The sequence below is a fragment of the Streptomyces bambusae genome, assembly GCF_020532645.1.
GTDB lineage: Bacteria > Actinomycetota > Actinomycetes > Streptomycetales > Streptomycetaceae > Streptomyces > Streptomyces bambusae.
On sequence record NZ_JAJAUZ010000002.1, the window covers coordinates 230,686 to 278,967 of the forward strand.

A 48,282-nucleotide genomic window follows, 5' to 3' on the forward strand; every position below is an offset into this window, starting at 1 on the left:
GGCCGTCTTCTTCGTTGCGGTCTTCTTGGCCGGCGCGGCCTTCTTCGCCGCCGTCTTCTTGGCCACGGCCTTCTTGGCGGCCTCCGTCCCGGTCTCGTCCTCAGGGGCGTCCACATCCGCCGTCCCGGCCGTCCCGGCCGCCGGGGCCTCCGGCTCCGCGGCCTTCACGGCCGCCGGCTTCGCGGGGACGGTCTTGGCGGGCGCACGCTTGACCGGGGCCTTGGCTGCGACGCTCTTGCGGGCGCGCTTGGGCGACTCCGCGGCACTGACCATCAGCGTCACACCCTCTTCCTCAAGGATCTGGTTGAGGCTGCGAAGAACATTCTTCCACTGGGTTGGCGGAATCTGGTCAGCCTCGAAGGCCCGACGCACGTCATCGCCGGCGATCTGCCCCTCGGCCTTGCCCCGCTCGATGAGTGCCATCACAGACTCGGACTCGGCGATCTCCGACGGGAGCGTACGGGATGTGCTGGCCGACACGAACAACCTCTCGGAACGATGGGAACGGCTTCCGACCCCGGCCTGGTGCTGGACCGGAGCCGACGACCACCGGCCGGGAGGGACGGCGGCGCGGGCAGGGGCCTGGGGAGCTGCACAGCACCCGCAACGGCTGCTGTGTTCCCTCCGTCGGCCATCACCACTTAAGTCATCGCATGACCTCGCGGAGCGTTACGCCCAATCTTCGTGGCCCGAGTCACATCCGCCTCGGATCCGGCGCCGAACGACGGCGTGGCGCGCCGTGCGGGGGGCGGCCGGCGGCCGCTCGCACCGCTGTCGCCGGACCCCCCGCGAGGCCCGGCGACACCCGGTCACAGCCACCGTGGCACGGCGGCGAGCACGCCCCGGCGGGGGCTGCCCGGCCCGTCAGTGCTCGCGCGGTGCCGGGACGACCCGCTCCACCTCCGGATGCACCATCAGGAGCTGGCGCATGGCGTTCTCGGCGCCCTGGGGGTCGTTGGCGGCGAGCGCCTCGACGATCCGGCCGTGGTGGGCCACGGAGGTCTCGCTCGGGCGGTCACACGAGGTCACGGGGTTGCCGGAGACCTGGAGGGCGGCGCAGACGATGCCGGAGAGGTGCTCCAGCATGCGGTTTCCGGCGACCTGGATGAGCAGGCCGTGGAACTCGTTGTCGGCGCGGGAGAAAGTGATCCCGTCACCCTGGGCGAGGGCGTGGCCCATGATCTCGACCATGTCGGAGAGACGCTGCTGGACGTCGGCGCGGCCGTGGCCGGCGGCGAGGCGGGCGGCCAGCGGCTCGATGGTCCAGCGGAGCTCGTTCAGCTCGCGGCGCTGGTCCTCGCGCTGGGGGCCGAAGGCGCGCCACTCGATGATGTCGGGATCGAGCAGGTTCCAGTCGCTGACCGGGCGCACCCGGGTGCCGACGTTGGGGCGGGCGCTGACCAGGCCCTTGGCCTCCAGGACGCGCAGCGATTCCCGGACGACGGTGCGGGAGACCTCGAAACGCTGGCCGATCTCCTCGGGCACCAGCGGGCGGTCCGCGCCGAGGTCCCCGGAGACGATCATCTGACCGAGCTGCTGGACGAGTTGGCCGTGCAGGCCGCGGCCCCGGCTGCCGGCCGCGCGGCGGCCGACCCGGGCCAGGTCGACGTCGGCACCGTCCCAGTGGGGCGGTCCGACGCGGTCGGGGCCGGGGGCTTCCGCGTAGGGGTAGCGGTCGAGTTCGCCCGGGCCGGCGAGGCCGGAGTCGGCGTGGCGGGCGGCGGTCATCATGGTGTGCGCAAGGGTACTCACGAATCCTTTGTCGGCCGCGGTTCCACGCCCCTTGAGGTCTTTGGTGAAAAGCACACGAAAGGGTGATCGGTGCCACCTGCGCAATTGACGACTTATCGTAAGGAAACGGGCACATCCCGGGGAGTTGTGGTCCGTGCGGGGTAATCCGGCCGGATTGCGATGCCGAACGGTCACCAACGAACCCGACTGCGCAGGCCCGTGAACCCGTACGCGCACATCAGGACCACCAAGGACAACACCAGTGCGGTGCCCACGGGTTGGGCGAGCATCCGGAACGCGCCGAGCACGAGGCGGTCGGCCTCCGGCGGCCAGTGCGCCCAGGCCAGCCCGCGCAGCCGGGCCGCGATCCCCGAGGTGTCGTACGCGGACGGCCCCGCAAACGCCTTGCGCACCAGGGGCACCACCAGCACCGGCACCGCGACGACGGCCGCCAGACCGGCCGTTGCCGACCGGAAGACGCCGGAGGCGAGCACTCCCGCCCAGGCACAACCGATCAGCAGCCCGGCCCAACTCACGGCCGGAGTCAGCGGGTTGGCGGTTGTCCGGACCAGGTCGGTGTCGAACACCAGCCGCAGCGCGGCCCCGTCCGCGAGCACGGCCAGCGCCCCGATCAGCAGCGCGAGCCCGGCGGTGACCGCGAGCTTGGCGGTGAGCAGGCCCAGCCGCCGCGGGACGGTCCCGCGGTCGGCCGCGAGGGCGGGGTACCGGTACTCCTCACCGAACGCGAGCGCACCGAGCAACCCCGCCCCCAGCGCCGCGGGCGGCAGCGGCAGGTACCCGGGCCAGGCCGCCAGCAGCCGAGGCTGCGCCGCACCGCCGGCACGCGCGGTGACCACGGCGAGCAGCACGGACAGCACCACCGACACGGCGGTCACCACGGCGGCGGTCCGCGTCCCCGCGATCCGTCGCAGCTCGTACCGGAAGGGCCGCAGCGGTCCGCCGACCCGGCGCACCGCCGACACCGGCCCACCGGCCGCAGCCCGTCGTGGATACGGCACCGCAGCAGCGGCCCCGGTCCCGGCCCCGGCGAAGCCGCGGGCCGGTGTCCGCACCGCAGCACCGCCCTCCTGCGAGCCGGGCTCTACGGCGGGCCGGGGGACGGCGGAGGGCCCCGAGTCGCCGGTCTCGTCGGCGAGCTGGTGCACGAGGACACCGTTCAGAAACGCCGTCTCACCGATCTCCGCACAGCTGCTGCCGTACACGGAGAGCCGGTTGCCCCCCTCTTCGACGACCTCGACGGAGCGTTGGGCGGCCCTGGCCTCGCGGCCGAGCAGAGCCGCCAGCCGCGGGGCGTGCGGAGTCCGGACGGCCACCCTCGGGCGCAGCCGGGTCCGCGCGAACTCCACGGCCTCCTGGTCGGCGACGAGCCGTCCGCCGTCGATGCTGACCACCCGGTCCGCGCAGCGCGCTGCCTCCTTGGCGTCGTCCGTGGTGAAGAGGACGACCCCGCCCAGTTCGGCATGGCTGCGCAGCAGCCCGTGCAGCCAGCTCTGCTCCCGCGCGGAGAGACCGGCGGCCGGCTCGTCCAGCAGCAGGGTGCAGGGGTCGGCGAGCAGTGCGGCGGCGAGACCGAGCCGCCGGTCCATCCCGGCGGACAGGGCACCGAGCCGCTGGTCGCGCAGGCCCGCCATGCCGACGACGTCGAGCATCTCGTCGGCCCGGGAGGCCGGTACGCCGACCGCCGCGCACAGCATCCGCAGCTGGCCCCGGACCGTCCGGGCCGGGTGCCCGGGCACGTCGCCGAGGAGGACCCCGACCTCGCGGGCGGGATGGGCGATCCGGTGCAGGGGGCGTCCGCGGAAGTACGTGACACCGCGGCCCGCCTCCAGTTCCAGCATCAGCCGGAGGGCGGTCGTCTTGCCCGCACCCGGATCACCGAGCAGGGCGGTCACCCTCCCGGGCCGCGCCTCGAAGGTGAGGTCGTCCACGGCGGGCGGGAGGTCACGGCGGGGGGCACTGGTCAGTCCGATGGCCTGGAGCATCGCTTCTCTCGCGGGGGTGAGACCGCTCTGCGGCACGATGAATACCACAGGGAAGATAACGCGATATGTCCGATTTTTGACGCAACTCGGCTTCCAGCCACGCCGGGTGTCAGCCCATCAGCCCGCCGGATGCAGACCACCGGACGCCAGGACCCGCAGCCCGCCTCCGGACGCCCGGACCTCGGGCGCCAGGCCCTACACCCCAAACGTCAGACCTCAGACCTCAGACCTCAGACCTCAGACCTCAGGTCGCAGCATCGGCGGGTTGAGCAGGGTGGCGCCGCCGGCCCGGAACAGCTGGGCGGGCCGGCCGCCCTGGCGGGTGGTGGTGCCGCCGGCCGGCACCAGGAACCCGGGGGTCCCGGTCACCTTGCGGTGGAAGTTGCGCGGGTCCAGGGCCACGCCCCACACCGCCTCGTACACCCGGCGCAGCTCGCCGACGGTGAACTCGGGCGGGCAGAAGGCGGTGGCGAGCGAGGAGTACTCGATCTTCGAGCGGGCCCGCTCGACGCCGTCCGCGAGGATGCGCGCGTGATCGAAGGCGAGGGCGGCGGAGCCCTCCGCGTCCCGTTCGAACCCGCCCTCGGCATCGAGGAGTTCGTCCACGGGTGCCCAGCGGGCGCTGTTGGCGTCCCCGCCCGCGCGAGGGGCCGGCAGGTCCGGGGCGAGAACCAGGTGGGCCACGCTGACCACCCGCATCCGCGGGTCCCGCTTGGGGTCGCCGTAGGTGGCGAGCTGTTCGAGGTGCGCCCCGTTGCCCGCGCCGGGCTCGGCAGGGTCGTGGGCGCACAGCCCCGTCTCCTCGGCGAGCTCGCGCGCGGCGGCGGCCGTAAGGTCCTCCTCGCCGCGGACGAAGCCGCCGGGCAGCGCCCAGCGTCCCTGGTACGGCTGCTCTCCCCGGCGGACCACGAGCGCGCAGAGCGCGTGGCGCCGCACGGTGAGGACGACCAGGTCGACGGTGACAGCGAAGGGCGGGAAGGCCGACGGGTCGTAGGGCATGACGCGATCATAGTCGTCTGCCTGACGATAAACAGTCCCTTCCTGATCCTCCCCCACAGGCACCGTGCGCTTCTAGACACCCAGCTGCAGCGCATCCGCGGCCTCCTCCACCATGCCGAGGCCCAGTCTGCTGACGCGCACCGCGAACGGCTCCCCGGCCACCCGCAGCCCCGAGAACCGGACCGCCCCCAGAGGGGCGCCGGCGACCGGGGCGAGCGTCACCGTTCCCGCCGGCGCATCCGGCCGGATTCCTGCGAGGGAGACCAGGAGGTGGATGCCCGCAGCGGCGGCCACCGCGGCCGGGCGGCAGGCCGCCGGGTGCGGCAGCGGGGCGCTGCCCGCCGTGCGCTGGGTGGCCCCGTACATCTCGGGCAGGCGGTGGCCGAACAGTTCTGCGGCGTCGACGAGGCCGTGCAGCAGGGTGCCGGCTTCCTTCTCGAAGCCTGCTGCGGCCAGCCCGGCGGCGGCCACGGCCGTCTCGTGCACCCGCACGGCCCCCGAGCGGTACCCGAAGGGGTTGTGTCCCGGTTCCTTCACTCCGAGGCTGCGCAGGCCCCAGCCGCAATCCATGGCCGGAGCACCGAGCAGGCGGGCGAGCTGTTCGGTGCGTACGCCGTCGAGGAGGCCGGGGGCGAACCGGCCGCCGCCGAGAAGCCCCGTGTCCAGGAGGTGGGCGGTGGCGCCGCTGAGGTGGGGCACCGGCCGCCCGTCGGGGTGCACGGCCACCGCGGGCCGTCCTCCGGAGGGGTCGTCGATCCAGAAGCTCTCGCGGAACCGCCGGCGCTGGGCCGCCGCCCAGTCGCGCAGTTCCCCGGCCCCCGGCCGTCCGCAGGCCTCCAGGAGGTCGGCGCCGAGCAGCGCGGCCCGGTGGGCGTGCGCCTGGGTCTCGCACCGCCGCGGCCCGTCGGCAGGATCGGCGAGCAGGTCCCCGTCCGCCGATCTGCGCAGCCAGTCGAGGCAGCGCTCGGCGGCGGGGAGCAGGGCTGCCACGTCCTTCTCGGGCAGGCCCCACCGTCTGGCCTCGGCGAGGACGACCGGGAAGGCGAGGGTGGCCTCGGTGCCGGTGCAGCCGGGCGGCAGCCCGTGGCCGCCGCCGCGCAGCGGGCCCGGGATCAGGCCGGCCCCCTCTCCCCGCCCCGCGGTCTGGGTCCTGGCCAGGGTGCGCAGGGTGGCCGCGGCGAGGCCGGTGCCGAGCGGGAGGGCCAGCCGGGCGGCCCACAGGGACTCGGCCGGGGCGAGTCCGCACCGCCAGGGCACTCCGGCGGCGGCGAAGGCGTCGGACGGTTCCTCGGGATCGCGCAGGAGCAGGGCGCGCAGGTCGTCGAGGCTGGTGCGGAAGAAGGCCTCGACGCGGTGGTCGTCGCCTTCGGCGTGGGCGGCGGCCAGGGGGCCGGTCGGCTGGGTGGCGGGAAGGCGCGCCGCACGGTCGCAGGTGGTGCGCAGCTCGATGGTGCGGGCTTCGCCGGGTGCCAGGTCGAGTTCCCAGCGGAGCAGCCCGAGGGCGGCCAGGACGTCGTCGGGCGGGGGCTCGGCGGTGGTCACGGCCTGGGCTCCGGACGTGCTCCAGCGCAGGCCGCCCGCGTGGACGGCCGCGGGCAGAGCCGGTCCGGTCCGGCCGGCGGCGACCGCGCCGAGGTCGGCGAGGTCAGTGCCGAGAGCGATTTCCACGGGGATGCGCAGGCGGCGGCCGGCGTGGCTGCGCAGGGTGATCCGCTCGGTGCCGTCGGCGTGCCGCACCCGGTCCACGGTGACGTCGGGGTCGGGTCCGGGGTCGGCACCGGTGCGCACGGTGGCGGTGAAGGAGGCCCGGTCGGCCCCCAGGCTGCGGCCCTGCACGGCCACCGGGTCCCGGCCTGCGATGCGCAGGAGGCACCGGGACAGGAGCCGGCGGCCGGCCCGGTAGATGCCGTCGAGTCCGCGGCCGGTGAGCTGGCCGTGTTCCGGCGAGATGGCCAGGCAGGGCGCGGCGACACAGATCACCGCGGCGTGCACGGGCGGGAGTTCGGCGGCCGGCCGGCGGGGCGGGCCGCCGCGCGGGGCGGGGGTGTGACCGCCGCTGGGCGGGCCGGTGGGGGGTCTGCGGGCGGGGGGAACGGGGTGGGGCATGCGTCGCCTTGTCTGCGCTCCGGACGGTTCGGCTGGGCCGCGGCGCGGCACTGCGCCCTGCACCAAAGAGGTGAACGCGCGGGCCGCGGGCCGGGTCACGGGCCGGACGCAGGCCCGGCCCCGGCTCATTCCGCGCTCCCGGTGGTGCGGTGGTGCGGGCGGCGGTCCGGACGGGACCGGCGGCTGCCGGGTGCGCCGGTCTTCGGCCTGGTCCGGGGCCCGGTCTGGCTGACGGCGGGGCGGGGCCGGGTCCGGGGTGCCGGCACCGGGCCCCGCTCCCTGGTCCGGCGTTCCTCCCGCAGGCACTTGCGCAGGGTCTCGGGGTCGAGTTGCAGGTTGCAGGCGTGGTGGAGCAGTTCGGCGAAGGCGTAGCCGGGGTCGGCCCGCAGGGCCAGGGAGAGGGCGATGCGGGCGTACGGCTCGTCGCCCGTGGACCAGGCGACCCAGCCGGCCAGGCTCAGCGGGGCGGCGGCGTGCTCCTCGTAGCCCGCGACGCAGCGCCGGGCGAGGGCACGCCACAGGCGCAGCGCGAGATGGGCCTCCTCGCCCTCCATCCACTCGGCGGCGACGTCACGGGTTTCGCGGTCCTGGAGGCCCAGGAGGAGCGCGGCCGCCTCGGTGTCCTCGACGAGGGCGTCGTCCCAGTCGTCGGCGGCAGGCCCGCAGTCGCCGGGCGGCGCGTCCGCGAGGCGCCGCAGCACCTTGCCGACGAGGGCGATGGTCTCCTCGGCGATCTGTTCCTTGGTGGCGCCGTCCAGCATGCGGGGCAGCAGGTCGGCGGACGCCCGGTCGAGGGCACGCTCCTGGGCGGCGGCGGCCGCACCGCGCAGGGGCGCCAGCCGGGCCTCGAGTTCCCGCTGGGTACCGCGCATCCGGATGCCGGCGAAGGTGGCGGCCGCGGCCATCACCGTGGTGCCGGGCAGGGCGAGCGGGGTGCCCTCCGGCGGGCAGCAGCGCCGGTCGGGGCAGCAGTAGCTCCAGTGCCGGCCGCCCGAGATGCAGATGGCTTCGAGGACCGGCACGTCGAGGGCTCCGCAGGCGGTCCGCACCTGGTGTGCCAGCGGCTGGAGCCGGTCCATGACCTGCTCGCCGGTCTCGTCCGGTCCGGGTTCCCGGCACAGGAACACGATGATGCCGTCGGGGCGCCCCTCGCAGCGGATGCTGCCGTCGACGAGGCACTCGGCGACCTGTGCGGCGAGGTCTTCCCACTCCCCCGGGTCACGGGGGATACCGATGCGGAGCCGGCCGCCGAACCGGCCGCTCGCGCCGTGGACGGACACCAGCACGAGTGCGTTGTCCGGGTGGAATCCGACCACGTACGGCAGGGCGTCGGCGAGCTCGCCGGGGCCGCGCAGGGTGATCTGGTCTGCGGGGACGGGCCCCGTGAATGCGTTGTGTCGAGTCATGGGATGACGGTCCCGCAGATCCGACATTTCGCGAAAGGCCTGTGGATAAAGTTATCCACAGGGTCGTGGGGGCATTCGCGTGATGTCGGAGGCATCGGGTTGCATGGAGGCATGAACGCAGACCTCAGGGCCTCGGCCGATTCCGTACTCGCCCGTCTCGTCGGAGACGCCACGGGCACCGCCCGGTTGCGCGAGGACCAGTGGCGCGCGATCGAAGCACTCGTTGCCGACAAGCGCCGGGCGCTCGTGGTGCAGCGCACCGGGTGGGGCAAGTCCGCGGTGTACTTCGTCGCGACCTCGCTGCTCCGGGCGGCCGGCAGCGGCCCGACCGTGATCGTGTCGCCGCTGCTCGCGCTGATGCGCAATCAGGTGGACGCGGCCGCCCGGGCCGGGATCCGGGCGCGGACCATCAATTCGTCCAATCCGGAGGAGTGGGAGTCGATCCAGGCCGAAGTGGCGGCGGGCGAGGTCGACGTGCTGCTGGTGAGTCCCGAACGGCTCAACAATCCGGAGTTCCGCGACCAGGTGCTGCCGAAGCTGGCCGCCGCCACCGGTCTGCTCGTGGTCGACGAGGCGCACTGCATCTCGGACTGGGGGCACGACTTCCGCCCCGACTACCGGCGGCTGCGGACGATGCTCGCCGATCTGCCGCCGGGCGTCCCGGTGCTGGCGACGACGGCCACGGCCAACGCCCGGGTCACGGCGGACGTCGCGGAGCAACTCGGCACCGGCGCCGGGACGGACGCCCTCGTGCTGCGCGGCCCGCTGGACCGGGAGAGCCTGAGTCTGGCCGTGCTGCCGCTGCCCGATGCCGCGCACCGGCTGGCGTGGCTTGCCGACCACCTCGGCGAGCTGCCGGGCTCGGGCATCGTCTACACGCTCACGGTGGCGGCCGCCGAGGAAGTGACGGCGTACCTGCGTCACCGGGGGCACGTCGTGGCGTCGTACACGGGCAAGACGGAGAACGCGGACCGCGAGCAGGCGGAAGAGGACCTCCAGGCGAACCGGGTCAAGGCGCTGATCGCGACGTCCGCGCTGGGCATGGGGTTCGACAAGCCGGACCTCGGATTCGTGGTGCACCTCGGCTCGCCCTCCTCCCCGATCGCCTACTACCAGCAGGTCGGCCGGGCCGGCCGCGGTGTGGAGCATGCGGAGGTGCTGCTGCTGCCGGGCCGGGAGGACGAGGCGATCTGGCAGTACTTCGCCTCGGTGGCCTTCCCTCCCGAGGAGCTGGTGCGCCGGACCCTGGACGTGCTCGCGCGCGCGGAGCGGCCGATGTCGCTGCCCGCCCTGGAGCCTCTGGTGGACCTGCGGCGCACCCGCCTGGAGTCGATGCTCAAGGTGCTTGACGTCGACGGCGCGGTGCACCGGGTGAAGGGCGGCTGGACGGCCACCGGCGAGCCGTGGGTGTACGACGCGGAGCGGTACGCATGGGTGGCCCGGCAGCGGGCCGCGGAGCAGCAGGCGATGCGGGACTACGCGTCGACGGCCGGCTGCCGGATGGAGTTCCTGCGCCGGCAGCTGGACGACGAGGAGGCCGCGCCGTGCGGGCGCTGCGACAACTGCGCGGGCCCCCGGTACACGGCGCAGGTGGCCGAGGCCTCGCTGACGACTGCCCGCGGCGAGTTGGGCCGGCCGGGGGTGGAGCTGGAACCGCGCCGGATGTGGCCGACGGGCCTGGCTGCGGTCGGGGTGGACCTCAAGGGCCGCATCCCGGCGGGCGAACAGGCTTCCACCGGACGGGCGCTGGGCCGCCTGTCGGACATCGGATGGGGCAACCGGCTGCGCCCGCTGCTTGCCGACCAGGCTCCCGACCAGCAGATTCAGGACGATGTCGCCAAGGCGGTGGTGGAGGTGCTGGCGGACTGGGCGCGGGGACCGGGCGGTTGGGCCTCGGGCGCGCCGGACGCGCCGGCCCGGCCGGCGGGTGTGGTGACGGTCCCCTCACGGACCCGGCCGGTGCTGATCGGGTCGCTCGCCGCGCGGATCGCGGAGATCGGCCGCATGCCGTTGCTGGGCGGCCTCGAGTACGGGGCCGAGGTGCCCGGCTACGGGCTGCCCTCGTCCAACAGTGCCCAGCGGGTCCGGGCGCTGCACGAGGTGCTGGCGGTGCCTCGGGAACTGGCGGAGGCACTCGCGCGGACGCCGGGGCCGGTGCTGCTGGTGGATGACTGTTCGGAGAGCGGATGGACCCTCGCGGTGGCGGCGCGGCTGCTGCGGCGGGCGGGCGCAAAGGAGGTGTTTCCGCTGGTCCTTGCGGTTCAGCCGTAGTTCGATGCGTCGACGGCGGCGCGGCGGGGCAAGGATATGAACGGCATACCGGCCGAATCCGGTCGGTCGGATCAATTGCTCGTTGCCGCGCGCTGACGGGCCACGCAAGAATTGGGGTGCTCCCGCACGGCTCGTCGGCACTGGCACACGGCCGCGCCGTGGCGCGCCGTCACTCAGCCGTGCCCGCATCGGGCGTGCAGCCGAAGGGAGGACCGTGGCCTTCGGATTCGCTCCGTCCTCAGCCGGCTCGATACCCGGGTCCGCCAGTACCGCCGTCCGCCACGGAAGGCTGCTGGAGCCCTCGGAATGGGCCGCTGCGGGGGTCCCGCTGCTGCGCAATCCGCGCGAGGTGGTCAGCGGGCTGTACGCCCGTCACGAACCGGGTCCGGCCACTGCCGTGATCGCCGTGCTCGGTCCGGAGGAACGTCTCGTCGCCAGTGCCTCGTTCACGCAGCGGACCGTGTCGACGGACGGCTGGGAGTACCGCAACGCGCTGCTGTCGCGGCTGCGCCGGGTGATCCCGCACGACCTGCGTCGCCGTACGCCGGTCCGGACCGCGGTGCTGCTCTACTCCCGTGAGGGCGACGAGCGGTGGACCGAGGAGGACGGCGCCTGGATGTGGGGGCTGCGGGACGCCTGCACCCTGCACGGGCTGCGCGCCGGCGCGTACATCACGCTCACCCGCGGCGGCTGGCAGGTCCTGGGCGAGGGCCGTGGCGGCCGTCATCCGGGGCTCGGGTCCAGGCCGGTGCCGCTGGGCGAGAGCCCGTTGGACGCCGCTTCGCTCACCCCGCGGACGGGCGGCGGGGCCCTCGAGGCGCTGCGCCGGACGGCAGCCCGCTGAGGCCCGGCCGAGCCGGGCGGTCCCGCCACTGGAGAGCGGCGGGACCACAGAGCGTCAGACGCTCGCGCCCAGCACGGAGTTGATCTGCTGCGGGTCGCCGCACACGATCAGCAGCGCGCCGGCCCGGGTGAGGGCCGACGGCAGGGTACGGGCGGTGTCGTCGGGCGCGCCGCCGTTGGCCGCGTACACGACGACGGGACGGGTGCCGGCCCGCTCCGCCTGCGCGGCGTCCGCGTAGAAGACGTCGTCCCCGGCGTCGTGCTGCGCCCAGTAGGACGCCTCGCCGAAGGACAGCTCGTGCGCGGCCCACGGGTGCGGGTCGCCGGTGGTCAGCACCAGGACGTCGCCGGGGGCCCGGCCGGCGTCCAGCAGCAGGTCGACGGCTTCCTCGGCCGCGTCCAGCGCACCCTCGGCCGAGGCCGGGATCAACTGGATCTGCGGCACCGCAGCCGAGACGGAAGGGGTGGAGGCCGCCGAGGGCTGCGGTGCGCGCGGCACAGGCGGGGTGGGCCTGGGGGATCCGCCCGTGCGGCTCACCGCTGCGGGGGACGGACCGGGGCGACCGGGCCGCGGGACGGCGGCGGGACGCGGACCAGGAACGGGGCGAGGGGTCTGCGCGACCCGGCCGGGGGCCGGAGTGACGCGGGGACCCTGGGCACTCTCGTGAATCTGAGGCTCCTCGGGGATGAGAGGCATGATGGTTGTCTATCAAACGCCGGTACGAGTCCTACCAGCGGGTGGTACATGTGTGCGATCAGAAATCGAAGCCGAGTTGGCCTCCGTTTTCCAGTTCCAGCAATTCCTCGCTCCTGCGGATCTTCTTGAGGTGCCGCCACTGCGGCAGACCGTCGAGATACGACCAGGAGAGCCGGTGGTACGGGGTGGGCCCCCGCTCCTCCAGCGCCGCACGGTGGACCGGCGAGGGATAGCCGGCGTTGTCCGCGAAGGCGAAGTCGTCGATTCCGGGGCCGAGTTCGGCCATCATCCGGTCGCGCCGCACCTTGGCGATCACCGAGGCCGCGGCCACGGCGACGCAGGAGCGGTCGCCCTTGATCACAGTGCGCACCTGCCACGGCGCCCCGAGGTAGTCGTGCTTGCCGTCGAGGATCACCGCGTCGGGGCGCACCGGGAGGGCTTCCAGGGCGCGGACTGCGGCGAGTCGCAGGGCTGCGGTCATGCCCAGCTCGTCGATCTCCTCGGGCGAGGCGTCGCCGAGGGCATACGCGGTGACCCAGTCCTCCAGCACCGCGGCCAGCGCGTCGCGCCGCTTGACCGTGAGGAGCTTGGAGTCGGTGAGCCCTTCGGGGGGACGCCGGAGGCCGGTGATCGCCGCACACACGGTGACGGGACCGGCCCAGGCTCCCCTTCCGACCTCGTCGACCCCGGCGATGATCTTTGCGCCGGTGGTTGCGCGGAGGGAGCGCTCGACGGTGTGAGTGGGTGCTTCGTAGGGCATGGCGCCAGCAAGGTTACGCCGCTCCGGGGCGCCCGCGACACCCCGGGCGGCACCCCTCTCACGGACTGGGCGGCACCGGATCGTCCGGAGTGTCGCACTCCGCTCCGGCGCACACCCCGACTTCGCTTCCGCGTAGCGCTGAAACGATCTACAAGGTCGCCCAATCAGCCCTTGACCGAGCCGGTCAAGGCGCACCGGACGCCACAGAAGTCCCGCTCACATCGCACTCGCGAAGACAGGTGTCGCACCCGACCGGACGGTCGGCGAACAGTGCGTGAACGCCGACTTCGTCACAGTTTCCGGATCACACGGCGGCCGGTACCCAGCCGGGCAGCTCCTCCGTCCGGTCGAGCCATGCCCCGGGCAGTGCCGGCAGCCCCCGGCCGCCCAGCACTCCACCGACGATCGCGCAGGTCGTGTCCACGTCACCGCCCGCCTGCGCGGTGGTCCAGAAGGCCTGCTCGAAGTCGCCGAGGCTGCGCGCCGCCGACCACAGCGCGAACGGGACGGTGTCGTGCGCGCTGGTCCGCCGGCCGCAGCCGAGGACCGCCGCGACCGTCGTTGCGTCGCTGTAGTCGAGCATGTCGCGTGCCCGCCGCAGACCGGCGCCCACGGCACTGCGCGGCACCAGCGCGATCACGGCGTCCAGCAGGGCCTCCGGATCCGGCGGGCCCGCCGGATCAGCGGCGAGGGCTGCCGCGGCCGCCACCGCCATCGCGCCGCACACGGCCTCGCGGTGCTGGTGGGTCGGGTACGCCGAGATCTCCGCCTGGTGGGTGGCCTGCTCGGGGTCGTCCGCGTACCAGGCACCGAGCGGCGCGATCCGCATCGCGGCGCCGTTGCCCCACGAGCCCTGGCCGTTGAACAGGGCGGCGGACAGCTCGCGCCAGTCCCCGCCCTCCCGGATCAGGCGCAGCATCCGGTTGACGGCGGGGCCGTAGCCGCGGTCGAAGTCGTGGTGCTCGGCGAACGAGCCGGCCAGGGCGTCCTGGTCGATCCGGCCGTGTGCGGCGAGCACGGCGAGGACCGAGCAGGCCATCTCGGTGTCGTCGGTCCACTGCCAGGGACCGGCGGGCAGTTCGCGCCGCTTGAGCAGGGGGTAGTTCGCGGGGACGAAGAACTGGGAGCCGAGGGCATCGCCCACCGCCAGTCCGCGCAGGCTGGCCAGGGCGCGTGCGAAGCGCCGCTCGGGGGAGGAGTCAGGGGTCGTCATCGCGGGCAACTCTAACCGTCCAGGTCGTAGGACTGGGGTGTGATCCAGCGCTCGAAGGGCCGGTCGAGCCGGTACCGGCCGTCATCGCCCAGCAGCAGCGTCCGGTACTCGCCGTTCCCCGGGTTCGACAGGCATTCGAACTCGGCCACCGACCAGTGGAACCACCGCATGCAGAACAGCCGCATGGTCAGGCCGTGCGTCACCAGCAGGACGTTCGGCGGATGATCGGGGGCCTCGAACGACCGGTACAGGCTCTCCAGGAACGCGCCCACCCGGTCGTAGACGTCGGCCCCGGACTCGCCCTGGGCGAACCGGTAGAAGAAGTGCCCGTACGCGTCCCGATAGGCCTTCTGGAGGCGTACGTCGTCCCGGTCCTGCCAGTTTCCCCAGTCCTGCTCGCGCAGCCGGGGCTCCTCGCGGACCCGGACCCGCGCCGGGTCCAGCGCCAGCGCGCGGAACGTCTGCAGGGTGCGCCGGTAGGGGGAGACGTACGCGCTGACGGGCTCCTCGCCGAAGAGGGCGCGCAGCTGCTCCCCCGCGACCACCGCCTGCGCGCGGCCGGTCTCGGTGAGCCTCAGGGCGTGGTCCGGCTCCCTCTCGTACACCGTGTCGTCGACATTGCCTTCCGATTCCCCGTGCCGGACGAGGACGATGCGCCGCGGTCGTGCCATGCTCCGACCCTAAAGGGGCGCGCGCCTGTTCGAGCGGAGGCCACGGCGCCGGGGCGGGGCGCCGTGGGTCACACCGTCCAGGCGCGCTCGACGTCGATGACGTCGCCGGTGAGCGCCTCGATGTCGGCCTCCGTCTGGGCGCGCAGCGACAGCCGTTCGATGCGCTCTTCGCGGTACTTGCCGTGCTCGGCCTCGGAGTCCCACATCGAGAGGATCATGAACTCGCGGCCGGGTGCCTCGCCGAACAGCCCTCGGAGCATTCCGGGCGACCCGGCCATCGCCGGGTTCCAGACCTTCTCCTGCATGAGGGCGAAGTGTTCCAGCCGGCCTTCTCGCACCCGGCAGTGGGCGACCCGCAGTACGTCGGCGTCGGCGAACTGCGGCCGGAATCCGGTCTTCACGTCGAAGCGGTGGTCGAAGAGCGTGACCCGGGCATGGCTGAACGTGCCGTGCTGGGCGGCGGCGAGGCGGTCGTGGGAGCGCGCCATGAAGGAGTCGTAGAACGACCGGCTCTCCCAGAAGGCGAAGACGTGCGCGACCCCCTGCCGGCTCCGGCTCCAGCCGCCGCCCTGGCCCCGGAACCCCGGCTCGCCCGGCAGCCCTGCCCATTTCCGCTGTCCGCGCTCGAACCCCCGGCGGTCCACCACCGTGCAGCGAATCCACTTGACCAGCACCGCGCCATCGTACGGGGATCAGCGCGACCGCGGTCAGAGTCCTGGCCAGTAGGTACGAAGCAGTTGCCGGGCGTCCGCTTCCGGCAGGCTGATCCCGAACTCCTGGTCGAGGAGCCCGATCACATCATCGGATGCCACATGGCTGCGGTCGGGCCCGCCGTCCGGCCGGAAGACGATCAGTTGGCCGTCCACGAAGGCGGTGCGCCGCTCCGGAGCCGTCCGCATGGCGAGGGCCCGGCCGGTGAAGAAGGACTTCGGATGGGTGGCGCTGTAGTGGTTCATCAGCTCGAAGTCGACGGGGTGGAGGCGCTGCGGGGCGAAGGCGTAGAGGTCCCGCTCGCCGTCCGCGTTCCGCGAGCGCAGCACGAGCACGCCGTCGTCCTCTGCGGCGACGGAAAAGCCCCACTCGCCCTGCCGGGACCGGGTGCCCGGCTCCAGCAGCAGCGGCTCCGTCGGGCCTTGGACGCCGAAGCCGGCGTCGGCCAGCCAGGGCCGGCCGTCGACGGTGACGACGAGGAGGGCGTGCGTCACCGGCAGCAGCGCGTCCCCGCGGGTGCGGTTGCGGGCGCCCCGGCCCGCCACCTCGAAGCCGATGCGCTCCAGGGCGGCGGCGAGCAGCGAGTTCTGCTCGTAGCAGTACCCTCCGCGGCGTTGCCGTACGAGCTTGTCCTCGAGGCTCTTGACGTCGAGCGGGACGCCCCGCCCGAGGGCGACGTCCAGGTTCTCGAAGGGGATGGACCGGGTGTGGCAACGGTGCACTTCCTGCAACGTCCGAAGGTCCGCCCGGAGTTCCCCGCCGTACCCGATCCGCGTCAGATACGCGCCGAGATCCAGCCCATCACCGCTCCACATGCCTGCACCCCCGTACGGACCCCGGGGCGAAGGCTGCTGCCCCCGCCCGCCCCCATGATGACCACACCACCCCGGCAGCGGAAAACAGCGGCGCCCCCGCACCGGACGTCGTGTCCGGTGCGGGGGCGCCGCTGGATACTCAGCTGCAGCCGCTCGTGGAGCCGCAGCCCTCGCAGATGTAGCAGGAGCCGGCGCGCTGCATCTTCGTGCCGCAGGAGAAGCACAGCGGGGCGTCGGCGCTGACGCCGAGCTGCATCTCGACCAGTTCCGCGTTGGTGTGGGCCTGCTTCGGGGCGGGCACCTGGACCGGGACCGGCTGCGGGGCCGGGGCGGCCGCGAGCGGCGCGGACTGGGCCAGGCTCTCGGTGTCCAGCTCCTCTTCGACGGGCTCGTACGAGCCGGTGTCGAGGTGGCGCTGGCGCTCCTCGGCGGTGTGGATGCCGAGCGCGGAGCGGGTCTCGAAGGGCAGGAAGTCCAGCGCCAGGCGGCGGAAGATGTAGTCGACGATCGACTGCGCCATCCGCACGTCCGGGTCGTCCGTCATGCCGGCCGGCTCGAAGCGCATGTTGGTGAACTTCGAGACGTAGGTCTCCAGCGGCACGCCGTACTGCAGGCCGACGGAGACGGCGATGGAGAAGGCGTCCATCATGCCCGCGAGGGTCGAGCCCTGCTTGGACATCTTCAGGAAGACCTCGCCCAGGCCGTCGTCCGGGTAGGAGTTCGCCGTCATGTAGCCCTCGGCGCCGCCGACCGTGAAGGAGGTGGTGATGCCGGGACGGCCCTTCGGAAGGCGCTTGCGGACCGGGCGGTACTCGACGACCTTCTCGACCGCGGCACGGATGGTGTCCTCCGCCTTGGCGGTGACCTCGGCCTTCTCGTCCTCCTTCTTCTTGGCGGAGAGCGGCTGGCCGACCTTGCAGTTGTCGCGGTAGATCGCGAGCGCCTTGACGCCGAGCTTCCAGGCCTCGAAGTAGATCTCCTCGACCTCCTCGACAGTCGCCGACTCCGGCATGTTGACCGTCTTGGAGATGGCGCCGGAGATCCACGGCTGGATCGCGGCCATCATGCGGACGTGGCCCATCGGCGAGATGGAGCGCTCGCCCATGGCGCAGTCGAACACCTCGTAGTGCTCGGTCTTCAGGCCGGGAGCGTCGATCACGTTGCCGTGCTCGGCGATGTGGGCGACGATCGCCTCGATCTGCTCCTCCTGGTAGCCCAGGCGGCGCAGGGCCTGCGGGACGGTGCCGTTGACGATCTGCATCGAGCCGCCGCCGACGAGCTTCTTGAACTTGACCAGGGCCAGGTCCGGCTCGACACCGGTGGTGTCGCAGGACATCGCGAGGCCGATGGTGCCGGTCGGCGCGAGCACGGAGGCCTGCGCGTTGCGGAATCCGTTCTTCGCACCGAGGCGCAGGACGTCCTGCCAGGCCTCGGTGGCCGCGGCCCAGATCGGGGTGTCCAGGTCGTCGCCGCGCACGGCGGTGGCGTTGGCGTCGGCGTGCTGCTTCATGACGCGCTGGTGCGGCTCGGCGTTGCGGGCGTAGCCGTCGTACGGGCCGACGACCGCGGCGAGCTCGGCGGAGCGCTTGTACGCGGTGCCGGTCATCAGCGAGGTGATCGACGCGGCGAGGGTGCGGCCGCCGTTCGAGTCGTACGCGTGGCCGGTCGCCATCAGCAGGGCGCCGAGGTTGGCGTAGCCGATGCCGAGCTGGCGGAAGGCGCGGGTGTTCTCGCCGATCTTCTGGGTCGGGAAGTCCGCGAAGCAGATCGAGATGTCCATCGCCGTGATGACGAGCTCGACGACCTTGGCGAAGCGCTCGGAGTCGAAGGACTGGTTGCCCTTGCCGTCGTCCTTGAGGAACTTCATCAGGTTGAGCGAGGCGAGGTTGCAGGACGTGTTGTCCAGGTGCATGTACTCGCTGCACGGGTTGGACGCGGTGATGCGGCCGGACTCGGGGCAGGTGTGCCAGTGGTTGATCACACCGTCGTACTGGATGCCCGGGTCGGCGCAGGCCCACGCGGCCTCGGCGAGCTTGCGGAAGAGCGCCTTGGCGTCGACCTTCTCGATGACCTCGCCGGTCATGCGGGCGCGCAGGCCGAACTCGGTGCCGTTCTCGACGGCCGTCATGAACTCGTCGTTCACGCGGACGGAGTTGTTGGCGTTCTGGTACTGGACGGACGTGATGTCGTCGCCGCCCAGGTCCATGTCGAAGCCCGCGTCGCGCAGGGCGCGGATCTTCTCCTCTTCCTTCACCTTGGTGGCGATGAAGTCCTCGACGTCCGGGTGGTCCACGTCGAGCACGACCATCTTGGCCGCACGGCGGGTGGCGCCGCCCGACTTGATCGTTCCTGCGGACGCGTCGGCGCCGCGCATGAAGGAGACCGGGCCGGAGGCGTTGCCGCCGGAGGACAGGAGCTCCTTGGAGGAGCGGATGCGGGAGAGGTTCAGGCCGGCGCCGGAGCCGCCCTTGAAGATCATGCCCTCTTCCTTGTACCAGTCGAGGATCGACTCCATGGAGTCGTCGACGGCCAGGATGAAGCAGGCGGAGACCTGCTGCGGCTGGGGCGTGCCGACGTTGAACCAGACCGGCGAGTTGAAGCTGAAGATCTGGTGCAGGAGGGCGTACGTCAGCTCGTGCTCGAAGATCTCGACGTCCGCGGGCGACGCGAAGTAGCCGTGCTCCTCGCCGGCCTTCGTGTACGTCTTCACGATCCGGTCGATCAGCTGCTTCAGACCGGTCTCGCGCTGCGGGGTGCCGACCGCGCCGCGGAAGTACTTGCTGGTGACGATGTTGACCGCGTTCACCGACCAGAAGTCGGGGAACTCCACGCCGCGCTGCTCGAAGTTCACCGAGCCGTCGCGCCAGTTGGTCATGACGACGTCACGGCGCTCCCAGACCACTTCGTCGTACGGGTGCACGCCGGGGGTGGTGTGGATGCGCTCGATGCGCAGGCCCTTGCCCGCAGCCTTGGCACCCTTGGTGCGGGAACCGCGTGCCGGACCGCTCGCCGTCTCTGTCATGCCGTCCTCCCATATACGGGCAAAAACGCCCTGATGTGCCAGCGAAATTCCGCGGCACGGTGTGTGTCTGATCTGGCTGGGTGACCCGCGGGGCAATGCTCTGCGGGCAGGTCTGTCTTCCCGGCTTCCCGCCGGGTGGTGGGGGCTCCGCGGGCCCGGCAGCGCCGATGGGCGCCGGCCGGGTCAGTCGGAGGCGGAGGCGGGCACGGGGACCGGGGTGGTCCCGGCGGGCTCGCATTCCGGGGCGGGCCGCGGCACGCGGAGTTCCGCGATGGCGGCCTCGAAGTCTTCGAGGGTGTCGAACGCCTTGTAGACGGACGCGAAGCGCAGGTACGCCACGAGGTCGAGCTCCTGCAGCGGGCCGAGTATGGCCAGCCCCACGTCGTGGGTGGTCAGCTCGGCGCTGCCGGTGGCGCGCACCGCCTCTTCGACCCGCTGGCCGAGCTGGGCGAGGGCGTCCTCGGTGACCGGCCGGCCCTGGCAGGCCTTGCGCACGCCGGAGATGACCTTGGTGCGGCTGAAGGGCTCCGTCACTCCGCTTCGCTTGATCACCATCAGCGATGCGGTCTCGACCGTGGTGAAGCGGCGGGAGCAGTCCGGGCACTGCCGGCGTCTGCGGATCGACGTGCCGTCGTCCGTCGTACGGCTGTCGACGACGCGGCTGTCGGGGTGCCTGCAGAAGGGGCAGTGCATGGCTCCGAACCCTCCCTCACGGCACGACTGAATTGCTTCGGATGCATCCCGGGCAGGTCCCCACCAGGGCTCTCGAAGCAGCCACCAGCATAGGCGATGTCGGGGACCTCGGCAGACCGGGACCACAACTTCTGGGTGGCAGCGGCCATCCAACCACTAGATCTTGGGTCCGGACGGCAGGACACACCCCAGCGTGTCGCGGGTTCTCCTGGCCGAATGACGCCGGTGCCCCTGGCAGACTGGGAGCCGCGTCACACCCGGATCGGTGCGCTGCGGGGCGCTCCCGCCGGCGGCCCGGCGCCGGCGCGAGCCAGCCTCGGTCCGACCTTGATCCGACCCGGAAGGGTACCGTAGGGATGGGCTCCGGCACCGAACCCGCGTTCGGTTTGATGGCCCGATCAAACGCCCATACACCCAGCACTGCGATCACGATCGGTGAAGTCCGTTTTTTCACTCGAACGTGTGTTTGGCGCAACCTTTCGAAAGCTACTACCGTTGTCCAGCCAGGGAGAACAAGTCGAGAGGGGCCGACGTGACCACCACCGCAGACAGTGCCACCATCACTGCCCAGAACCGCTCCCAGAGCCGACTCGATCCGGTACACGCCATGAACGACGCACCCATGATCCCGGAGGGTGACGGGGTACGCCCCGCACGCTCGCTGCCCGGCCGCCCGCCCGGCATCCGCGCGGACAGCTCGGGGCTCACCGACCGGCAGCGGAGGGTCATCGAGGTCATCCGGGACTCGGTGCAGCGGCGGGGTTACCCACCGTCCATGCGGGAGATCGGCCAGGCCGTCGGCCTGTCCAGCACCTCCTCGGTCGCCCACCAGCTGATGGCCCTGGAGCGCAAGGGTTTCCTGCGCCGCGACCCGCACCGCCCCCGCGCGTACGAAGTGCGCGGGTCGGACCAGCCCAGCTCGCAGCCCACCGACACCACCGGCAAGCCCGCCGCCTCGTACGTGCCGCTGGTCGGCCGGATCGCGGCCGGCGGCCCGATCCTGGCGGAGGAGTCCGTCGAGGACGTCTTCCCGCTGCCCCGCCAGCTGGTCGGTGACGGCGAGCTCTTCGTCCTCAAGGTCGTCGGCGACTCCATGATCGAAGCGGCCATCTGCGACGGCGACTGGGTCACGGTCCGCCGCCAGCCCGTCGCCGAGAACGGCGACATCGTGGCCGCCATGCTCGACGGCGAGGCCACGGTGAAGCGCTTCAAGCGCGAGGACGGCCACGTGTGGCTGCTGCCCCACAACGCCGCCTACCAGCCGATCCCCGGCGACGAGGCGACGATCCTCGGCAAGGTCGTCGCCGTCCTGCGGCGGGTCTGACCCGCTGTCTCCCTGGAACCGGACCCCGGGACCAACTGCGCCGGTCCCGGGGTCCAGCCATGCCCCTACGGGACTCCGCACCGGTGAAGGAACGTACGAGAACGGCCCGCACGGACACTCAGCCCGTGGGGGTCGTTTCCCGTTCCGGCGGGCTCAGCGGCCCTCGGCAGTCGCCGCCGCGTCGATGGCCGCCAGCGACTTGCGGACCTGGTTGCGGTCCGTCGTGTACCAGAAGTCGGGCAGTGACGACCGCAGGAACCCGCCGTAGCGGGCCGTCGCCAGCCGCGGGTCGAGGACCGCGACCACACCGCGGTCCCCGGCGGCCCGCACCAGGCGGCCGGCGCCCTGCGCCATCAGCAGCGCGGCGTGCGTGGCGGCCACGGACATGAAGCCGTTGCCCCCCGCCTCCTCCACGGCCTTCTGCCGGGCGCTCATCAGCGGGTCGTCGGGCCGCGGGAACGGGATGCGGTCCATGACCACCAGCTGGCAGCTCGGCCCCGGCACGTCCACGCCCTGCCAGAGGGACAGCGTGCCGAACAGGCAGGTCTTCGGATCTGCGGCGAACGACTTGATCAGTTCGCCCAGCGTCTCCTCGCCCTGCAGCAGGATCGGCGCGTCCAGCCGGGTGCGGAGCTCCTCCGCGGCCGCCTGTGCCGCACGCATCGAGGAGAACAGCCCGAGCGTCCGGCCGCCGGCGGCCCCGATCAGTTCCGCCAGCTCGTCCAGCATGTCCCCGCGCGAGCCCTCCCGGCCCGGCGTGGCCAGGTGCTTCGCGACGTAGAGGATGCCCTGCTTCGGGTAGTCGAACGGGGATCCGACGTCCAGGCCCTTCCAGACCGGCAGGTCGTCGCCCGTGACGCCCTCGGGCGCCAGGCCCAGCGAGGCGCCCACACCGTTGAAGTCCCCGCCGAGCTTGAGGGTGGCCGAGGTCAGCACCACCGACCTCTCGGAAAAAAGCTTCTCCCGCAGCAGACCCGACACCGACATCGGAGCGACGCGCAGAGTGGCGCCGAACCGGTCGTGGCGCTCGTACCAGACCACGTCGTACTCGGAGCCGCTGATGATCCGCTCCGCCACCGAGTGGATGGTCTCCACCGAGGCCAGGGCCTGCTTGCGGACCGCGTCCTCGTCCTGGACCGACTTGTCGCGGGTGGCTCCGATCCCCGAGATCACGTTGCGCGCGGCGTCGCGCAGGGTGAGAAGTGCGTACCCGAGGTCTTCGGGGATCACTTCGAGGCGGCCGGGGAGCGCCAGCTCCATCACGCGTTCGAAGCCCTCGGCGGCGCTCTGGAGCTCGTCGGCGGTCTTCTCGCTGACGAGCTTCGCCGCCCGCTTCACGGCGCGGTTGACCTGGCCGGGGGTGAGCTCGCCGGTGGCCACGCCGGTGACGCGGGAGACCAGCTCGTGCGCCTCGTCGACGATCAGCACCTCGTGCTGCGGGAGCACCGGGGCGCCCTCGATGGCGTCGATCGCGAGGAGGGCGTGGTTGGTGACCACCACGTCGGCCAGCTTGGCCCGCTCGCGGGCGGCCTCCGCGAAGCATTCGGCGCCGTACGGGCACTTCGTGGCGCCGAGGCACTCCCGCGAGGAGACGGAGACCTGCGCCCAGGCACGGTCCGAGACGCCGGGGGTCAGGTCGTCGCGATCGCCGGTCTCGGTCTCGTCGGCCCAGTCCCGCAGACGCAGCAGGGCCTTGCCGAGCTTGCTGGTCGGCCCGGCTGCCTCGAACTGGTCGAAGAGGCCTTCCTCCTCGTCCTGCGGGGCTCCCTCGTGCAGCCGGTGCAGGCACAGGTAGTTCGAGCGGCCCTTGAGCATGGCGAACTGCGGGCGGCGGCGCAGCTGCGGGTGCAGCGCCTCGACCGTCCGCGGCAGGTCCCGCTCGACGAGCTGTCGCTGGAGGGCCAGGGTGGCCGTCGCGACGACCACGCGCTCGCCGTGCGCGAGGGCCGGCACCAGATAGCCGAGGGACTTTCCGGTGCCGGTGCCGGCCTGGATCAGCCGGTGCGCGTTCTCGTCGATGGCTTCGGCGACGGCTTCGGCCATGGCCACCTGGCCGGGCCGCTCCGTACCGCCGACGGCGGAGACGGCGGCGTGCAGCAGGTCGGGGAGGGAGGGGTTCGTCATAGCACCGTCAACCCTACGCGGCCCCACCGACAACGCCTCACGGCCGGTTCAGCGGGTTGGGTACGGTTCCGGCCACGACGGCGTGCGGGCGCTCGGGCCGGTCCCGGTAGCCGTCGCTGTAGAGACGGTTCCGGTTCAGGCAGAGGCGCTCGATCCGGGGGGTGAGCAGGTCGAACAGCTCGAAGCGGTCCTTCAGCTCGGGGAAGCGGGCCTGGTAGCGGAGGATCTCCTCCCGTACGAGGGTCCAGAAGGTCTGCTCGGGCACGCCGAGGCGGTCCTCGCAGATCGCGGAGAGGTAGCGGAAGACGCCGACGAACAGTCCGGAGTGGATGAACTGCGGAAGGAAGCCGGCGGGCTCGGTGAGGAGCACCTCGCGGACCTCGTCGGGCATGGCCGCGCGCTCGGGCAGCGGCTCCTCGCTGACGTTGACGTCGTCGACGAAGTCCTTCACGGCCAGCCGCACCGGCACGTCGTGCTCGTCGAAGACAACGATGGCGTTCTCCCCGTGCGGCGAGAAGACGGTGCCGTACCGGTAGAGGAAGTGGAGCAGCGGCGGCAGGAGGGCGGCGAACAGCCTGCGGAGCCAGACCTCGGGGGTGAGGCCGGAGCGCGCGACCAGTTCCTCGGTGAAGGCGCGGCCGCGCGCGTCGGTGTGCAGCAGCGAGGCCAGTGTGCGGGCCCGCTCCCCCGCTGCCAGCAGGCCGGTGAGCGGCTCCCGCCAGATCGCGCCCAGCAGCTCCTTGTACTGGTACGGGACCTCGGGCAGCTCGTCGTAGACGGGGTGCCGGACGGTCACGGAGGCCACCTCGCCGAGCAGGACCACCCTGCACTCGTCGCGGAGGAAGGGGTCCGCGTCCCGGAGGGAGTGCACCCAGGCGGTGACGGCGGGGGCGGCCGCGGCCAGCTTGGTGGGCAGGCCGCGCCAGACGAGGGTGTTGAAGACGGACAGCGGCAGCTTGACGCTGTGCCGGTCCGGCCGGGTGAGGTTGAGGAAGGTGCGGATGGACTGCTGCGGGAGCCGTGCGTCGGGATCGGCGGGCAGCGGCACCAGGGCGCCGGAGGCCAGGGCGGGGGCGAACAGGGGCAGTACGACCTCGTCCCACTGCCAGGGGTGGACGGGCAGGTAGAGGTAGCCGCGCGGGTCGAGGCCGCGGTCGCGGAGGGCGCGGTCGAAGGCGTCACGGGTGACGGGGTCCAGCTCGCGCGCGTACAGGCGGGCAGGGTCCGCGAGGCCGCCGACGCCGCGGTACCCGGCGAGGGAGGTGTGGGCGGCGAGCCAGGGCAGCCTCTGCGGGGTGCGGGCCTCGGGGGCCCAGGCGGCGGCGTCGGTGCCGGAGAAGCCGAGCCGGCCCTTGTTGAGGACGAGCCAGGGGTGGCCGGTCTGGTGGCCTTCGAGGGCGGCGTAGTCGAGGTCGGCGAGGAGGTCCGCGGTGAGGGCGGTGTGGTCGAGGCGGGCGTCGGCGCTGAGGGTGGCACCGAGCTCGCGGATCAGGTGGCCGAGGGTGGCGCCGTCGAGTTCCAGCAGGCCGCGGGTGAGGACGAGGAAGCGGAACGGGTCGGTGAAGGGGACGGGGCCGGCCTGCGGGTCTCCGGCGGGCGTGTGGGTGAGGGTGGCGGGGTCGACGTGCCAGCTGCCGTACGAGCGACGGCGGGCCCGGAAGCCGAGAACGGAGCCGTCGTCGAGGGTGAGGGTCCAGGCGTCGGTGCCGGAGGGGTCGGCGTGCGGCTGCAGGACGTCCTCGTACGCGAACTCGCCGATCATCTTGGCAAGGAGGCGGCGGCCGGCGTACTCCCAGCCGGGACCGTTGAGTTCGGGCGGGGTCTGCGGGGAGGGGGGCTCGGTGGGTACGGCGGAGTCGTAGCGGGCTGGGACGTTCGGCACAGGACTCCTCAGGTGGGAAATCTGGGACATGAGGGTTCGTCGGGACTGGCACGGGGGATGATCGAACAGGGGTGCTCAGAGAAGGTTGCGCAGGGCCCGCTCACGGATCATCAGGGCGGCGCGCTTCTCGGGGAGGTCGATTTCCGCGGACAGGCGGAATCCGGAGTTCAGGAAGGCTGATACGGAGGGGGTGTTGCGGATGTCCGGTTCGGCGATGACGCGCGTGCAGCGGGGACGGTTGTCGAGCACGAGGTCGGCCACGGCACGGAGCAGCAGGGTCCCGAGGCCGCGTCCGCGGTCCGTGGAGCCTCCGATCAGCAGGTGGATACCCGTGTCGTGGGGGCGCGCCGGGTAGTGCCGGGCGAGCGGGTCGAGGTCGGCCCGGTAGATCTCCCAGTAGGACATCGGCCTGCCGTCGAGCGTGCCGAGGCAGGGGATGCTGCGGCCGTCGCCTTCGAGCTGGCCCCGCAGGTGGGCTTCGGTGGTGTCCGCAGGGCCGGCGAGTTCCCAGAACGCGGCCACGACGGGGTCGTTCATCCAGCGCGTGAGGATGTCCAGGTCGCGCTCGATGCGTACGGGCGTGAGCCGGAAGACGCCTGCGGTGGTGGGGACGGCGTTCCAGGTGGCCGGGGAGTCCAGCAGGTCGGCCTCGGCCAGGAACGGCAGGCTCTCGGGGGTGCCGGGGCGCAGCGCGGAGCGGTCGGGTTCCGAGGCGAGCAGGGACAGCAGCTCGCTGGGGATCCGCAGGTCGAGGGTGTCCTCGCAGGAGTATCCGGCGTGCGGGGCGGGAGCGGTCCCGGTGGCGGGCGCTGCGTCGGTGGGGGTCATGCGGGGTGTCCCAACGTCAGTCGTGGAGGGGGTTGGTGAGGGTGGCGTAGACGGACTGGGTGTCGACGGGTCCGACGAGTTCGTCCAGCCCGTGCAGCCGGGTGAGCAGGTTGGCCTTGCAGCGCAGGGTGGGCGAGTCGAGGAGCAGGGCCGGCAGCGGGCCGAGGCCGGAGGCCTTGCCGAGGAAGCGGCGGAAGGCGGCGAGCAGGAGCCGCTCGTCGGCGAGGCCCTGGGAGCCGAAGGCTCCGATCAGGCCGAGGACGTTGTTGATGCCGAGGTAGTAGGCGAAGCGCTCGTCGGTGACGGCGTCGGAGACGAACGTGTCGCTGGCGGTGCCGATGCCGGGCAGGCGCCGGTCGAGTTCGTCGCGGTGGGACTCGCGGAAGTAGTAGCCCTGGTTGTCCCGGTAACGGCCGCCGGCGGGCCAGCCGGCCGGGTCCAGCAGGACGAGGGTGTTCTGCTGGTGTGCTTCGAGGGCGATGCCGGCGAGGGCGTCGAGGGCGAGCACGGGCAGGACGACCTGGTCCAGGTAGCGCAGGAACCACTCGGTGGCGACGGCGGAGGCTGGTCGTCCGGTGGCGGCGGCCAGACGGGCGACGGTGTCGGCGAGCCGTGAGGTCACGGTGTCGCGTCCGGGCCACGGGCGCGGGGCGGTGAGGGCGGCGATGCACACGGCGTCGTCGGCGGGGCCGAAGGGGTTGTGCCGCAGCAGGGCGTCGAGGCCGGGTACGGGTTCGCCTTCGGGGGTGTTGACGGCCACCCACGCGGGGTCGCGGACGATGTCGAAGCCGGGGTGGGCGGCCTGCCACTGGTCGGCGAGGCCGGCGCGCAGCAGCCGGTGGACTTCGACACCGCGGTGGAGTTCCTTGCGGAGGTTCTCCCGGCGGGAGTTGGTGATGGGGACGCCCAGCGAGAGCTTGAGCATCGCGGGGGTGCCGGGGCGGGCGACGGTGCGGATCGAGGAGGTGGGGTGCCAGGGGGTGCCGTGGGCGCCGAGGTCGTGGAGGAGTCCGGTGTCGAGCAGGGCGTTGACGGCGGGGCGGTGCAGCAGGTCGCGGGCCTGCCAGGGGTGCAGGGGAAGGGGGGTGGTGCCTTCGGGGAGGGTGAGTCCGGGGGCGAGGCGGGCGAGGAGCTGGGCGGCGGGGACGGTGCGGCCGCTTTCGGTCCAGGCCGAGTCGGTGGCGAGGACGGAGGGGTGGACGGCCATCCAGTGCAGCGGGAAGGCACCGTGCAGTTCGGGTGAGTAGCGGCGGGCTTCGGCCTCGGAGAGGCCTTCGCGGCTCTTGGGTGTGGGGTGGAGGGGGTGTCCCAGCAGCAGGGACTGTTCGGCGGTGAGGAAGGGGTCGGCGCCGGCGGGCGGTCCGGGGTTGCGTCGCCGGTCGGCGATGAAGGCGGTGGTGCGGCGCACGGAGTCGGCGACCCGGCCGACCAGGTCGGCGCCGCCGCGGCCGCCGCCTTCGCGGACGAGGAGTCCGGCGAGGGTGACGGCGTCGAGCCCCGGGGCGTCGGTGGGGGCACAGCCGAGGCGGGGTGGGGCGAAGCGGTGCCAGCCGGCGGGTGACCAGTAGCGGACGGGCGTGAGGAGGGAGGTGCCGGAGGCGGGCAGCGGGATGTGCAGGGTGGGGCCCTCGGGGCGGGGCAGGTCGTTCTCGCGGACCCAGCAGCGCAGCAGGTTCTCGACGGCGGCGGCCTCGGCGGCGAGTGCGGGGTCGTGGTGGTCGAGCAGGTCGGGCGGTTCCTCGGCGGGGCGTGCGGTGGCGGGTGCGGCCGGGCGGAGCCGGGGGATGCCGTCCTTCTGCCGGGGCACGGTCGCCGGGGCCGCAGCGCCGGACTGGGCCGGCGGGGTGTGGGAAGGGCCGTCGGCGGGTTGCGGTTCGGGGGCGGAGCTGGAGGTCACGGGGGTTCCTTGGGTGTCCGGATCAGTACGCGTCGGGGTCGCCGCGGCGGGCGTGGTGGCGGATGCGCTCGGCGTCGGCGATGGCGTCGGCGAGCCGGTCGAGGACGGCCGTGGCCTGCTCGTCGGTGAGGGTCAGCGGGGGCAGCAGCCGGACCACGCTGGAGTGCCGCCCTCCGAGCTCGACGATGAGCCCTCGCCGCAGGCATTCCTGCTGCACGATGGCCGCCAGCACGGGGTCGGCGGGTGCGGGCGCCATCCGCCGCCCGGCCGCCCCCGCGGTGGTGCCGCCCGGCGTCGGGCGCCGGCCCGCTGCGGACTCCGTACGCGCGGGGAGCTGCACGGGCCCGGGGGCCGGCCGCGGCGCTGGGTCATGGCACGACCCGGCGGTGTGCCCGGGGCACGGCTCGGTCGCGCGCTCGTCGTCACGCCCGCCGACCGCATCCGTACCTCCGGGGGCCGGGGTGCGTCCGGCGGCCGGCTGCGGCACAGAGGCGGCTCCGGCGGGGGGCTGGACGGGGACGGAGGGGGCGGCTTCGGGGTCGACGAGTTCGACGCCGAGCATCAGGCCGCGGCCGCGGACGTCGCCGATGCAGGGGTGGGCGGTGGCGAGGGTGCGAAGGGCGGTGAGCATCCGGGCGCCGAGGTCGGCGGCGCGGGCGGCGAGGCCGTTACGGCGGACGTACGCGAGGGTGGCGGTGCCTGCGGCCATGGCGAGCTGGTTGCCGCGGAAGGTGCCGGCGTGGGCGCCGGGCTGCCAGGTGTCGAGGTCTTCGTGGTAGACGACGACGGCGAGCGGCAGGCTGCCACCGATGGCCTTGGACAGGACCATCACGTCAGGCACCACCCCGGCGTGGTCCACCCCCCAGAAGGCGCCGGTGCGACCCACGCCGGTCTGCACCTCGTCGGCGATCAGCGGGATCCCCCGCTCGCGGGTCACGGCGCGCATCCGGCGCAGCCAGGCGTCGGGGGCGGGGTGCACCCCGCCCTCGCCCTGGACCGGTTCGAGGATCATCCCGGCGGGGGCGGTCACCCCGCCCTTGGGGTCGTCGAGGAGGTTCTCGGTCCAGTGGGCGGCGAGGTCGGCGCCTTCCGCACCGCCCACGCCGTACGGGCAGCGGTAGTCCTGCGGGTAGGGCAGCCGGGTGACGCGGACGTCCTGGGCGCCGCCGGAGGCGTCGAGGGCTCCGGCGGTCATGCCGTGGTACGCGCCGGTGAAGGCGAGCAGTCCGGAGCGTCCGGTGGCGTTGCGGACCAGCTTCAGTGCGGCTTCGACGGCGTCGGTGCCGGCCGGACCGCAGAACTGCACCCGGCCGTGCTCGGCGAGCGGGCCGGGCAGCGAGGCGAACAGCTCGGTGGTGAAGGCGTCCTTGACCGGGGTGGCGAGGTCGAGGACGTGCAACGGGGCGCCGGAGTCGATGACTTTGCGGATGGCCTCCAGCACCACGGGGTGGTTGTGGCCGAGCGCGAGGGTACCCGCCCCGGAGAGGCAGTCGAGGTAACGGCGGCCGTCGGCGCCCTCGATGGTCAGCCCGCGGGCCCGTACCGGCACGATCGGGAGCGAGCGCGCGTATGTGCGGGCCGCGGATTCGCGCAGGGACTGGCGGCGCAGGATGGCCTCGGGTTCTGCCGTCCCCTCCGCCGCGCCCATCGGTGCTGCTGCAGCCGCCTGTTCGGTCAAGGCCACTACTCTCGGTCCTCCCGCATGGATTGCTCTTCGAACAAGGACGCTGCACTCGCGTTCCCCCGTACGTACCAACGACGACGGCGCCGGGGGATCACGGGTGGGTCCGAAGATCCTTGCGGGCGGGGAACCGCGCCCCCGCTCTGCACCGTCACCAACCTCAGCGGCATAGTGGGGGGTTGCACTCCACGCCTCGAAGCACCAGGGGGATACACGACATGCGACCGATCCGACCGGCCTCCGCCGCCCCGAGCGGGCGAAGCTCCCGTCGCGGATCCCGGACCGCGGTGGCCACCGGCCTGTGTGCGGTCCTCGCGCTGACCGCGGCGGCCTGCGGTCCGGGCGGCGACGAGGCGAGCGGCGGCAAGCCGACCGTCGCGGCGAGCGACCCGGCACCGGGCCCCGGCGGCATCAAGATCCCGGAGCAACTCCGCGACAAGCTGCGGGAGCACGGCATCGACCTCGACAAGTGGCGGGACGGCGCCTGGAAGGACTGGAAGAAGGACGACTGGCTGCGCGAGGCCGAGGACTACATCAACCCGATCATCGAGGACCTGTGGGACCCGGACCGGATGCGCCGGGCGAAGAAGCCCGAGCAGCCGGTGGCCGACCCCGACCTCGGCAAGGACCAGGGCGTCACGGACCCGACCCCGGCGCCCGTGCGGGCCCGCCCGGTGCAGTCTCCGTACCACCAGAGCGTGCCGGAGGCCGGGAAGGTCTTCTTCGACGGACCCGAGGGTTCGATGGTCTGCTCGGCGACCGTGGTGAAGGACCCGGCCCGCCCGGGCAAGTCCAACATGGTCTGGACGGCCGGCCACTGCGTGCACGCGGGCAAGAAGGGCGGCTGGTACCGGAACATCGCCTTCGTGCCCTCGTACAACGACGCCGGCCGGTCGGCCGCCGACCTCAAGGGCGCGTCGCGCGAGCAGGTCGCCCCGTACGGCGTCTGGTGGAGCGACTGGGCGTCGACGTCCGACCAGTGGATCGCCGAGGGCGGTCCGACGGGCGGCGCGGGTGCCCCGTACGACTTCGCGGTGCTGCATGTGACGCCGGAGAAGGAGACCGGGAAGTCGCTGGAGGAGACCGTCGGTTCGGCGCTCCCGGTGGAGTTCCAGGCGCCCTCGGTCCCGAAGGTCGCTCAGATCACGGCCACCGGCTACCCGGCGGCGCCGCCGTTCGACGGGCAGCGCGCCTTCCAGTGCGCCGACCGGCCGGGCCGGCTGTCGCTGAACGCGCAGGACCCGGTGATGTACCGGATCGGCTGCACGATGACCGGCGGTTCGTCCGGTGGCGGCTGGGTGGCCACGGGCCGGGACGGCAAGCCGGCTCTGGTGTCCAACACCTCGATCGGCCCGGTGACGGCGGGCTGGCTCGCCGGTCCGAGGCTGGGTGCCGAGGCGAAGGCGATCTTCGGCGCGGTGAGCGGCAAGTTCGCGGGCCGCTAGACAAGTCCGCGGGCCGCCCCGAATACGGGAAAGGGCCCCTGCCTCCTGGGATTTCAGGGGGCAGGGGCCCTTCCGTGTCACGGTCCCGCAGCCGGCGCGCCCGCCGGCTCCGGGATCAGTGCTTCGCCGGCACGTACGGGGCGAGGTCCGCGGCCAGGTCCTCGTTGACCCGCGCCCGGAGCAGGGTGCCCTCCGGGGTGTGCTCCTCGGACAGCATCTCGCCCTCGGCGTGCACCCGGGCGACCAGCCCGCCGTGCGTGTACGGCACGAGCACCTCGACCTCGACCGACGGCCGGGGCAGCTCCGAGTCGATCAGCGCGAGGAGCTCGTCGATGCCCATGCCGGTGCGCGCCGAGACGGCGATGGAGTGCCGCTCGATGCGCAGCAGGCGCTGGAGCACCAGCGGGTCCGCGGCGTCGGCCTTGTTGATCACGACGATCTCCGGCACGTCGACGGCGCCGACCTCGCGGATGACCTCGCGGACCGCCGCCAGCTGCTCCTCCGGTGCCGGGTGCGCGCCGTCGACCACGTGCAGGATGAGGTCGGAGTCGCCGACCTCCTCCATCGTGGAGCGGAACGCCTCGACGAGGTGGTGGGGCAGGTGCCGGACGAAGCCGACGGTGTCGGCCAGCGTGTAGATCCGGCCGGTCGGGGTCTCGGCCCGGCGCACGGTCGGGTCGAGGGTGGCGAACAGCGCGTTCTCCACCAGCACGCCCGCGCCGGTGAGGCGGTTGAGCAGCGAGGACTTGCCCGCGTTGGTGTAGCCGGCGATGGCGACGGACGGGATCTTGTTGCGCCGCCGCTCCTGCCGCTTGATGTCGCGGCCGGTCTTCATCTCCGCGATCTCCCGGCGCATCTTCGCCATCTTCTCGCGGATCCGGCGCCGGTCCGTCTCGATCTTGGTCTCACCGGGGCCTCGGGTGGCCATGCCGCCACCGCCGCCGCCACCCATCTGCCGGGACAGCGACTGACCCCAGCCGCGCAGTCGCGGCAGCATGTACTGCATCTGCGCGAGCGCGACCTGCGCCTTGCCCTCACGGGACTTGGCGTGCTGGGCGAAGATGTCCAGGATCAGGGCGGTCCGGTCGACCACCTTGACCTTGACGACGTCTTCGAGGGCGATGAGCTGGCCGGGGCTGAGTTCGCCGTCGCAGACGACGGTGTCGGCACCGGTCTCCAGGACGATGTCCCGCAGCTCCCGGGCCTTGCCCGAGCCGATGAAGGTGGCCGGGTCCGGCTTGTCGCGGCGCTGCATGACACCGTCGAGGACGAGGGCGCCGGCCGTCTCGGCGAGGGCGGCGAGCTCCGCGAGGGAGTTCTCCGCATCGGTCACCGTGCCTGAGGTCCAGACACCGACGAGCACGACGCGCTCCAGGCGGAGCTGTCGGTACTCGACCTCGGTGACGTCTTCGAGCTCGGTGGAGAGGCCTGCGACGCGGCGCAGGGCCGCGCGGTCGGAGCGGTCGAACTGGTCGCCGTCCCGCTCTCCGTCGACCTCGTGGCTCCAGGCGACGTCCTCTTCCATCAGGGCATCGGCCCGAAGGCTCTCGGTGAAGCTCTGCGCGTCGCGCGCATCCTGGGAAGGGGAAGAAGAGGAGGTCATTGGGTCCTTACGTCGATGTGAATGTACTGCTGGGGGTGCAACGCGCGAGGTTCCGGGAAGATTCCCGGGCCTCGGCGGCCCGTCGATAGTGACATGCCCGTTCGGAGCCCGTCACACCCTTTTCGCGCCAGCAGCGGGCCACGTGTCACCGTGTGTTCCGTGCCGCCCACTCCGGGTGTCCGGGCATCGGGGGCGTCTTGTCCCCGTAGAGCCAGGCCTGGAAGAACGGGCCGAGGTCGCGGCCGGAGATTTCCGAGGCCAGCCGGGTGAAGTCGGCGGTGCCGGCGACGCCGTCCCGGTGCCGGGCGACCCAGGTGCGCTCCAGTTGCTCGAAGGCGGCGGTGCCGATGGTCTGGCGGAGGGCGTAGAGGACGAGGGCCGAGCCGTCGTAGACGACCGGGCGGAACAGTCCGATCTTCTGGCCGGGTGCCGCGGCCCTGGGGAACGCGGGCGGGCCGCCGGAGTCCCGCCAGGCGTCGGAGCGCTGGTAGGCCTCGCGCATGCGCCGCTCCAGGGAGTACTTCCCGAGGCCGTCGGCGTACAGGGCTTCGTACCAGGTGGCGTGGCCTTCGTTGAGCCACAGGTCGGACCAGGTGCGGGGGCTGACGCTGTTGCCGAACCACTGGTGGGCGAGTTCGTGGACCATGACGGCCTCGACGTACCAGGCGGGGTATCCGGGGTCGGTGAAGAGGGCGCTCTCGAAGAGGGAGAGGGTCTGGGTCTCCAGCTCGAAGCCGGTACGGGCGCGGGCGACGAGCACCCCGTAGTTCTCGAACGGGTAGCGGCCGAGGCGCTCCTCCAGCCAGGCCAGCTGGCCGGGGGTCTTGGCCAGCCAGGGTTCCAGGCGCTCCGCGTCGGCGGCGGGGACGACGTCGCGGACGGGCAGGCCGTGCGGGCCGGTCCGGTGGACGACGGCGGACCGGCCGATGGAGACCTGGGCGAGCTCGGTCGCCATGGGATGGAGGGTGCGGTACGTCCACGTCGTCGCGGGAGCCGTGGCGGCCGCGGGGGCCGCGGGCCCGGCGGGGGCCGCGAGGCCGGGCAGGGCGAGGGTGCGGTGGACGGACTCGCGGACGCCGTTGGCGACGGCGGTCAGGTCCTGGGGGGCGGTGACGCGGATGGTGAAGTACGCCTTGTCGGCGGGGTGGTCGTTGCAGGGGAAGACGCGGTGGGCGGCGTCGGCCTGGTTGGCCATGGCGAGGCCGTCCTCGGTGGGTACCCAGCCGCCGTCGGAACGGCCGCGGGGGTCGCTCGTGTGGTGGACGGTCATGCGCACCTTCGCGCCCTTGGGGAGCGGGAACCGCGGGGTGAGGACGAGGTCCTCGCCGGCCGTCTCGAAGCGCGCGGGCATCCCGTTGACCTCGGCGGACGCCACGGTGCCGTGGGTGAAGTCGAGGTTGATCCGGTCCAGCGGCGCCAGGGTGACCGCCTCGACCTTGGTGACGGCGCCGAGGGGTTCGGTGTTGCTCGCGTACGTGAAGGACAGGTCGTAGGCGAGGACGTCGTAGCCGGGGTTGCCGAGTTCGGGGAAGAGCCGGTCGCCGATGCCGAGCGCCAGGGGCGGCGGGAGGGCGGCGGCGACCAGGGTGAGCGAGGCGGCGGCGAGCAGGGCGGCCCGCAGGCGGCGCGAGGTGAGCTGCATGACACACCGCTACCAGCGCCCGCCCGGTGCGGTGGGACGGCGCGCGACGATCCCACCCGAACGGGGAGGCCCGGGGCCGGCGCGGCCGGGCGCCGGACCCTTCCGGCCCTGATCCGGCCCGGTCCGTGACGGCAGGTCCCAGGGGGTGTTGCGAAGGTCCTGTGCGGTGCCTGCGGTGTCCGGTGCGTGCTCTCGGCGTGCCGGGCGAAGGTCCTCGTACTGGGCGTACTCGGGGCTTCGGCCGGTGCGGCGAGAGTGCGTGCCGGGCGCCGCGGGCGCCGTGCGGGACTTTCGCAACACCCCCTAGACGCGGCCCACGTCGTAGACGCCGGGGACCTCGCGCATGGCGCGCATCAGGGCGGGCAGGCCGGTCGCGTCGGGGAGCTGGACGGTGTACGTGTGGCGGACGCGCTGTTCGGTGGGCGGCTCGACGGTGGCGGAGATGATCGAGGCGCCTTGGCGGGACATCGCCTCGGTGAGGTCGGCGAGGAGATGGGGGCGGCCGAACGATTCAGCGACCAGGGTGACCATGCAGTCGGCGGTGGCCCGCCAGTGCACAGCGACGGGGGTGCGGCCGACTTCCCGCATCCGGTCGACGGCCGCGCACTGCACCCGGTGGACGGTGACGGCACCCCCGCGTACGACGAATCCCGCGACGGTGTCCGGCGGTACGGGCGTACAACAGCCGGCGAGGCGGACCGGGGCGTCGGGCAGGTCGACGACGGCGTTGCCGCCGGCGGCCTTCAGCGAGGTCATCTGCAACGGCGCCCGGGGCGCGGGATCGGGCACGTGCGGGCCGTCGGGGTGGGCCTGCAGCCAGCGGGCGATGGCGATGCGGGCGGCAGGGGTGCGGGCGTGCTTCAGCCAGTCGGCGGCGGGTCCGGAGGAGGCGTCCTGGGCGAGGAGCAGCTGGACGGTGTCGCCGTCGGCGAGCCGGCTGCCGAGGGCGGCGATGCGGCCGTTGACGCGGGCGCCGATGCAGCCGTGGGCCGCTTCTCCATGCCGGGCGTAGGCGGCGTCGACGCAGGTGGCGCCCGCGGGCAGGCTGATGGCCCGGGCGTCGTCGGCGCTGTCGGGGCCGTCGGCGACGAAGACGGTGACTTCGCGGTCCTGGGCGAGTTCGGCCCGCAGGCTGCTCCAGAAGGTGTCGGGGTCGGGGGCGGCCTGCTGCCAGTCGAGGAGCCGGGAGAGCCAGCCGGGCCGGGTGGGGTCGATGCGCTCCCCCGCGGCGCCGGGGTCGGCGGGTTCGGCGGGGGCGTAGGGGTTGCCGAGGGCGATGACGCCGGCTTCGGCGACGCGGTGCATCTGGTGGGTGCGGATGAGCACTTCGGCGACGGCGCCGTCGGGGGCGGCGAACGCGGTGTGCAGCGACTGGTACAGGTTGAACTTGGGGGCGGCGATGAAGTCCTTGAACTCGGAGACCACCGGGGTGAAGCAGGTGTGGAGTTCGCCCAGCACCCCGTAGCAGTCGGCGTCCTCGGTGACGAGCACGAGCAGCCGGCCGAACTCGGGTCCGCGCAGTTCGCCGCGTTTGCGGGAGACACGGTGGACGGAGACGAAGTGGCGGGGGCGGACGTGGACTTCGGCGGCGATGCCGGCGTCGCGCAGGACGGCCCGTACGGATTCGGCGAGGGCGGGCAGCGGGTCGCCGTCGGCGGTCCGGGCGGCGATCAGGGCGCGGGTGTGCTCGTACTCCTCCGGGTGGAGGATGGCGAAGACGAGGTCTTCGAGTTCGGTCTTGAGGGCCTGGACGCCGAGGCGTTCGGCGAGCGGGATGAGGACGTCGCGGGTGACGTTGGCGATGCGGGCCTGCTTTTCGGGGCGCATCACGCCGAGGGTGCGCATGTTGTGCAGGCGGTCGGCGAGCTTGATGGACATGACGCGGACGTCGTTTCCGGTGGCGACGAGCATCTTGCGGAACGTCTCGGGTTCGGCGGCGGCGCCGTAGTCGACCTTTTCGAGTTTGGTGACGCCGTCGACGATGAAGCAGACCTCGTCGCCGAACTCGGCGCGGACCTGGTCGAGGGTCACGTCGGTGTCCTCGACGGTGTCGTGCAGCAGAGAGGCCGTCAGCGTGGTGGTCTCGGCGCCCAGTTGGGCGAGGATGAGGGTCACGGCGAGCGGGTGGGTGATGTACGGTTCGCCGCTCTTGCGCATCTGGCCGCGGTGCGAGCTCTCGGCGAGGACGTACGCGCGGGCCAGGACGCCGAGGTCCGCGTCCGGATGGTGGGCGCGGTGGGCCTCGGCGAGGTGGGCGATGGCGTCGGGCAGCCGGTCGCGGGCGGTCGGGCCGAGCAGGGCGGCCCGGCCGAGTCTGCGCAGGTCGATCCTGGTCCGGGCACGCCGGCGGGTGGTGGTCGCTGCGGTCAGGCGGAACTCCGCCCCCGCATCGGGGTTCGTGGCCTCTGCACTCATGGGCACCTCCGGCATCAACCGGCGGTGGCAGGGCGTGGGGTGAGCCCTCAGGGCCGGTGTCTGATGTTACCGACCCCACCACGTGGCGCAGTCCGGCTCTCGCCCAGCGTGAACCGGATCACCCATTCGAGGGAAGCTCTACGCGAAAGCCGTTTCGGTCAGCCAGCTCGGGTCGATCTTGCCTTCGGCAACGATCACGGCGGGTCCGGTCATCTCGACGGACCCGTCGGGGTGTTCGGTGATGACGAGGGTCCCGCCGAGCACGTCGACGGTGTACGTGACAGCTTCGCCGGTCACGGCGGGGTCGGCGCCGTCGCGGCGGGCCGTGGCGACGGCCACCGCGCAGGCGCCGGTTCCGCAGGACCGGGTCTCGCCGGCGCCGCGCTCGTGGACCCGCATGGCGACGTGGCGGGGGCCGCGGTCGGCGACGAACTCGATGTTCACACCGGTGGGGTAGGCCTCGGCAGGGCTGAACGGCGGCGCCGTGTAGAGGGTGCCTGCGTCGTCGAGGTCGGCGACGAAGGCGACGGCGTGCGGGTTGCCCATGTTCACGTTGCGCGCGGGCCAGGTGTGCTCGCCGACGGTAACGGTGACGTCGCCCTCGGGGAGCAGGGCGCGGCCCATGCCGACGGTGACGTCGCCGTCCTTGTCGAGGTGGACGCGCTTGGTGCCGCCGCGGGTGGCGATGGACAGCTCGCCGGCCTCGACGTGGCCGGCGTGCTGGAGGTAGCGGGCGAAGACGCGGACGCCGTTGCCGCACATCTCGGCGACGGAGCCGTCGGCGTTGCGGTAGTCCATGAACCACTCGGCCTCGGCGGCGAGGTGCGCGGCCTCGGGGTGGGCGGCGGAGCGGACGACGTGGAGCAGGCCGTCGCCGCCGATGCCTGCGCGGCGGTCGCAGAGCCGGGTGACGGCTGCTGCGGGCAGGTCGATCGCGTTGTCCGGGTCAGGGATGATCACGAAGTCGTTCTCCGTGCCGTGTCCCTTGAGGAAGGCGAGGTCTGTGGTCGTCACCTTGTCCATGGTACGGGGCGGGTTCCGGGCGGGGGGTGTGGGGCGGGTGGGTCTGCCGTGACGGGGGTTTCCCCTGCCCGCCCCTTCCCGAACCGGGGCTCCGCCCCGGGCCCGCGCGCCTCGGTCGCCGGCGGGGCCCGGAGGTCGGGGCTCCGCCCCGGGCCCCGGTCCTCAAGCGCCGGACGGGCTGAAAGATTCGGTGCTCTGCCCCGGACCCCCGCGCCTCAAACGCCGGCGAGGCTGGAGGTTGCCCCGTCGGGCCGGGTTGATCGGCTGGGCCGGAGGTTCCCCGGTCGGGCCGGGTCGATTGGGTCGGCTGGAGGCTGCCGGGTCGGGCTGAGGCGATCGGCTGGGCCGGGGGCTGCCCCGTCGGGCCGAGTTGCCCAGCGGGGCCGGAGGTTCCCCGGTCGGGCCGGGTCGATCGGGTCGGCTGGAGGCTGCCGGGTCGGGCTGAGGCAATCGGCTGGGCCGGGGGCTGCCCCGTCGGGCTGAGTTGCCCAGCGGGGCCGGAGGTTCCCCGGTCGGGCCGGGTCGATCGGGTCGGCTGGAGGCTGCCGGGTCGGGCTGAGGCAATCGGCTGGGCCGGAGGCTGCCCCGTCGGGCCGAGTTGCCCAGCGGGGCCGGAGATTGCCCGGTCGGGCTTGGTTGATCGGCTGGGCCGGGGACTGCCCGGTCGGGCTTGGTTGATCGGCTCGGCTGGAGGTTGCCGGCGGGGTCAGCGGAGGCGGGCTACGCGCCAGACGGCCAGGAAGGCGATGGTGAGGACGACGACGGCGTAGAGGGCGACGATGCGCCAGTCGGGGCGGTCGCCGGAGCCTCGGGCGGGCAGGCCCGGCCAGGTGTAGCCGACGCGGCGGGCGGCCATCATGCCCCAGCCGCCGGCGCAGCCGCTGATCAGCAGGCCGAGCATGGCGACGACGGCTCCGCCGTCACCGAATTCGAAGGCGAGCGGGAAGGCGAACATGAGGGAGCCGGCGGCGGCGAGCATCACGATGGGGGCCAGCTGCCAGAGCCGCAGCCGGCGCTGCGGGCGCAGCTCGACCTCGTACTCGGGGACGGGTTCCTCGTGCTCCGGGCCGTCGGGGCTGAGCCGGTCGGAGTCCGCGGGCAGCCCCAGCGCGGCCGGAAGCACCGACTCCTTTTCCTGCCCGGAGTCGTCGCGCCCGGTGTTCCGAGGGCCGGCCTCCATCGCCACGTGCCCTCCCCACTAGGACTTCGCTTCGCCGAATTTGATGATGGCACGCCCGCGGACCCGGGACGGGCGTCCGGGGCGTCCCGATGCCATCACGTGATCAGGCTGTAACCGCTCGTTCGACCAACGACTGCGCGAGTCGGGGGAGTTCCCCGCGGTCTGCGGCGGCGCCGCTGAGCCAGTGCACCCGCGGGTCGCGGCGGAACCAGGAGTCCTGGCGGCGGGCGAAGCGCTTGGTGGCCCGTACGGTCTCGGCCCGGGCCTCGTCCTCGGTGCACTCGCCGGCGAGGGCGGTGAGCACCTGCTGGTAGCCGAGGGCGCGGGAGGCGGTGATGCCTTCGCGCAGGCCGCCGGCCTCCAGGGTGCGGACCTCGTCGACGAGTCCGTCCTCCCACATCCGGTCGACGCGCAGGGCGATCCGCTCGTCGAGCTCGGGGCGGGCGACGTCGACGCCGATCTGCACGCAGTCGTAGACGGAGTCGGGGCCGGGGAGGTTGGCGGTGAAGGGGCGGCCGGTGATCTCGATGACCTCCAGGGCGCGGACGATCCGGCGGCCGTTGCTGGGCAGGATGGCCCGGCCCGCGGCGGGGTCGGCGGCGGCCAGGCGGGCGTGCAGGGCGCCGGGGCCGCGCAGGGTCAGCTCCTCCTCCAGACGGGCGCGGACCTCGGGGGCGGTGCCGGGGAACTCCAGGGAGTCGATGGCACCGCGGACGTAGAGGCCGGAGCCGCCGACGAGGACGGGGGTGCGGCCCTCGGCGAGCAGCCGGTCGATCTCCGCGCGGGCGAGCCGCTGGTACTCGGCGACGCTGGCGGTCTCCGTGACGTCCCAGATGTCGAGGAGGTGGTGCGGGATGCCGCCGCGCTCGTCCATCGTCAGCTTCGCGGTGCCGATGTCCATCCCACGGTAAAGCTGCATGGAGTCGGCGTTGACGACCTCGCCCCCGAAATACCGGGCGAGGGCGACGCCCAGATCGGACTTTCCGGCCGCGGTGGGGCCGACGACGGCGATGACCCGCGGAGCGGGGGCTGCACTTCTCACCGGACCAGTCTCGCAAACACCCGGCCGGGTACCCGAACGAGCTACGTGACGGCGGGGTGGGGGCGTCGTTGCCCTGGCGGGGTTCCGCCGGGGCGGCGGTCCGTCCCGCCTTCTGCGGCGGCGCGGAACTTTACCTGCACGAGTAACGTTATTGGAGTAGACATGGGCGTTTTTGCATGGTTTCGCCGGAAGGCCAAGGACACCGTCACGGCGGGGTCGGAGGCGGTTCCGGAGCCGGCTCCGGCGGTGACGGAGGAGCCGGCCGGCGAGGCCGCCGGGACCGCCGCGGAGGGATCGGCCGGCACCGCCGGCGTGGAGATCCCGAAGCAGCAGTCGGCCGAGGCGGCGGACAGCGAGGCCGGCGAGGGCGCCCGTACGTAGGAATCCGCCAAGAGAAGGTGACCCATGGGCCTGCTGGACAATCTGAAGGCCAAGCTCGGGCCGGCGAAGGACAAGGTCGGCGACCTCGCGCAGCAGCACGAGGGGAAGATCGGCGAGCGCCTGGACAAGGTCGCCCAGGCCGTGGACTCCAAGACCAAGGGCAAGTACAGCGGCCAGATAGCGACCGGTACGGGCAAGGCCAAGGACGCCTTGGGCAAGATCGCCCACAAGGACCACCCGGACGGTGGCCCGGCGGCTTCCTGACGGCCCGCCCGGTCCGAGGGGCGCGGGGTGCTTCCCCGCGCCCCTCGGGCGTGCGGGCGAACGGGAGCGCGGGCGGGTCGCGGGGCCGGAGGTCAGGACCAGGCGGCGACCAGGTAGCCGACGCCGTACGGGGCGTCCTCGTACAGCAGCCGGCCGTCGAGGCCGGCGACCTCGGCGGCGCCCGCGAGGACCTGCCAGGGGGCCCGTCCGGCGGCCTGGAGTGCGGTGGCGAGGTCCGCGTCGATCGCGGCGAGGGCCGCGGTGTCGGCTGTGCCGAGGGCGCGGGCGGCAGCGGCGTCGAAGCCGGCGGCGCGCTCGTCGAGGTAGCCGGGGGCCTTGACCGTGCGGCAGGCGCTGCTGTCCCCGAGGACGAGCAGGGCGGTCCGTTCCGGGCCGGCCGCCAGCTCGCGGCCGGCGGCGAGGCATCCGTCGGTGCCGAGGGCCGGGTCCACGGCGAGGCCGGACACGGGGGCGGCGGACCAGGTGGTGTGGTCCAGCAGCCAGGCGGCGACGGCCAGGGCGGCGGGCAGCTCGCGGCCGCCGGCGGCCTCGCCGGTCCCGAGCCGCACCTCCGTGCCCGGCACGCCGAAGCGGCGGAAGGAACCGGGGCTGCCCTGCGGGTAGGACCCGGCGGCGTCACCGCCGGCCGGGCCGACCACGACGAGGCGGTCGGGCCGGGAGGCGGCGAGTACCGCGAGCGCGTCGGAACAGGCGGTGCGCGCGGCGGCGAGTTCACCGGCCGCCCCGGCCGCGACCTCCGGCACGAGCAGCGGCGGACAGGGACATACGGCAGCGGCTACGAGCATGATCCGCAGCGTAGTACGCGCGGGACGGCGACGGCGTGCGCACGGACGAGCCCGTAGGGGCCGCGCGGACGGCACCGACGAGCGGGGCTGCGCGCACCGCCCGGACCCGGAGGTCCGGCCGTGCGCCGCCGCCGGTGTCAGTTGACGGAGCAGCCGCCGGTGGCGGCCGGGAGCGGCGCCGGGACGCCGATCGCGGGGAGGCCGAGCATGACGCCCGCCGGCTGGGCGGGGGCGGCGTTGCGCTTCTCCCAGGCGTCGCCGGCGCGGGTGCGGCGGACCCCGGTGGTGGGGCCTTCGGCGAGCAGGTGGTGGGGGGCCGCGTAGGTGATCTCGACGGTCACCACGTCACCGGGGCGGACCTCGGCGTCCGGCTTGGTGAAGTGGACGAGGCGGTTGTCGGGCGCCCGGCCGGAGAGCCGGTGGGTGGCGCCGTCCTTGCGGCCCTCGCCCTCGGCGACCATGACCTCCAGGGTGCGGCCGACCTGCTTCTTGTTCTCCTCCCAGGAGATCTCCTCCTGGAGGGCGACCAGGCGCATGTACCGCTCCTGGACGACTTCCTTGGGGATCTGGCCCTCCATGTCGGCGGCCGGGGTGCCGGGGCGCTTGGAGTACTGGAAGGTGAAGGCGTTCGCGAAGCGGGCCTCGCGGACCGCGTGCATGGTCTGCTCGAAGTCCTCCTCGGTCTCGCCGGGGAAGCCCACGATGATGTCGGTGGAGATGGCGGCGTGCGGGATCGCGGCGCGCACCTTCTCGATGATCCCGAGGAAGCGCTCCTGCCGGTACGAGCGGCGCATCGCCTTCAGGATCCGGTCGGATCCGGACTGCAGGGGCATGTGCAGCTGCGGCATCACGTTCGGGGTCTCGGCCATGGCGGCGATGACGTCGTCGGTGAAGTCGCGGGGGTGCGGGGAGGTGAAGCGGACCCGCTCCAGGCCCTCGATCTGACCGCAGGCGCGCAGCAGCTTGCTGAAGGCCTCGCGGTCGCCGAGGTCGGAGCCGTAGGCGTTCACGTTCTGGCCGAGCAGGGTGATCTCGGAGACGCCCTCGGCGACGAGCGCCTCGACCTCGGCGAGGATGTCGCCGGGACGGCGGTCCTCCTCCTTGCCGCGCAGCGCCGGGACGATGCAGAAGGTGCAGGTGTTGTTGCAGCCGACGGAGATCGACACCCAGGCCGCGTAGGCGGACTCGCGGCGGGTCGGCAGCGTGGAGGGGAAGGCCTCCAGCGACTCGGCGATCTCGACCTGCGCCTCTTCCTGGATGCGGGCGCGCTCCAGCAGCACCGGCAGCTTGCCGATGTTGTGGGTGCCGAAGACGACGTCGACCCAGGGGGCGCGCGCGACGATGGTCTCGCGGTCCTTCTGGGCGAGGCAGCCGCCGACGGCGATCTGCATGCCGGGGCGCTTCGTCTTCATCGGGGCGAGCCGGCCGAGGTTGCCGTACAGCTTGTTGTCGGCGTTCTCCCGGACCGCGCAGGTGTTGAAGACGACGACGTCGGCTTCGCCCTCGGGGGTCCCCTCGGGCGCGCGGACGTAGCCGGCGTCCTCCAGCAGTCCGGAGAGCCGCTCGGAGTCGTGCACATTCATCTGACACCCGTAGGTGCGCACCTCGTACGTCTTCACCTGTCCAGGGTAAAGGGGGCGCGGTGGTGGCTCGGCCCGGTGCGTGGTGCGCGAGGGGCCCGTGTGACGTGAGACGCCGGGTCTGGCCGGGAATGGGGCGAGGTGGCAGGATCGCGCACATGCCCCTCGCACTCCCCCGGTTCGCCGGGTTCCGGTCCCGCAGACGCCGTCTCCTGGCGGGTGCGGCGGCCGGGCTGACCGTGCTGGGGCTGCTGCTGTGGTGGCTGTTGCCGCTGGGGCGCCCGGAGCCGGAGGGTCCGCTGACCTTCAGCACGGGCGGGCGCTCGGGCGTCTACCACCTGTACGGCGAGCTGCTCCAGGAGGCCCTGACGCGGGACCTGCCGCAGGTGGACGTGGCGCTGCTGCCCAGCGAGGGCTCCCAGCAGAACCTGGAGCGGGTGGCGACGGGCGCCGCGGACTTCACGATCGCCACGGCCGACGCGGTGTCGAAGTACAAGATGGACGACCGGCCGGGCGCGGACCGGCTGCGCGGGTGCGCGCGGCTGTACGACGACTACGTGCAGCTGGTGGTGCCGGCGGACTCGCGGGTGGACTCGGTACGGGACCTGAAGGGGCTGCGGGTCGGGATCGGCCAGCCGGCGTCGGGCGTACGGCTGATCTCGGAGCGGCTGCTGACTGCGGCGAAGCTGGATCCGGCGACGGACATCACACCGGTGTCGATCGGCATCGACCAGATGCCGGCCCAGCTGGAGGCGGGCCGGATCGACGCGTTCATCTGGTCCGGCGGGCTGCCGACGAACGCGGTGAAGGAGCTGTCGGAGCGGACCGACATCCGGCTGGTGCAGCTCGGGGACATGATCAAGGAGCTGCAGCGCAGCGGGACGCCGGCCCGGTACTACCGGAGTGCGGTGATCTCCCCCGACACGTACAAGTGGGCGCGCAGCAACGACGACGTGACCACCCTGGCGGTGCCGAACCTGCTGGTCACGACCGATCGTACGGATGCCGCGCTGACCGAGGGGCTGACCCGGACGGTCATCGACAACCGGGACCGGATCGGGCACCAGGTGCACGCCGCGCAGCTCGTGGACCTGCGGACGGCGATCTACACGGATCCGCTGGAGCTGCACGAGGGCGCAGCGCGGTACTACCGGTCGGCGAAACCGTAGCGCTCGGCCGGGGCCGCGGCGCCTTCGAGGAGTTCGACCGCGGCCGCGGCCGCGCCGATGAGGCCGGCGGCGGTGCCGAGGGCGGCCGGGACCACGTCGAGGCCGCGGACGAAGTCGAGGGCAGCGTAGTCGGCGAGGTGGCGGCGGAGCGGTGCGAAGAGCACGTCGCCGGAGCCGGCGACGCCGCCGCCGATCACGGCGAGGTCGGTCTCGACCAGGGTGGCGGTGGCCGCGATGGCGGCGGCCAGGGCCCGGCCGGCCCGGTCGAAGGCGGCGACGGCGACGGGGTCGCCGAGACGGGCGGCCGCGGCCACGCCGGCGGCGGTGGGGTCGGGTCCGGTCCAGCCCTGCTCCGCGGCCCAGCGGGCGATGGCGGTGCCTGAGGCGATCTGCTCCACGCAGCCGCGGCCGCCGCAGGCGCAGGGCTCGCCGTCGAAGGCCACGGAGATGTGGCCGATGTGGCCGGCGTTGCCGGTGGGGCCGGGGTGGAGGCGGCCGTCGAGGACGAGGCCGCCGCCGACGCCGGTGGAGACGACCATGCACAGGGCGTTCGCCCGGCCGCGAGCGGCGCCGAGCCAGTGCTCGGCGGCGGTCATCGCAACGCCGTCGCCGACGAGGACGGTGGGGACGGGGGCGCCGTGCCGGGCCAGGACCTCCCGGGTGCGGGCGAGGACCGGGAAGTCGCGCCAGGCGGTGATGTTGACCGGGCTGACGGTGCCGCGCGACGCGTCGACGGGGCCGGCGCTGCCGATGCCGCAGCGCCGTACGGCGGACCAGGCGGGGTCGCGGGCGAGGTCGGCGACGACGTCCGCCACGGCCTGCATGACGTCTTCGGGGGCGGTGGTGCGGGGGGTGGGGCGCTGGGTGCGGGCGGTCAGCGTGCCGTCCTCGTGGACGAGGGCGCCGGCGATCTTCGTACCGCCGATGTCGATGGCGGCGCTCGGTCCGGTGGCGGGGGTGTTCACGGGCGCTCCTGTGGTGGCGGTCGTGATCCAGTATGCGCGTCGGCCCGTGGCCCCGTGACGCCGCCGCCCTCTTGCCCGTGCCCGCCCCTGACGTGGCCGCCGTTCGGGGCTCCGCCCCGGACCCCGCGCCCCAAACGCCGGCGAGGCCGAGTCGTCTCAGCCCGCAGGCGAACTGCGGAGGGGGCACGATCAAGCCCGTCCGGCGATTGAGGACCGGGGTCCGGGGCGGAGCCCCGGGATCCGGGCTCGCCCGGTTACAGGGCCGGGGCTTCCGTGCGGGGGACCGAGAGGGTTACGCGGAGGCCGTGCGGGGGGTTGGTCTCGTAGGAGAGGGTGCCGGCGCTCTTGGCGAGGAGGGCACGGGAGATGGAGAGTCCGAGGCCGGAGCCCTTGATGTTCTGGTGGCGGCCACTGCGCCAGAACCGGTCGCCGATCCGTTCGAGCTCCTCGTCGGTCAGGCCGGGTCCCCGGTCGGCGACGACCACCGTGGCGACGCCGGTCCCGGCGGTCGTGGTGACGGTGACCTCCTCGCCCGCGGGCGTGAACTTCAGCGCGTTGTCGATGACGGCGTCGAGCGCGCTCGACAGCGCGATGGGATCGGCCCAGCACGTGACGGCCGCCTGCCCCGCCTCGGTGAGCCGTACCCCCTTCTCCTCCGCGTACGGCCGCCACGCGGTGACGCGTTCGCCGACGAGCGCCCCGATGTCGACGAGCCCCTTCTCGGCGGCCGCGTGCTCGGCGAGCGCGAGGTCGAGCAGGTCGTCGAGGACCTGCGCGAGCCGCTTGCCCTCGGTCCGCACCGAGGCGATCTCCTCGTTGCCCTCGGGGAGTTCCAGCGCGAGCAGCTCGATCCGCAGGAGCAGCGCGGCGAGCGGGTTGCGCAACTGGTGCGAGGCGTCGGCGACGAAGGCCCGCTGCTGCTCCAGCACCTCTTCCACGTGGTCGGCCATCTCGTTGAACGAGTGCGCCAGCCGCTGGAGTTCCGGCGGTCCGCCGGAGGCCGCGACCCGCGAGTTCAGCTGGCCGGTCGCGATGTCGTGGGTGGCCGCGTCCAGGATGCGCACCGGCCGCAGCACCCAGCTGGTCAGCCGCAGCGCGGCGGCGAACGCCAGCAGCATGGCCGCCGCGAGGCCCGCGCCGACGATCAGCCAGCCGCGCAGGATCCGCGAGCGCATCTGCCCGGTGGGCGATTCGGTGACCACGACCGCGACCACGTCGCCGTCCAGCACCACCGGCGAGGCGACGACCAGCCAGGACTGCTCCCAGGGCCACACCTGCGGCGGGTCGTGGCTGCGCCGGCCGGCGAGCGCCTCCTCGAAGGCGCGCCGGCCCTGCCCTTCGTCGGGCAGGCTCCACCAGCCCGGCGCCCGGGCCATCGTGGCGTCCGTACGGGTGAACACGCCCGCGCGGATCCCGTACAGGTCGTGGTAGCGGGCGAGTTCGAACTGCAAGGTGGTGCGGCGTTCGTCGGCGCCGACGGCACCGCTGGACGCCGCGTCGCTGACGAACTGGGCGAGGGCCGCGAAGCGGGCCGTGTCGTCGATCCGGTCGACGACCACGCGCTGCTGCTCGGCCGCGGCCATGCTGACGGCGAGCGGGAAGCCGAAGGCGATCAGGACGCCCGCCATGAGGACGACGAGCAGCGGGAGGAGCCGGGTGCGCACGCTGGGTGACCGGGCGTCAGGAGCCGGACGGCGGCGCGACGAGCCGGTAGCCGACGCCGCGGACGGTCTCGATCAGCGCGGGCATGCGCAGCTTGGAGCGGAGCGAGGCCACGTGCACCTCCAGGGTGCGGCCGGTCCCTTCCCAGCTGGTGCGCCAGACCTCGCTGATGATCTGCTCGCGGCGGAACACCACGCCGGGCCGCTGGGCGAGCAGCGCCAGCAGGTCGAACTCCTTGCGGGTGAGCGGTACGTCGGCCCCGTCGACGGTGACCCGGCGGGTGGGCAGCTCGATGCCGACCGGCCCGAACCGGACCACCGTGTCGGCGGCGGGTGCCGCGTCGTCGCCGCCGGAGGTGCGCCGGCTGACCGCGTGGATGCGGGCCAGCAGCTCACCGGTGTCGTACGGCTTCACCACGTAGTCGTCGGCGCCCATGTTCAGGCCGTGGATCCGGGACCGCACGTCGCCGCGCGCGGTCACCATGATCACGGGAGTGCCGGTGCGCTTGCGGATCTTCCCGCAGACCTCGTAGCCGTCCTGGTCGGGGAGGCCGAGGTCGAGGAGGATCACCCCGTAGGGAGGGGCGTCGGCGGGCAGCAGGGCCTGCAGGGCCTCCTCTCCGCTGCGGGCGTGCACCACCTGGAAGCCGTGCCGCCCGAGGATCGCGGACAGGGCCGCCGCGACGTGGTCGTCGTCTTCGACGAGAAGCAGTCTCATGGGGTCCCCCTTTCCGGAGTCTCGTACGGGCCACCATGCATCCACGCGGATGAAGAGCCCCACGTCAAGGGGGTTCCGGCGCGGCGCGCCTTCCGTTATGTACCCGGTACGCGTACATGTGAGGCGATTACGCACAGTGTCACGGAGAAGCCGTATCGTTATGCTCAATTCTCGCTCAGATGTGATGACGCTGTGCTCACCCCCTCACTACTGTCCTTCCAACCGAGCAGGGACGGGAGCCAGAGACCGATGAGCGGAGTATCAGTGGACAAGGGCACGGCCGACGCGGCTCCGGCCGCCGAGGGCCTCGTCGTACTGAGCGACGTCAACAAGCACTTCGGCGCGCTGCACGTGCTGCAGGACGTGAACCTGAGCATTGCGCGCGGCGAGGTCGTGGTCGTGATCGGCCCGTCCGGTTCCGGCAAGTCGACGTTGTGCAGGACGATCAACCGGCTGGAGACCATCGACTCCGGCACGATCACCATCGACGGCAACGAGCTGCCGTCCGAGGGACGGGCGCTCGCCCGGCTGCGCGCCGACGTCGGCATGGTGTTCCAGTCCTTCAACCTCTTCGCGCACAAGACGGTGCTCGAGAACGTGACGCTGGGCCAGCTCAAGGTCCGCGGCACGGACTCGGCGGCGGCCATCGAGAAGGCGCGGGCGCTCCTCGACCGGGTGGGCGTCGGTTCGCAGGCGGACAAGTACCCCGCT

At 73.1% G+C, this 48,282-nt stretch carries 38 protein-coding genes (1 of these 38 only partly in view); 8 read left to right on the forward strand and 30 right to left on the reverse strand.

Going from position 1 to position 48,282, the window contains the following annotated elements; all coding sequences use genetic code 11:
* The 6 genes from LG634_RS02485 to LG634_RS02510 all read right to left on the reverse strand — a co-directional run.
* Positions 1-480: the beginning of an RNA polymerase sigma factor gene (locus tag LG634_RS02485; RefSeq protein WP_308072224.1), read on the reverse strand. It extends 1,089 nt beyond the left edge of the window; 480 of the gene's 1,569 nt are visible here — the first part of the coding sequence; its start codon is at positions 478-480; its stop codon lies off the left edge, out of view.
* 384 nt (positions 481-864) lie between these two features.
* Positions 865-1,752: a FadR/GntR family transcriptional regulator gene (locus tag LG634_RS02490; RefSeq protein ID WP_226731877.1), complete on the reverse strand. Its 888-nt coding sequence runs from the start codon at positions 1,750-1,752 to the stop codon at positions 865-867.
* 170 nt (positions 1,753-1,922) lie between these two features.
* A complete protein-coding gene (locus LG634_RS02495) occupies positions 1,923-3,734 on the reverse strand; it encodes an ATP-binding cassette domain-containing protein (protein WP_226731930.1) in 1,812 nt (603 codons plus the stop codon).
* Positions 3,735-3,971: 237 nt separating this feature from the next.
* Positions 3,972-4,733 carry an NUDIX hydrolase gene (locus tag LG634_RS02500; RefSeq protein ID WP_226731878.1) on the reverse strand — a complete coding sequence of 254 codons (762 nt, stop codon included), beginning with the start codon at positions 4,731-4,733 and terminating at the stop codon, positions 3,972-3,974.
* A 72-nt stretch (positions 4,734-4,805) separates the two neighbouring features.
* Entirely contained in the window at positions 4,806-6,839 is a 2,034-nt protein-coding gene (locus LG634_RS02505) for a glycogen debranching N-terminal domain-containing protein (RefSeq protein ID WP_308072227.1), read from the reverse strand.
* Positions 6,840-6,964: 125 nt separating this feature from the next.
* Positions 6,965-8,245 carry a DUF4192 domain-containing protein gene (locus tag LG634_RS02510; protein WP_226731880.1) on the reverse strand — a complete coding sequence of 427 codons (1,281 nt, stop codon included), beginning with the start codon at positions 8,243-8,245 and terminating at the stop codon, positions 6,965-6,967.
* A gap of 111 nt (positions 8,246-8,356) precedes the next feature.
* Here LG634_RS02510 and LG634_RS02515 point away from each other — a divergent pair, with 111 nt between their 5' ends.
* Positions 8,357-10,516, forward strand: a complete 2,160-nt coding sequence (locus LG634_RS02515) for a RecQ family ATP-dependent DNA helicase (protein ID WP_226731881.1) — start codon at positions 8,357-8,359, stop codon at positions 10,514-10,516.
* A gap of 214 nt (positions 10,517-10,730) precedes the next feature.
* The gene (locus LG634_RS02520) at positions 10,731-11,360 is read left to right on the forward strand and encodes a hypothetical protein (protein WP_226731882.1); all 630 of its coding nucleotides are present in this window, start codon (positions 10,731-10,733) and stop codon (positions 11,358-11,360) included.
* Between the two features lie 54 nt (positions 11,361-11,414).
* Here the strand turns inward: LG634_RS02520 and LG634_RS02525 are convergent, their stop codons facing one another.
* The 8 genes from LG634_RS02525 to nrdR all read right to left on the reverse strand — a co-directional run bounded on the left by LG634_RS02525 (position 11,415) and on the right by nrdR (position 19,941).
* Positions 11,415-12,056, reverse strand: a complete 642-nt coding sequence (locus LG634_RS02525; protein WP_226731883.1) for a hypothetical protein — start codon at positions 12,054-12,056, stop codon at positions 11,415-11,417.
* A 58-nt stretch (positions 12,057-12,114) separates the two neighbouring features.
* Entirely contained in the window at positions 12,115-12,816 is a 702-nt protein-coding gene (rnhB, locus tag LG634_RS02530) for a ribonuclease HII (RefSeq protein WP_226731884.1), read from the reverse strand.
* Positions 12,817-13,120: 304 nt separating this feature from the next.
* The gene (locus LG634_RS02535) at positions 13,121-14,029 is read right to left on the reverse strand and encodes an ADP-ribosylglycohydrolase family protein (protein WP_226731885.1); all 909 of its coding nucleotides are present in this window, start codon (positions 14,027-14,029) and stop codon (positions 13,121-13,123) included.
* Between the two features lie 11 nt (positions 14,030-14,040).
* Positions 14,041-14,700 (reverse strand): histidine phosphatase family protein, encoded by a 660-nt coding sequence (locus LG634_RS02540; RefSeq protein ID WP_226731886.1) that lies wholly within the window; start codon positions 14,698-14,700, stop codon positions 14,041-14,043.
* A 68-nt stretch (positions 14,701-14,768) separates the two neighbouring features.
* Positions 14,769-15,374, reverse strand: a complete 606-nt coding sequence (locus LG634_RS02545; RefSeq protein ID WP_226731887.1) for a YdbC family protein — start codon at positions 15,372-15,374, stop codon at positions 14,769-14,771.
* 33 nt (positions 15,375-15,407) lie between these two features.
* Positions 15,408-16,226 carry an arylamine N-acetyltransferase family protein gene (locus tag LG634_RS02550; RefSeq protein ID WP_226731888.1) on the reverse strand — a complete coding sequence of 273 codons (819 nt, stop codon included), beginning with the start codon at positions 16,224-16,226 and terminating at the stop codon, positions 15,408-15,410.
* Between the two features lie 139 nt (positions 16,227-16,365).
* Positions 16,366-19,248, reverse strand: coding sequence for a vitamin B12-dependent ribonucleotide reductase (locus tag LG634_RS02555; RefSeq protein ID WP_226731889.1), 2,883 nt, complete (start codon positions 19,246-19,248; stop codon positions 16,366-16,368).
* A gap of 183 nt (positions 19,249-19,431) precedes the next feature.
* Positions 19,432-19,941 (reverse strand): transcriptional regulator NrdR, encoded by a 510-nt coding sequence (gene nrdR, locus LG634_RS02560; protein WP_226731890.1) that lies wholly within the window; start codon positions 19,939-19,941, stop codon positions 19,432-19,434.
* Between the two features lie 532 nt (positions 19,942-20,473).
* Between nrdR and lexA the strand changes: the two genes are divergently transcribed.
* A complete protein-coding gene (lexA, locus tag LG634_RS02565; protein ID WP_226731891.1) occupies positions 20,474-21,265 on the forward strand; it encodes a transcriptional repressor LexA in 792 nt (263 codons plus the stop codon).
* Between the two features lie 153 nt (positions 21,266-21,418).
* On the opposite strand, the gene LG634_RS02570 is transcribed toward lexA, so the two are convergent.
* The 5 genes from LG634_RS02570 to LG634_RS02590 form a co-directional block, all read right to left on the reverse strand.
* Positions 21,419-23,389: an ATP-dependent DNA helicase gene (locus LG634_RS02570; protein ID WP_226731892.1), complete on the reverse strand. Its 1,971-nt coding sequence runs from the start codon at positions 23,387-23,389 to the stop codon at positions 21,419-21,421.
* Positions 23,390-23,426: 37 nt separating this feature from the next.
* Positions 23,427-25,271 carry an IucA/IucC family protein gene (locus LG634_RS02575; protein ID WP_226731893.1) on the reverse strand — a complete coding sequence of 615 codons (1,845 nt, stop codon included), beginning with the start codon at positions 25,269-25,271 and terminating at the stop codon, positions 23,427-23,429.
* Between the two features lie 75 nt (positions 25,272-25,346).
* Positions 25,347-26,099 carry a GNAT family N-acetyltransferase gene (locus LG634_RS02580; RefSeq protein WP_226731894.1) on the reverse strand — a complete coding sequence of 251 codons (753 nt, stop codon included), beginning with the start codon at positions 26,097-26,099 and terminating at the stop codon, positions 25,347-25,349.
* 16 nt (positions 26,100-26,115) lie between these two features.
* Complete coding sequence (locus LG634_RS02585; protein ID WP_226731895.1) at positions 26,116-27,996, reverse strand: IucA/IucC family protein; 1,881 nt, start codon at positions 27,994-27,996, stop codon at positions 26,116-26,118.
* A 22-nt stretch (positions 27,997-28,018) separates the two neighbouring features.
* Positions 28,019-29,644 carry a diaminobutyrate--2-oxoglutarate transaminase family protein gene (locus LG634_RS02590; protein WP_226731931.1) on the reverse strand — a complete coding sequence of 542 codons (1,626 nt, stop codon included), beginning with the start codon at positions 29,642-29,644 and terminating at the stop codon, positions 28,019-28,021.
* A 251-nt stretch (positions 29,645-29,895) separates the two neighbouring features.
* Here LG634_RS02590 and LG634_RS02595 point away from each other — a divergent pair, with 251 nt between their 5' ends.
* Complete coding sequence (locus tag LG634_RS02595) at positions 29,896-31,122, forward strand: trypsin-like serine peptidase (RefSeq protein WP_226731896.1); 1,227 nt, start codon at positions 29,896-29,898, stop codon at positions 31,120-31,122.
* A 115-nt stretch (positions 31,123-31,237) separates the two neighbouring features.
* On the opposite strand, the gene hflX is transcribed toward LG634_RS02595, so the two are convergent.
* The 6 genes from hflX to miaA all read right to left on the reverse strand — a co-directional run bounded on the left by hflX (position 31,238) and on the right by miaA (position 40,027).
* The gene (hflX, locus tag LG634_RS02600) at positions 31,238-32,725 is read right to left on the reverse strand and encodes a GTPase HflX (protein ID WP_226731897.1); all 1,488 of its coding nucleotides are present in this window, start codon (positions 32,723-32,725) and stop codon (positions 31,238-31,240) included.
* Positions 32,726-32,870: 145 nt separating this feature from the next.
* Positions 32,871-34,367 carry a M1 family metallopeptidase gene (locus LG634_RS02605; protein WP_226731898.1) on the reverse strand — a complete coding sequence of 499 codons (1,497 nt, stop codon included), beginning with the start codon at positions 34,365-34,367 and terminating at the stop codon, positions 32,871-32,873.
* Positions 34,368-34,670: 303 nt separating this feature from the next.
* Positions 34,671-36,782, reverse strand: a complete 2,112-nt coding sequence (locus LG634_RS02610) for a RelA/SpoT family protein (RefSeq protein ID WP_226731899.1) — start codon at positions 36,780-36,782, stop codon at positions 34,671-34,673.
* Between the two features lie 138 nt (positions 36,783-36,920).
* Entirely contained in the window at positions 36,921-37,796 is an 876-nt protein-coding gene (dapF, locus tag LG634_RS02615) for a diaminopimelate epimerase (RefSeq protein WP_226731900.1), read from the reverse strand.
* Positions 37,797-38,511: 715 nt separating this feature from the next.
* Entirely contained in the window at positions 38,512-38,985 is a 474-nt protein-coding gene (locus LG634_RS02620; RefSeq protein ID WP_264202646.1) for a hypothetical protein, read from the reverse strand.
* Between the two features lie 103 nt (positions 38,986-39,088).
* A complete protein-coding gene (gene miaA / locus LG634_RS02625; RefSeq protein WP_226731902.1) occupies positions 39,089-40,027 on the reverse strand; it encodes a tRNA (adenosine(37)-N6)-dimethylallyltransferase MiaA in 939 nt (312 codons plus the stop codon).
* A gap of 162 nt (positions 40,028-40,189) precedes the next feature.
* Here miaA and LG634_RS02630 point away from each other — a divergent pair, with 162 nt between their 5' ends.
* Entirely contained in the window at positions 40,190-40,408 is a 219-nt protein-coding gene (locus LG634_RS02630) for a hypothetical protein (protein ID WP_226731903.1), read from the forward strand.
* A 24-nt stretch (positions 40,409-40,432) separates the two neighbouring features.
* On the forward strand, positions 40,433-40,672 hold the full coding sequence (locus LG634_RS02635; RefSeq protein WP_226731904.1) for an antitoxin: 240 nt from the start codon (positions 40,433-40,435) through the stop codon (positions 40,670-40,672).
* A 92-nt stretch (positions 40,673-40,764) separates the two neighbouring features.
* Here LG634_RS02635 and LG634_RS02640 read toward each other — a convergent pair whose 3' ends face one another.
* Together LG634_RS02640 and miaB are read right to left on the reverse strand one after the other, a co-directional pair.
* Positions 40,765-41,478: a class III extradiol ring-cleavage dioxygenase family protein gene (locus tag LG634_RS02640; RefSeq protein WP_226731905.1), complete on the reverse strand. Its 714-nt coding sequence runs from the start codon at positions 41,476-41,478 to the stop codon at positions 40,765-40,767.
* 137 nt (positions 41,479-41,615) lie between these two features.
* Positions 41,616-43,097: a tRNA (N6-isopentenyl adenosine(37)-C2)-methylthiotransferase MiaB gene (miaB, locus tag LG634_RS02645; protein ID WP_226731906.1), complete on the reverse strand. Its 1,482-nt coding sequence runs from the start codon at positions 43,095-43,097 to the stop codon at positions 41,616-41,618.
* A 119-nt stretch (positions 43,098-43,216) separates the two neighbouring features.
* Here miaB and LG634_RS02650 point away from each other — a divergent pair, with 119 nt between their 5' ends.
* Entirely contained in the window at positions 43,217-44,227 is a 1,011-nt protein-coding gene (locus tag LG634_RS02650) for a TAXI family TRAP transporter solute-binding subunit (protein ID WP_226731907.1), read from the forward strand.
* Here the strand turns inward: LG634_RS02650 and LG634_RS02655 are convergent.
* The 3 genes from LG634_RS02655 to LG634_RS02665 all read right to left on the reverse strand — a co-directional run bounded on the left by LG634_RS02655 (position 44,206) and on the right by LG634_RS02665 (position 47,571).
* A complete protein-coding gene (locus LG634_RS02655) occupies positions 44,206-45,192 on the reverse strand; it encodes an ROK family protein (protein WP_226731908.1) in 987 nt (328 codons plus the stop codon). The two genes, LG634_RS02650 and LG634_RS02655, sit on opposite strands and share 22 nt — an antisense overlap.
* A 254-nt stretch (positions 45,193-45,446) precedes the next feature.
* Positions 45,447-46,856: a HAMP domain-containing sensor histidine kinase gene (locus LG634_RS02660; protein WP_226731909.1), complete on the reverse strand. Its 1,410-nt coding sequence runs from the start codon at positions 46,854-46,856 to the stop codon at positions 45,447-45,449.
* A 16-nt stretch (positions 46,857-46,872) separates the two neighbouring features.
* The gene (locus tag LG634_RS02665) at positions 46,873-47,571 is read right to left on the reverse strand and encodes a response regulator transcription factor (RefSeq protein WP_226731910.1); all 699 of its coding nucleotides are present in this window, start codon (positions 47,569-47,571) and stop codon (positions 46,873-46,875) included.
* 249 nt (positions 47,572-47,820) lie between these two features.
* On the opposite strand from LG634_RS02665, the gene LG634_RS02670 reads away from it, so the two are divergent.
* Positions 47,821-48,282: amino acid ABC transporter ATP-binding protein (locus LG634_RS02670; RefSeq protein ID WP_226731911.1), on the forward strand; the 462-nt coding region annotated here is incomplete at its 3' end.

What these genes read in the sequence shown, in the direction of transcription:
- LG634_RS02495 (WP_226731930.1), bottom strand. Translation starts at nt 3,734, where the DNA reads ATGCTCCAGGCCATCGGACTGACCAGTGCCCCCCGCCGTGACCTCCCG.
- LG634_RS02500 (WP_226731878.1), bottom strand. Translation starts at nt 4,733, where the DNA reads ATGCCCTACGACCCGTCGGCCTTCCCGCCCTTCGCTGTCACCGTCGAC.
- LG634_RS02505 (WP_308072227.1), bottom strand. Translation starts at nt 6,839, where the DNA reads ATGCCCCACCCCGTTCCCCCCGCCCGCAGACCCCCCACCGGCCCGCCC.
- LG634_RS02510 (WP_226731880.1), bottom strand. Translation starts at nt 8,245, where the DNA reads ATGACTCGACACAACGCATTCACGGGGCCCGTCCCCGCAGACCAGATC.
- LG634_RS02515 (WP_226731881.1), top strand. Translation starts at nt 8,357, where the DNA reads ATGAACGCAGACCTCAGGGCCTCGGCCGATTCCGTACTCGCCCGTCTC.
- LG634_RS02525 (WP_226731883.1), bottom strand. Translation starts at nt 12,056, where the DNA reads ATGCCTCTCATCCCCGAGGAGCCTCAGATTCACGAGAGTGCCCAGGGT.
- rnhB (WP_226731884.1), bottom strand. Translation starts at nt 12,816, where the DNA reads ATGCCCTACGAAGCACCCACTCACACCGTCGAGCGCTCCCTCCGCGCA.
- LG634_RS02535 (WP_226731885.1), bottom strand. Translation starts at nt 14,029, where the DNA reads ATGACGACCCCTGACTCCTCCCCCGAGCGGCGCTTCGCACGCGCCCTG.
- LG634_RS02540 (WP_226731886.1), bottom strand. Translation starts at nt 14,700, where the DNA reads ATGGCACGACCGCGGCGCATCGTCCTCGTCCGGCACGGGGAATCGGAA.
- LG634_RS02550 (WP_226731888.1), bottom strand. Translation starts at nt 16,226, where the DNA reads ATGTGGAGCGGTGATGGGCTGGATCTCGGCGCGTATCTGACGCGGATC.
- LG634_RS02555 (WP_226731889.1), bottom strand. Translation starts at nt 19,248, where the DNA reads ATGACAGAGACGGCGAGCGGTCCGGCACGCGGTTCCCGCACCAAGGGT.
- nrdR (WP_226731890.1), bottom strand. Translation starts at nt 19,941, where the DNA reads ATGCACTGCCCCTTCTGCAGGCACCCCGACAGCCGCGTCGTCGACAGC.
- LG634_RS02570 (WP_226731892.1), bottom strand. Translation starts at nt 23,389, where the DNA reads ATGACGAACCCCTCCCTCCCCGACCTGCTGCACGCCGCCGTCTCCGCC.
- LG634_RS02580 (WP_226731894.1), bottom strand. Translation starts at nt 26,099, where the DNA reads ATGACCCCCACCGACGCAGCGCCCGCCACCGGGACCGCTCCCGCCCCG.
- LG634_RS02590 (WP_226731931.1), bottom strand. Translation starts at nt 29,644, where the DNA reads ATGGGCGCGGCGGAGGGGACGGCAGAACCCGAGGCCATCCTGCGCCGC.
- LG634_RS02595 (WP_226731896.1), top strand. Translation starts at nt 29,896, where the DNA reads ATGCGACCGATCCGACCGGCCTCCGCCGCCCCGAGCGGGCGAAGCTCC.
- hflX (WP_226731897.1), bottom strand. Translation starts at nt 32,725, where the DNA reads ATGACCTCCTCTTCTTCCCCTTCCCAGGATGCGCGCGACGCGCAGAGC.
- LG634_RS02605 (WP_226731898.1), bottom strand. Translation starts at nt 34,367, where the DNA reads ATGCAGCTCACCTCGCGCCGCCTGCGGGCCGCCCTGCTCGCCGCCGCC.
- LG634_RS02610 (WP_226731899.1), bottom strand. Translation starts at nt 36,782, where the DNA reads ATGAGTGCAGAGGCCACGAACCCCGATGCGGGGGCGGAGTTCCGCCTG.
- LG634_RS02620 (WP_264202646.1), bottom strand. Translation starts at nt 38,985, where the DNA reads ATGGAGGCCGGCCCTCGGAACACCGGGCGCGACGACTCCGGGCAGGAA.
- LG634_RS02630 (WP_226731903.1), top strand. Translation starts at nt 40,190, where the DNA reads ATGGGCGTTTTTGCATGGTTTCGCCGGAAGGCCAAGGACACCGTCACG.
- LG634_RS02635 (WP_226731904.1), top strand. Translation starts at nt 40,433, where the DNA reads ATGGGCCTGCTGGACAATCTGAAGGCCAAGCTCGGGCCGGCGAAGGAC.
- LG634_RS02640 (WP_226731905.1), bottom strand. Translation starts at nt 41,478, where the DNA reads ATGCTCGTAGCCGCTGCCGTATGTCCCTGTCCGCCGCTGCTCGTGCCG.
- LG634_RS02650 (WP_226731907.1), top strand. Translation starts at nt 43,217, where the DNA reads ATGCCCCTCGCACTCCCCCGGTTCGCCGGGTTCCGGTCCCGCAGACGC.
- LG634_RS02665 (WP_226731910.1), bottom strand. Translation starts at nt 47,571, where the DNA reads ATGAGACTGCTTCTCGTCGAAGACGACGACCACGTCGCGGCGGCCCTG.